This window comes from Flavobacterium artemisiae, assembly GCF_042678225.1.
Lineage (GTDB): Bacteria > Bacteroidota > Bacteroidia > Flavobacteriales > Flavobacteriaceae > Flavobacterium > Flavobacterium artemisiae.
In genome coordinates, this window is record NZ_JBHUDZ010000007.1 from 171,534 (window position 1) to 229,204 (window position 57,671).

Annotated in this window: 48 protein-coding genes and 1 other RNA gene (1 of these 49 only partly in view); 22 read left to right on the forward strand and 27 right to left on the reverse strand. The window is 32.7% G+C overall.

Going from position 1 to position 57,671, the window contains the following annotated elements; genetic code table 11:
• A partial coding sequence (locus tag ACFSC2_RS05955; RefSeq protein ID WP_379818591.1) for a hypothetical protein occupies nt 1-445 on the reverse strand: 445 nt, incomplete at its 3' end.
• An 89-nt stretch (nt 446-534) separates the two neighbouring features.
• On the reverse strand, nt 535-1,191 hold the full coding sequence (fsa, locus tag ACFSC2_RS05960) for a fructose-6-phosphate aldolase (RefSeq protein ID WP_071638751.1): 657 nt from the start codon (nt 1,189-1,191) through the stop codon (nt 535-537).
• A gap of 422 nt (nt 1,192-1,613) precedes the next feature.
• On the opposite strand from fsa, the gene ACFSC2_RS05965 reads away from it, so the two are divergent.
• Nucleotides 1,614-2,090 (forward strand): hypothetical protein, encoded by a 477-nt coding sequence (locus ACFSC2_RS05965; protein ID WP_379816494.1) that lies wholly within the window; start codon nt 1,614-1,616, stop codon nt 2,088-2,090.
• Between the two features lie 85 nt (nt 2,091-2,175).
• Here ACFSC2_RS05965 and ACFSC2_RS05970 read toward each other — a convergent pair whose 3' ends face one another.
• Nucleotides 2,176-2,979: an SDR family oxidoreductase gene (locus ACFSC2_RS05970; RefSeq protein ID WP_379816495.1), complete on the reverse strand. Its 804-nt coding sequence runs from the start codon at nt 2,977-2,979 to the stop codon at nt 2,176-2,178.
• A 208-nt stretch (nt 2,980-3,187) separates the two neighbouring features.
• Nucleotides 3,188-3,285: signal recognition particle sRNA small type (gene ffs, locus ACFSC2_RS05975), an RNA gene on the reverse strand.
• Between the two features lie 88 nt (nt 3,286-3,373).
• Between ffs and ACFSC2_RS05980 the strand changes: the two genes are divergently transcribed.
• Together ACFSC2_RS05980 and hutI are read left to right on the forward strand one after the other, a co-directional pair.
• On the forward strand, nt 3,374-4,426 hold the full coding sequence (locus tag ACFSC2_RS05980; protein WP_379816496.1) for a glutaminyl-peptide cyclotransferase: 1,053 nt from the start codon (nt 3,374-3,376) through the stop codon (nt 4,424-4,426).
• A gap of 90 nt (nt 4,427-4,516) precedes the next feature.
• Nucleotides 4,517-5,755, forward strand: coding sequence for an imidazolonepropionase (gene hutI, locus ACFSC2_RS05985; RefSeq protein WP_379816497.1), 1,239 nt, complete (start codon nt 4,517-4,519; stop codon nt 5,753-5,755).
• 243 nt (nt 5,756-5,998) lie between these two features.
• Here the strand turns inward: hutI and ACFSC2_RS05990 are convergent, their stop codons facing one another.
• On the reverse strand, nt 5,999-6,877 hold the full coding sequence (locus ACFSC2_RS05990; protein WP_379816498.1) for a hypothetical protein: 879 nt from the start codon (nt 6,875-6,877) through the stop codon (nt 5,999-6,001).
• Nucleotides 6,878-6,975: 98 nt separating this feature from the next.
• On the opposite strand from ACFSC2_RS05990, the gene ACFSC2_RS05995 reads away from it, so the two are divergent.
• Nucleotides 6,976-8,013, forward strand: coding sequence for a formimidoylglutamase (locus ACFSC2_RS05995; protein WP_379816499.1), 1,038 nt, complete (start codon nt 6,976-6,978; stop codon nt 8,011-8,013).
• A 136-nt stretch (nt 8,014-8,149) separates the two neighbouring features.
• The gene (locus ACFSC2_RS06000; protein ID WP_379816500.1) at nt 8,150-9,397 is read left to right on the forward strand and encodes a DEAD/DEAH box helicase; all 1,248 of its coding nucleotides are present in this window, start codon (nt 8,150-8,152) and stop codon (nt 9,395-9,397) included.
• Here the strand turns inward: ACFSC2_RS06000 and ACFSC2_RS06005 are convergent.
• The 3 genes from ACFSC2_RS06005 to aroC form a co-directional block, all read right to left on the reverse strand.
• Nucleotides 9,394-11,541: a response regulator gene (locus ACFSC2_RS06005; RefSeq protein ID WP_379816501.1), complete on the reverse strand. Its 2,148-nt coding sequence runs from the start codon at nt 11,539-11,541 to the stop codon at nt 9,394-9,396. The two genes, ACFSC2_RS06000 and ACFSC2_RS06005, sit on opposite strands and share 4 nt — an antisense overlap.
• 173 nt (nt 11,542-11,714) lie before the next feature.
• Nucleotides 11,715-12,995, reverse strand: a complete 1,281-nt coding sequence (locus tag ACFSC2_RS06010) for a dicarboxylate/amino acid:cation symporter (protein ID WP_379816502.1) — start codon at nt 12,993-12,995, stop codon at nt 11,715-11,717.
• 52 nt (nt 12,996-13,047) lie between these two features.
• The gene (gene aroC, locus ACFSC2_RS06015) at nt 13,048-14,106 is read right to left on the reverse strand and encodes a chorismate synthase (protein WP_379816503.1); all 1,059 of its coding nucleotides are present in this window, start codon (nt 14,104-14,106) and stop codon (nt 13,048-13,050) included.
• 188 nt (nt 14,107-14,294) lie between these two features.
• On the opposite strand from aroC, the gene ACFSC2_RS06020 reads away from it, so the two are divergent.
• Entirely contained in the window at nt 14,295-15,116 is an 822-nt protein-coding gene (locus tag ACFSC2_RS06020; RefSeq protein ID WP_379816504.1) for a UDP-2,3-diacylglucosamine diphosphatase, read from the forward strand.
• Between the two features lie 140 nt (nt 15,117-15,256).
• The gene (locus ACFSC2_RS06025) at nt 15,257-15,754 is read left to right on the forward strand and encodes a hypothetical protein (protein ID WP_379816505.1); all 498 of its coding nucleotides are present in this window, start codon (nt 15,257-15,259) and stop codon (nt 15,752-15,754) included.
• A 210-nt stretch (nt 15,755-15,964) separates the two neighbouring features.
• On the opposite strand, the gene ACFSC2_RS06030 is transcribed toward ACFSC2_RS06025, so the two are convergent.
• The 8 genes from ACFSC2_RS06030 to ACFSC2_RS06065 all read right to left on the reverse strand — a co-directional run bounded on the left by ACFSC2_RS06030 (nt 15,965) and on the right by ACFSC2_RS06065 (nt 23,611).
• A complete protein-coding gene (locus ACFSC2_RS06030; protein ID WP_379816506.1) occupies nt 15,965-16,387 on the reverse strand; it encodes a protease complex subunit PrcB family protein in 423 nt (140 codons plus the stop codon).
• A gap of 15 nt (nt 16,388-16,402) precedes the next feature.
• On the reverse strand, nt 16,403-17,548 hold the full coding sequence (gene bshA / locus ACFSC2_RS06035) for an N-acetyl-alpha-D-glucosaminyl L-malate synthase BshA (RefSeq protein WP_379816507.1): 1,146 nt from the start codon (nt 17,546-17,548) through the stop codon (nt 16,403-16,405).
• Nucleotides 17,549-17,870: 322 nt separating this feature from the next.
• Entirely contained in the window at nt 17,871-18,521 is a 651-nt protein-coding gene (locus ACFSC2_RS06040) for a hypothetical protein (RefSeq protein WP_379816508.1), read from the reverse strand.
• 131 nt (nt 18,522-18,652) lie between these two features.
• Complete coding sequence (locus ACFSC2_RS06045; protein ID WP_379816509.1) at nt 18,653-19,135, reverse strand: ABC transporter ATPase; 483 nt, start codon at nt 19,133-19,135, stop codon at nt 18,653-18,655.
• A gap of 123 nt (nt 19,136-19,258) precedes the next feature.
• The gene (locus tag ACFSC2_RS06050) at nt 19,259-20,050 is read right to left on the reverse strand and encodes a (Fe-S)-binding protein (RefSeq protein WP_379816510.1); all 792 of its coding nucleotides are present in this window, start codon (nt 20,048-20,050) and stop codon (nt 19,259-19,261) included.
• A 79-nt stretch (nt 20,051-20,129) separates the two neighbouring features.
• Complete coding sequence (locus tag ACFSC2_RS06055; protein WP_379816511.1) at nt 20,130-21,467, reverse strand: 4Fe-4S dicluster domain-containing protein; 1,338 nt, start codon at nt 21,465-21,467, stop codon at nt 20,130-20,132.
• Between the two features lie 6 nt (nt 21,468-21,473).
• The gene (locus tag ACFSC2_RS06060; protein WP_379816512.1) at nt 21,474-22,439 is read right to left on the reverse strand and encodes an MlaD family protein; all 966 of its coding nucleotides are present in this window, start codon (nt 22,437-22,439) and stop codon (nt 21,474-21,476) included.
• Nucleotides 22,440-22,489: 50 nt separating this feature from the next.
• Complete coding sequence (locus ACFSC2_RS06065; protein WP_379816513.1) at nt 22,490-23,611, reverse strand: N-acetylmuramoyl-L-alanine amidase family protein; 1,122 nt, start codon at nt 23,609-23,611, stop codon at nt 22,490-22,492.
• A gap of 82 nt (nt 23,612-23,693) precedes the next feature.
• On the opposite strand from ACFSC2_RS06065, the gene ACFSC2_RS06070 reads away from it, so the two are divergent.
• Together ACFSC2_RS06070 and ACFSC2_RS06075 are read left to right on the forward strand one after the other, a co-directional pair.
• Nucleotides 23,694-26,393 carry a putative LPS assembly protein LptD gene (locus tag ACFSC2_RS06070; protein WP_379816514.1) on the forward strand — a complete coding sequence of 900 codons (2,700 nt, stop codon included), beginning with the start codon at nt 23,694-23,696 and terminating at the stop codon, nt 26,391-26,393.
• Nucleotides 26,394-26,416: 23 nt separating this feature from the next.
• Complete coding sequence (locus ACFSC2_RS06075; protein ID WP_379816516.1) at nt 26,417-26,797, forward strand: RidA family protein; 381 nt, start codon at nt 26,417-26,419, stop codon at nt 26,795-26,797.
• Here ACFSC2_RS06075 and ACFSC2_RS06080 read toward each other — a convergent pair.
• The 5 genes from ACFSC2_RS06080 to ACFSC2_RS06100 form a co-directional block, all read right to left on the reverse strand.
• On the reverse strand, nt 26,778-27,152 hold the full coding sequence (locus ACFSC2_RS06080; protein ID WP_091493358.1) for a methylglyoxal synthase: 375 nt from the start codon (nt 27,150-27,152) through the stop codon (nt 26,778-26,780). The genes ACFSC2_RS06075 and ACFSC2_RS06080 overlap by 20 nt on opposite strands.
• A 10-nt stretch (nt 27,153-27,162) precedes the next feature.
• Complete coding sequence (locus tag ACFSC2_RS06085; protein WP_379816517.1) at nt 27,163-28,014, reverse strand: N-acetylglucosamine kinase; 852 nt, start codon at nt 28,012-28,014, stop codon at nt 27,163-27,165.
• 124 nt (nt 28,015-28,138) lie between these two features.
• Nucleotides 28,139-29,143 (reverse strand): type I glyceraldehyde-3-phosphate dehydrogenase, encoded by a 1,005-nt coding sequence (gene gap / locus ACFSC2_RS06090; RefSeq protein WP_379816518.1) that lies wholly within the window; start codon nt 29,141-29,143, stop codon nt 28,139-28,141.
• A gap of 89 nt (nt 29,144-29,232) precedes the next feature.
• Nucleotides 29,233-30,219 carry a 6-phosphofructokinase gene (pfkA, locus tag ACFSC2_RS06095; protein WP_379816519.1) on the reverse strand — a complete coding sequence of 329 codons (987 nt, stop codon included), beginning with the start codon at nt 30,217-30,219 and terminating at the stop codon, nt 29,233-29,235.
• A gap of 309 nt (nt 30,220-30,528) precedes the next feature.
• The gene (locus ACFSC2_RS06100; protein WP_379816520.1) at nt 30,529-35,052 is read right to left on the reverse strand and encodes a translocation/assembly module TamB domain-containing protein; all 4,524 of its coding nucleotides are present in this window, start codon (nt 35,050-35,052) and stop codon (nt 30,529-30,531) included.
• Between the two features lie 195 nt (nt 35,053-35,247).
• On the opposite strand from ACFSC2_RS06100, the gene tsaD reads away from it, so the two are divergent.
• From tsaD to ACFSC2_RS06140, 8 genes are all read left to right on the forward strand, one after another.
• Nucleotides 35,248-36,270: a tRNA (adenosine(37)-N6)-threonylcarbamoyltransferase complex transferase subunit TsaD gene (tsaD, locus tag ACFSC2_RS06105; protein ID WP_379816522.1), complete on the forward strand. Its 1,023-nt coding sequence runs from the start codon at nt 35,248-35,250 to the stop codon at nt 36,268-36,270.
• A 3-nt stretch (nt 36,271-36,273) separates the two neighbouring features.
• Nucleotides 36,274-36,978: a 16S rRNA (uracil(1498)-N(3))-methyltransferase gene (locus ACFSC2_RS06110; protein WP_379816523.1), complete on the forward strand. Its 705-nt coding sequence runs from the start codon at nt 36,274-36,276 to the stop codon at nt 36,976-36,978.
• A 133-nt stretch (nt 36,979-37,111) separates the two neighbouring features.
• Nucleotides 37,112-37,750 carry a DUF4159 domain-containing protein gene (locus ACFSC2_RS06115; RefSeq protein ID WP_379816524.1) on the forward strand — a complete coding sequence of 213 codons (639 nt, stop codon included), beginning with the start codon at nt 37,112-37,114 and terminating at the stop codon, nt 37,748-37,750.
• Nucleotides 37,751-37,760: 10 nt separating this feature from the next.
• Nucleotides 37,761-38,258 (forward strand): TrmH family RNA methyltransferase, encoded by a 498-nt coding sequence (locus ACFSC2_RS06120; RefSeq protein WP_379816525.1) that lies wholly within the window; start codon nt 37,761-37,763, stop codon nt 38,256-38,258.
• 312 nt (nt 38,259-38,570) lie between these two features.
• Nucleotides 38,571-39,530: a zinc metalloprotease gene (locus ACFSC2_RS06125; protein ID WP_379816526.1), complete on the forward strand. Its 960-nt coding sequence runs from the start codon at nt 38,571-38,573 to the stop codon at nt 39,528-39,530.
• Between the two features lie 108 nt (nt 39,531-39,638).
• Nucleotides 39,639-40,730: an AI-2E family transporter gene (locus ACFSC2_RS06130; protein WP_379816527.1), complete on the forward strand. Its 1,092-nt coding sequence runs from the start codon at nt 39,639-39,641 to the stop codon at nt 40,728-40,730.
• A gap of 2 nt (nt 40,731-40,732) precedes the next feature.
• Nucleotides 40,733-41,914 (forward strand): class I SAM-dependent methyltransferase, encoded by a 1,182-nt coding sequence (locus ACFSC2_RS06135; protein WP_379816528.1) that lies wholly within the window; start codon nt 40,733-40,735, stop codon nt 41,912-41,914.
• Nucleotides 41,915-41,917: 3 nt separating this feature from the next.
• Nucleotides 41,918-42,484 (forward strand): hypothetical protein, encoded by a 567-nt coding sequence (locus ACFSC2_RS06140; protein WP_379816529.1) that lies wholly within the window; start codon nt 41,918-41,920, stop codon nt 42,482-42,484.
• Between the two features lie 4 nt (nt 42,485-42,488).
• On the opposite strand, the gene ACFSC2_RS06145 is transcribed toward ACFSC2_RS06140, so the two are convergent.
• Nucleotides 42,489-43,142, reverse strand: a complete 654-nt coding sequence (locus tag ACFSC2_RS06145) for a M15 family metallopeptidase (protein WP_379816530.1) — start codon at nt 43,140-43,142, stop codon at nt 42,489-42,491.
• A gap of 78 nt (nt 43,143-43,220) precedes the next feature.
• Here ACFSC2_RS06145 and ACFSC2_RS06150 point away from each other — a divergent pair, with 78 nt between their 5' ends.
• Entirely contained in the window at nt 43,221-44,969 is a 1,749-nt protein-coding gene (locus ACFSC2_RS06150; RefSeq protein ID WP_379816531.1) for a CocE/NonD family hydrolase, read from the forward strand.
• Between the two features lie 43 nt (nt 44,970-45,012).
• Here ACFSC2_RS06150 and ACFSC2_RS06155 read toward each other — a convergent pair whose 3' ends face one another.
• On the reverse strand, nt 45,013-46,116 hold the full coding sequence (locus ACFSC2_RS06155) for a fatty acid desaturase family protein (protein ID WP_379816533.1): 1,104 nt from the start codon (nt 46,114-46,116) through the stop codon (nt 45,013-45,015).
• 162 nt (nt 46,117-46,278) lie between these two features.
• A complete protein-coding gene (locus ACFSC2_RS06160; RefSeq protein WP_379816534.1) occupies nt 46,279-46,605 on the reverse strand; it encodes a helix-turn-helix domain-containing protein in 327 nt (108 codons plus the stop codon).
• 126 nt (nt 46,606-46,731) lie between these two features.
• On the opposite strand from ACFSC2_RS06160, the gene ACFSC2_RS06165 reads away from it, so the two are divergent.
• Nucleotides 46,732-47,007 carry a hypothetical protein gene (locus ACFSC2_RS06165; protein ID WP_379816535.1) on the forward strand — a complete coding sequence of 92 codons (276 nt, stop codon included), beginning with the start codon at nt 46,732-46,734 and terminating at the stop codon, nt 47,005-47,007.
• A 227-nt stretch (nt 47,008-47,234) separates the two neighbouring features.
• On the opposite strand, the gene ACFSC2_RS06170 is transcribed toward ACFSC2_RS06165, so the two are convergent.
• The 3 genes from ACFSC2_RS06170 to ACFSC2_RS06180 all read right to left on the reverse strand — a co-directional run bounded on the left by ACFSC2_RS06170 (nt 47,235) and on the right by ACFSC2_RS06180 (nt 50,998).
• Nucleotides 47,235-48,056 (reverse strand): phospholipase A, encoded by an 822-nt coding sequence (locus ACFSC2_RS06170; RefSeq protein ID WP_379816537.1) that lies wholly within the window; start codon nt 48,054-48,056, stop codon nt 47,235-47,237.
• 109 nt (nt 48,057-48,165) lie between these two features.
• Nucleotides 48,166-49,374, reverse strand: a complete 1,209-nt coding sequence (locus ACFSC2_RS06175) for a pYEATS domain-containing protein (RefSeq protein WP_379816538.1) — start codon at nt 49,372-49,374, stop codon at nt 48,166-48,168.
• Between the two features lie 442 nt (nt 49,375-49,816).
• Nucleotides 49,817-50,998, reverse strand: a complete 1,182-nt coding sequence (locus ACFSC2_RS06180; RefSeq protein WP_379816539.1) for an MFS transporter — start codon at nt 50,996-50,998, stop codon at nt 49,817-49,819.
• 471 nt (nt 50,999-51,469) lie between these two features.
• Here ACFSC2_RS06180 and ACFSC2_RS06185 point away from each other — a divergent pair, with 471 nt between their 5' ends.
• The 3 genes in view from ACFSC2_RS06185 to ACFSC2_RS06195 are tightly spaced (each overlapping or abutting the next) and all read left to right on the forward strand, a layout consistent with a single transcriptional unit that may run on beyond the window.
• Nucleotides 51,470-51,973: an OmpH/Skp family outer membrane protein gene (locus tag ACFSC2_RS06185; protein ID WP_379816540.1), complete on the forward strand. Its 504-nt coding sequence runs from the start codon at nt 51,470-51,472 to the stop codon at nt 51,971-51,973.
• The gene (locus tag ACFSC2_RS06190; RefSeq protein ID WP_379816541.1) at nt 51,957-52,556 is read left to right on the forward strand and encodes a hypothetical protein; all 600 of its coding nucleotides are present in this window, start codon (nt 51,957-51,959) and stop codon (nt 52,554-52,556) included. Before ACFSC2_RS06185 ends, ACFSC2_RS06190 begins: the two co-directional genes overlap by 17 nt.
• On the forward strand, nt 52,553-57,671 hold the 5' portion of the coding sequence (locus tag ACFSC2_RS06195; protein ID WP_379816542.1) for a hypothetical protein. Its footprint extends 518 nt past the window's final position; 5,119 of the gene's 5,637 nt are visible here — the first part of the coding sequence; its start codon is at nt 52,553-52,555; its stop codon lies off the right edge, out of view. Before ACFSC2_RS06190 ends, ACFSC2_RS06195 begins: the two co-directional genes overlap by 4 nt.

The following is a 57,671-nucleotide window of genomic DNA, read 5'->3' on the forward strand; positions in this document are numbered from 1 at the left end:
GCTCAGAAATAGTATAAACAACATCTTTATCGGCATGAATGATAATTTTATCAATATCAACTTCTAAAAGGGCTTTTGGATCTTTAATTTTCAAAGTACAAGCGCCATCAAAAAAACCATCCTCTTCTATCGTTTTTCTAGCCTTTAAAACAGTGCCATCACTTAAAACCGCCGAAATAGTCATTTCACTATTCAAAGTTTTAGAATAAAACCCATCCATGACCAGCAATAAACGATAAGAATTTTTCATTTCCGGCCCTTTAAACTCATGACGCGTAATATTGTATCGCAGTCCTTTTGCCAATGTTTGAAATTTAACCGAACAATCCAATTCATAAGTAGCTACATCTCCAGCATCATTTACCGAAGTAATCACTTTTGCTGTCTGAGCAGTTATCGAAAAACTAGCAGCAAAAAAAGCCAAAATAACCAATATCACTTTCATATTCAATCATTTAAGTTTCATATAAAAGTAAAAAAAATCGCCTTTTCTCGTTAGAAAAAAGACGATTTTAATTTTGTAAAGCTAAAGGATTACTTATTTCCTTTTTCGAAATCAGCAACGAACTGAGCTAAACCGATATCAGTTAACGGGTGTTTCAACAATCCGTAAATTGCAGAAAGTGGTCCAGTCATAACATCAGCACCAATTTTAGCACAATTTACAATATGCATAGTATGACGTACAGAAGCAGCCAAGATTTGAGTTTCGTAACCGTAGTTATCATAAACCTCTCTAATTTCCTGAATCAAGTTTAAACCATCTGTAGAAATATCATCTAAACGACCAACAAACGGAGAAACATAAGTTGCACCTGCTTTAGCAGCCAAAAGAGCCTGACCAACAGAGAAAACAAGAGTTACGTTAGTTTTAATTCCTTTGTCAGAAAAATATTTAGCAGCCATTACCCCTTCTTTCGTCATCGGTAATTTAACCACGATTTGATCGTGTAATTCTGCTAACTCTTCTCCCTCTTTGATCATTCCGTCATAATCCAAAGCATTAACTTCAGCACTTACATCACCTTCAACAAGGTTGCAAATGTCTACATAATGCTTCAAAATATTATTTTTTCCAGTAATACCTTCCTTAGCCATTAATGACGGATTAGTAGTTACACCATCCAAAACACCTAAAGCTTGCGCTTCTTTAATCTGAGCTAAGTTAGCTGTGTCAATAAAAAATTTCATATTTAATTAAATTTAAATGTGTTGATATATTGGGCGTGACCATATTTGCAAAAGGCGCACTCAACAAACCGCTTATGAGCGCCTTTCTCAAATCTGGTCGGGCTATCCGCACTACTTCGGTAGTAAGCTTCTATCCCTCACGCAAATTCAGCTGCAAAATTACGAAATCAATATCAATAACAATTTCAAAAACCAAATCAATTTGTAATTTATACTAAAAATCACAAAATAATTCCAATGAGTAATTTATAACATCAATAAAAGTAGCTGCTCAACTCAAATAAACAGCAAGCCTAATAAAAAAATATAAATCCATCTTACTATAAAATAAAATGGATTTAAAAAAAGCGTATTTTTCACACAAGAAATCAACAAATTAATTTTCTATTTTAGCACAGACTTTCATTATAAACAAATAAAAAATGGCCCAATATTCTTTAGAAAAAAATCTTTTGACACTTAGCGTCCGTAAATCACCATTCATCATTCGTTTAATTCTCTGGACATTGGCATTTTCATTTTTTATTTTTCCAATCAGCAGCATGATTGCTTCTATAGCTTCAGGAAACGGATTTCATTTTGGATTTTTAATTGGGATTGGAATTTTTTCCCTAATAGGATTTTTTATGCTCAGAGTTTCTTTATGGAATACTTATGGTCAAGAAACCATTTTATTTACCAATGAAGAAATAATATACGAAGCAGATTATAAATGGTTTAAAGATGCTAAAAAGAATATTACACGTAACAACATTTCTTATTCAGCTAAAGCATCAGGTTATGAAGAAGACAACGAAGGTATATTGGTAATTCAAAACGAAACACAAACTATAGAATGTGTTGTAAAAATGCCTCAATTAGAAGTAGAACAATTAGCTGTATTTCTTAGGGATAGATAAAAAAGCACAGTATATTTAATAAAAATGCGTAAAATCAAAAGAATGATATTTACGCATTTAATACCGCAAAAAATTCAATGAATTTTTACAGCTTATAATGATTCATCAACATCTTTTCATACATTTTATCTGGTAGCGCGCGTTTTAAAACAATCGAAAATTTCTGCATAAAAGCACCAACTTTATAATGAACATTTGGCTTTTTAGTCTCAATAATTTTATAAACCGCCTCTGCCATTTCGTTCGGATTACTTCCCGCATCAACATGTTCATTCATAGTAGAAAGCATATCCCCGTAAACCTTTTCATAAGCCGAATCTTTAATAACAGGCGCATGATAACGTCCCGCCGCAATATTTGTTGCAAAATCTCCAGGCGCCACATTTGTAATTTCAATTCCGAAAGATTTAACTTCCATTCGCAGCGCTTCTGTAATCAATTCCAAAGCACCTTTAGAAGCCGAATAAACGCTTCTATAAGGCAATCCCATATATCCGGCAATAGAAGTAATATTAATAATCAAACCCGATTTCTGTTCACGCATTTGTGGCAAAACTGCTTTCATCACTTCAATCGGCCCAAAGAAATTAGTTTCAAAATTATTTCTGATTTCTTCAGTCGGAATTTCTTCCAGCGGACCCGTAATTCCAACTCCGGCATTATTAATTACAATATCGAGTCTTCCAGAAGTTGCAATAACTTTAAAAACCACAGCTTTTATCGATGCAGCATCACGAACATCTAAAGCAACAAGCGGAAAAACAGAATTTAGAACCTTCTCAGGATTTCTGCTTGTTCCATAAACAACAAAACCTTTTTGATGCAAAAATTCTCCAATAGATTTTCCGATTCCAGATGATCCTCCGGTAATTAAAACGACTTTACTCATTTTTTAAGTTATAAGTTATGGTTTATAAGTTTTTAATGGTCCAACCAGTATTTAAATTCAAGTTTTGATTAAATATCCGAAGCCAATAACCAGAATAATTAGCACTATTTTTGAAATTTTATCACTCATATTGGTTTTCCAAATGTCCAAAAATAAAAAAATCTTCCATAAAGGAAGATCACAAACTAATTAATTCTAAAAAATAAAAAAATGGCAAGCGACCTACATCGCACCGCTCAACCACGTACCCTTGCTATGTTCCCATCCTGGGGGAGTCTGCAGGAGCTGGTCGTGTAGGACTTGCCGGTGCAAATATACAACCTTTTTATATTTTTGCAAGAACTTTGTTGCTATAAAAATATCATCGTATATTGGCTTATTCAAATTTTTAACCATGAAAAAATATAACTTCCTATCTGTCATTTTATTAGGAATCACATTAATTGGATGTGGAGATAAAAATAAAGGTGAAAATTCTTTGTTTACTATCGATGATTCTGCTTTTCCAGCCCATCTTACGCAAAAAGACGCGCTTAATATTGGAGTTTTAAACCCAAAATCGAAAGAAATTGACAGCGTTGCCTACTTCGTAAACGATCAAAGAGTCGGAGGCACAAAAGGTGCTAAAGAATTTAGATTTGAATTAATAGATCAAAAATTAGGTTATCAATACCTAAAAGCAACAGTTTATTTTGGAGGAGATTCATCTGATGCAACCAAAAGAATTGAAGTGGTTTCGGATATTGAGCCGAAACTTTTAAAATATAAAATCGTAAACACTTTTGCTCACGACAAAAAAGCTTTTACAGAAGGTTTAGAATTTTACAACGATACATTGTATGAAAGTACAGGACAAGAAGGAGCTTCTTTTATTAAGAAATACGATTATAAAACTGGGAAAGTTTTTAAACAAATTGATTTAGACCAACAATATTTTGGTGAAGGAATTACCTTTATTAATGGAAAATTATTTCAGTTAACTTACAAAAACAAAAAAGGTTTTATCTACGATGCTAAAACATTAAAACTTGAAAAAACCTTTGATTTTGAAAAAGATATCGAAGGCTGGGGAATGACAAATGACGGTAAAAACATTTACCAAACCGACGGAACTGAAAAAATCTGGAAAGTGGATCCTGCTACTCAAAAAATGATTGATTATATTAATGTGTATTCTGGAAGTTCTAAAATTAAAGCAGTTAATGAAATCGAGTGGATTGACGGAAAAATTTACGCTAATATTTGGTTTAAAGATGCTATTGCAGTTGTAAACCCACAATCTGGCGCTGTCGAAAGAATTCTAGATTTATCTGATTTAAGAAAAACAATGACCGATATTACTAAAGACGATGTTCTTAACGGAATTGCTTACAACCCAAAAACCAAAACTATTTTTGTAACTGGTAAAAACTGGAGCAAAATGTTTGAAATTTCAGTTTCAGAATAATTAAAATAAAAATCAAAAACACGAATTTCACAGATTTCACGGATTAGTTCGTGTAAATTTGTGAAATTTGTGTTTTATAACAATACTGCAATGACAACCTTAATCACAAACATTCAAGAATTATTACAAGTTCGTGAAACTTCAATTACTAAAGTCTCAGGTTCTGAAATGGCGACTCTTCCAACCATAAAAAATGCTTTTCTAATCTTGAAGGATGATCTAATTGAAGATTTTGGATCAATGGAAAATCTTCCAGAGATTAAAGCTGATAAAATTATAGATGCCACTGGAAAAGTTGTTCTGCCTTCTTGGTGCGACAGTCATACACATATTGTATATGCTGGTAATCGTGAACAAGAATTTGTAGACCGCATTAACGGATTGTCTTATGAACAAATTGCCAATCGAGGCGGCGGGATTTTAAACTCTGCTAAGAAACTCAATGACAGCACAGAAGAAGAAATCTACGAGCAGTCTAAAATCCGTCTTGAAGAAGTAATGCATTTAGGAACCGGAGCCGTAGAAATAAAATCAGGTTACGGATTAACGATTGATGGAGAACTAAAAATGCTTCGTGTTATTAAAAAACTAGCCGAAAATTATCCAATTGCCATTAAATCTACATTTCTTGGCGCACATGCATTTCCTGTTCATTATAAAGAAAATAAAAAAGGCTACATTGACGAAATCATCAATGAAATGCTGCCAGAAATTTCCAAAAACAATCTAGCCGATTATGTTGATGTATTTTGCGAAAGTGGTTATTTTTCTGTTGAAGAAACTGAAACGATTATGGAAGCTGGTTTGGCTTTTGGTTTAAAACCAAAAATTCACGTCAATCAATTTAATTCGATTGGAGGTATTCAGGCTGGAGTCAAATTCAATGCTCTTTCTGTTGATCATCTCGAAATTATGAATCCAGAAGATATTGAGGCTTTAAAAAACACAGAAACAATGCCTGTAGCTTTACCTTCTTGTTCTTATTTCTTAAGTATTCCGTACACACCCGCGCGCGAAATGATTAAAGCAGGTTTACCTTTGGCATTAGCAACTGATTTCAACCCCGGTTCTACTCCATCTGGAAACATGAACTTCGTAGTCGCAACTGCGTGCATTAAAATGAAAATGACGCCTGAAGAAGCTATTAATGCCGCAACAATAAACGGTGCTTACGCAATGGGAATTTCAAATACCCACGGAAGTATTACAAAAGGCAAAAAAGCCAACTTGATCCTCACAAAACCAATTTCTTCTTATTATCAAATTCCTTATGCCTTTGGAAGCAATTTAATTGAATCTGTTTTCATCGAAGGCAAAATTTTAAGCTGAGTTGTTTGCTGAAGTACAATCGAACAATTCAATTAAATAATTAAAATCTAATTTGATCTGCTCAAATCTGTTTAAATCTGCGTGAAAAATCTATGTGTAAATATTTCACGCAGATTTAAACAGATTTTGGCAGATATTCACAGATTAAATTAAAATTTCACCAAACATTATTCCATAAAAAAAGGTCTGTGAAAAATCACAGACCTTTAATATCTTAGTGGTATTATTAATCCTTTCGGCCTATTATCTTAAACTGAAACTAGTTTTAGATACTAATTCATCATTATCAAATACATTGATAAAGTAAGTTCCTTTTGCAAAATCTTTACCTGGAAGATCTTGAACAACATTTACAGATTTATTTTCGTACTGTACAGTTGTTTTAAAGCTGTAAGTTAAAGAATTATCTCCAAAGCTTTCTGTTTTCTTATCACCTAAAACGTTATTTTTAGCATCGATAACTTGTACATAATACGTTTTGTCACCAGATTTAGCAATTTGATTTTCTGCAATTGTAAAACTAATTTTCAAAATATCTGCACGGCTAGCTTTGTCAGTTTCGATTTGTTTTCCTGAGCTTTTCAATTTGTAAGCAGCTGTTTTAGTATTCAAAATTGATAATTTAGAACCTTTTTCAACTGTTTTTGCTAACTCTTCATTTTGACCAACTAATACTTCATTGTATTTTTTAGATTCTCCTAAAACTACAATTGTACTATCTCTTTGAGTAGTTAAAACACCATTTTGTTTTTTCAATTCGTCATTTTCTGCAACCAAAGTTTTCATTTTGCTTTGCATTGCCTGAACTTGAGATCTGTATTTAGAAACATCTCCTTTAGATTTGTTCAAATCATCCATCAAAGCTACAACTTTGTCTCTTTCTTGAATTAATTCGTCAGACATTGACGTATTTTCTGCGATTGCAGCATCATAAGTGGCTTTTAACTCCTGCAGATCTTTCATCACAGATTCTTTCTCTGTTAATGTTGTCGTAAGTTCTGTTTTTGTAACATCAGAATCAGATGACAATTTAAAAATATACACTAAACTACCAACCAGTAGGACTGCTAAAACTGCGATTACCGCCTTTAGACTTGAATTGTTGTTCTTTGGGTTTTCCATATTTAAATAATTTTCTTTAATAACAAATTTAAGAATTAATATAAGGTAATAACGTAAGTTTCTACAATTATATTATTTTTGAAGAATAAATTTTTTTCATGGAGAAATTAATCCCTTTTACTATAAATGATTTGGCTAAAGTAACCAATCATAGAAGCGGTGAAATCAAGTTCGGAGAAAAAATGATTGTCATACCAAGCGGTGCTGACATAATTGATTTTCTAAAAGAAAGCGAAGCCAAATATGTCCTTTTAGGAATTCCTGAAGATATCGGCGTGCGTGCTAATTACGGAAGACCTGGAGCCGCTTCTGCGTGGCAGAGCGCTATTAAAAGCATTGCTAATATTCAGCATAATCGTTTTTCTAAAGGAAGCCAGATTATCGTTTTAGGACATATTAATGTTACTGAACAAATGCGCGATGTTGAAAATCTTGATTTTAATGACATTGATGATCGTTCTAAATTAAGCCAATTAGTTGAAAAAATAGACAAAGAGGTTTCACATATTATTTTTAATATTATTAAAGCTGGAAAAACGCCTATTATTATTGGAGGCGGACATAATAATGCTTACGGAAATATTAAAGGTGCCGCTTTAGCGAAAGGAAAACCAATAAATGCAGTAAATTTTGATGCGCATTCCGATTTTAGAATTCTGGAAGGACGTCATAGCGGCAACGGATTTTCATACGCTTATGAAGAAGGTTTTTTAAAGAAATATTTCATTTTCGGACTTCATGAAAACTATACCTCAAAAAGCGTTTTAGATATCATTAAAAAGCTTGAAGACCGTGTTCGTTATAATACTTACGACAGTGTAAACATCAGAAAAGAAAAAGACTTTAACCGTGAAATGATTACGGCGCTGGATTTTATCAAAAATGATGCTTTCGGAATTGAAATTGATCTAGACGCTATTCCAAATATTGCCAGCAGCGCCATGACCATCAGCGGATTTTCTGTTGAAGAATTAAGACAATTTGTTTCATTTTTCGGCGAACATAAAAACGCTGCCTATCTTCATATTTGCGAAGGCGCACCAGATTTGGACAATTCGCCAAACAATAATCTAATCGGTAAATTAATTGGTTATCTGGTAACCGATTTTATAAAAGCAAACATCGAAAAAGACTAATTGTCTAACGTCTTTTTTCTTCCTCAAAAGTGGCTATTTGCTAAATAAAAGTCAATTAAAATAAACGATTGATCGAATAAACCTATCTTTGCACAGCATTTTAGTATTTTAAACTAAAATGCTTAACACTTAAGATATGTTATTCGAAGATTTATCACTTTCAAAAAGTATACAAAAAGCCGTATTTGAAGAAGGCTATTTAAATCCCACTCCTATTCAAGAAAAATCAATTCCGATTGTGCTTTCTGGACGCGATTTAATTGGTTGTGCACAAACAGGAACAGGAAAAACAGCGGCTTTTGCTATTCCAATTATACACCAATTACACCGTATTGTCGGCTCTTCAAAAAAGACAAAACAAATTCGCGCATTAGTAGTTACGCCAACCCGCGAATTGGCAGTTCAAATCGGACAAAGCTTTGACACTTACGCTAAATATACCAACTTAGTACAGTTAACTATTTTTGGAGGTGTTTCTCAAAACCCACAAGTTGATGCTTTAAAAAATGGGGTCGATATTTTAATTGCAACTCCTGGACGTCTGCTGGATTTGCATAAACAAGGTTTTCTAGATTTTAATCATCTTCATACTCTAGTTTTAGACGAAGCGGATCAGATGCTGGATATGGGTTTTATAAACGATGTAAAAAAGATTGTAAAACTAACACCAAAAAACAGACAAACACTTCTTTTTTCTGCTACAATGCCTATCGCAATTCGCGAATTAGCCGAAATGTTTCTGCAGGATCCTGAAAAAGTAGAAGTTTCTCCTGTTTCATCTACAGCAGAAAATGTAGAACAGCGTATTTATTTTGTTGACAAAACAGAAAAAAGAAATCTACTATATCATTTGATTAAAGAAGAAAATCTATCAAATGTACTTGTGTTTTCAAGAACAAAACATGGAGCTGATAATGTTGTAAAAGCACTTCGTAAAAAAGATATTCCAGCTGAAGCTATTCACGGAGACAAATCTCAAAATGCAAGACAGCGCGTTTTAGATGCTTTTAAAAATAAAGAAGTCGGCGTTTTGGTCGCAACAGATATTGCTGCAAGAGGAATTGATATTGAACAACTTCCGTATGTTATCAATTTTGATCTTCCAAATATTCCTGAAACTTATGTTCACCGTATCGGAAGAACCGGTCGTGCAGGAAATGGCGGTATTGCAATTTCATTCTGCGGTAAAGACGAACTTCCGTATTGGAAAGATATTCAGAAATTAATTAAAGTCGATGTAAAAACGATTTCAGAACATCCGTATCAATGGCATTCTGGAAGCCCTGAAGCAGGAGAAAAACCAAAAAGCTCAAACAGAAGTGGCGGTGCTCATAAATCGCGAAAATCAAATACTTCTAAGAAAAACAAAAAACGCTGGTACTAAACAGCGTTTTTTTCGTTTATAAGGTAATTGATTATTTTAAAGAGTTTTACAGGCTCAAAAGGTTTAATAATAATATCATTGATTCCAGAAGAAAGAGCTTCATCGGTAATTTCGTCTTTATCAAAAGCTGTTAGCGCCACTACAGGCGTTTCGATTCCTAACAAACGAATTCTTTTTGTGGTTTCAAATCCGTTCATTAGAGGCATATTGATATCCATCAAAATCATATCAAATACTTCTGTTTCCAGAACTTTTAGAGCCGCAAAACCATCATCTACAACTTTGCATCTATAATTATTCTTTTCGATAATCTTTTTGGTCACCAGCTGATTGATCAAATTATCTTCGACAACCAGAATATTATAAATTTCACTAGAGGTTAAATCTACCTCAATTTCATTTATAATATTTTTCGTTTTGGCTAAATCATGCTCAAACGGAATAACAAACGAAAATGAAGTTCCTCTTCCGAGATCACTATCCAACGTAATTGTACTTCCAAAAAGACCTAACAATCTTTTTACAATACTAAGACCTAAGCCTGTTCCTTGATAATCTTCATCTTTACGACCAACCTGAACAAATTTTTCAAAGATTTTACCTTGATCTACAACTGCAATTCCAACACCATTATCTTTTATTAAAAAGTCAAGGAAATTCATTTTCCCTTCTACCTTACTCAGTTTTATTACGATTTCAACTTCACCATCTTTTGTAAATTTCAAAGCATTACTTACTAAATTCATTAATATTTGTGCTAGACGAAGTTTGTCTCCAATCAAATATTCTGGAATATTAGGATCAATATCGATAGAAATTTTATTGTTGTTTTTTTGTGAAAGAAATGAAAGAGAATTTTTGATCACCGTGATTTCATCTGAAATATTGAAAGTGAGATTTTCCAAAACCACTTTATTTTCTTCAATTTTATTAATTTGAAGAATATCATTTACTAAAGACAATAAATAACGGGCAGAAAATTTAAGCGAACTTAAATGCTGGCTTTTTGACAATTCTTTATGCTCCTCGAGCAACATATTGGTAATACCTACCACACCATACAGCGGTGTACGCAATTCGTGGCTTATAGTCGAAATAAATTGTGTTTTGAGTAACGAAGCTTCTTCTGCAATTTCTTTTGCTAACAGAAGCTCTAAATTGTGTTTTTTCTTAAATCTAATATTCTGGACTAAAGTGATAATTAAAAAGAGCAGAATAAACGAAATCAAAACAAATAAAATCACAATAATTCGAGACTTTTTAAGACTTTGCGACTGACTTGTTTTCTCGTTCTCAATTCTATCAATCTGTCTTTTGTATTCGTCGAGTTCCAAATTAAATCCTGCTGCAGAAGCTTTTTTTAATTTTTCCTGACTGTATAATCTTTCCGTAATTTTATTAAAGAGAACTAAGTTATCGTAGGCTTCTTTATACTTTTTAACTTTAGTTAAAAATTTAGAATATTCCAAGTGTGCATAAGACAAATCCGATTCTTCCTCGCTATTTTTTCCAGACTCGATTGCCTTTAAAAAATAACCATTTGCCGCTTCGTTCTGTCCGCAGTAATTAGAATACATTCCGTTCAGCATATTAAAGACAATCTCTGTGGATTTGTCTCCATACTTTTCGACATTATTTCCCACAAATTTCAAATACGGATAACCTTCTTCAAATTTTCCAATATCAAAATAAGCCCAAGCCATGTTTACATTGGTAAAATAAATCTGGCTCACATTATTGAGCTTAAAACTATAGGCTATAGATTTTTTATAACAATTAATTCCTCTGTCGAATTGCTTTTTTTCAAAACAATAAATATTCCCTAAGTTGTTATACAGACTGTATTTAATAGAATCGCTCTCTGTTTTATTGGCATAAAACAAGGCTTTTTGATAAAAGAAAATCGCTTTATCGAATTCTGAAAGTTCGTTAAAATTTCCTCCGATAATTTTGTACGATTTTGCAATTAAGTAATTGTTTTTTGCAAATGTTGCGTAGTTTAAAGCAACGCGAGAAGTAATTAATGATTTTTCGAAATTAGACTCTTTGTAGTACTCCCAAGCCTGATCTGTAAGCTTTCTAATCTGTGTTTCTGAAACAGGGTCAGACTGCCCTACTGCCGAATTGAAACAACCAATCAGCAAGGAAAATAGAAATAAAAAAATCCGTCTTTGGGGCATTAATCGGCTAATTTCGCCAAATATACACTTTAAAATAAAAAAAAGCTGTATTTCAAAAAAAAATACAGCTTTTCTATTGTTTTGTTTAACCTTTTAACTCAATAAAAACCAAGCAAATAAGTCAAATTATATTTCATTTATTCATTCAAGTCTGCCTCAACTCCTTTACCATCTTCCCATTGTCCTACAACAGAAGTTGCTAATGCATTTCCTAACACATTGGTTGCACTTCTAAACATATCACAAAAATGGTCGATAGGAAGTATCAAAGCAATTCCTTCAATCGGAATATCAAACATACCGCAAGTTGCAGCTACAACAACCAAACTTGCTCTTGGTACACCTGCAATACCTTTACTGGTTAACATTAAAACCAAAAGCATTGCCATCTGAGTTCCTAAATCTAGGTGCACATTATAAAATTGTGCGATAAAAATACTTGCAAAAGTCATGTACATCATACTTCCGTCAAGGTTAAAAGAATACCCCAGCGGCAACATAAATGAAACGATTTTATCTTTTACTCCAAATGCTTCTAATTCTTCTGTCAATTTAGGAAAAACCGCCTCACTACTTGTTGTTCCAAAAGCAATCGCTAATGGTCCGGTAATACGCTTCAATAATTCGGTCATTCTTCCTTTCAAGAAAATATATCCTACCGCAATCAACAGAACCCATAATGTACTAATACCAATCAAAAATGATCCGAAGAATTTAAAGTATGTAATTACCAATTCTTCTGCATCTCTAATAGCAAATACAGCTGCAATGGCACCAAAAACTCCAATTGGAGCAAAGTTCATTACATAATTTACCATTTTTAGAACAATATGAGATAATTTATCAAAAGCACCAATAATTGGTTTTACAGTAGATCCTAAAGAAGCTGCCGCTAATCCGAAGAAAATAGAAAAAACTACAATCTGCAGGATTTCGTTTGTTGCCATTGCTTCGATAATACTTTTCGGAACAATATGCTCTACAAAGTTTTCAAAAGAAAGATTTTGAGTTTTCCCTGTAACTTCTGTAGCTGCCGCCATATCTACGTGTTCTAATTTTAGACCAACGCCTGGCTGTAAAATATTTACATAGAATAAACCAATTAATAAAGAAATAAATGAAGCAGTAAAAAACCAACCAAGTGCTTTTCCGCCAATTCTTCCAACGGTTTTAATATCTCCTAATTTAGCAATTCCAACTACTAAAGTGGTAAAAACTAAAGGAGAAATAATCATTTGAACCAAACGAATAAAAATAGTCGCCAGCATTTTGATTTTAGTGCTAAATGACTGTGCGGCTTCTGGCGAAATGGTGTTGTGCAGAATAATTCCTAAAGTTGCCCCTAGAAACATTGCGATCAAGATCTGCCCCGTTAATCCTTTAAAAAATGATTTTTTCTGATTTTCTTTTACTTGCATTAATTTTTTTTTTGATTATTAAAATATAAGACCCTCACTGTCTTACCTTTTACTAATATGTTTTGTTGATTAAATAAAAATCGGCCAAAACAATTGCGGCCATTGCTTCTACAATTGGCACAGCGCGAGGCACTACACACGGATCATGACGTCCTTTTCCTGTCATTGGTGTAATGTTTCCTTTATTGTCCAATGAGTCCTGTGTCTGCATAATAGTTGCAACAGGTTTAAAAGCTACTCTAAAATAAATATCCATTCCGTTGCTGATACCGCCTTGGATACCACCCGAAAGGTTTGTTTTTGTTGTTCCGTCAGGATGGTATAAATCGTTGTGTTCACTTCCTTTCATTTCAGAACCAGAGAAACCACTTCCGTATTCAAAACCTTTTACGGCATTGATAGAAAGCATTGCTTTTCCTAATTCAGCGTGAAGTTTATCAAAAACCGGTTCACCTAAACCAACTGGAACGTTTTGAATAACACAAGAAACTACACCTCCTACAGTGTCTCCTTGTTTACGAATATCACGAATATATTCTTCCATAATCGCTGCCGATTTTTCGTCTGGACAACGAACAGGATTACTTTCTATTTTTGAAAAATCTAAATCTTGATAAGGAGTTTCTAAATGAATTGGTCCAACAGAAGAAACATAAGCATTGATTTTAATTTCAGGAAGCATTTGTTTTGCAATTGCCCCAGCTACTACTCTGCTTGCAGTTTCACGAGCAGAACTTCTGCCGCCGCCGCGATAATCACGGAAACCATATTTTTGATCATAAACATAATCGGCGTGACTTGGTCTGTAATTATCTTTGATATGGGAGTAATCATCAGACTTTTGGTTGGTATTAGGAATAATAAAACCGATTGGTGTTCCTGTTGTTTTTCCTTCAAAAATTCCTGAAAGAAACTGAACTGCATCTGGTTCTTTTCTCTGCGTTACAATTGCAGATTGTCCCGGTTTTCTTCGAGCCATATCCAATTCAATTGCTTCAAAATCAAGTTGTATTCCTGGAGGACATCCATCAATAATTCCACCTAATGCTTCGCCGTGAGATTCTCCAAATGTTGTTACTTTATATAGTGTGCCGTAGCTGTTTCCCGCCATTGTAATTTGTTTTGAGCAAATGTAAGTTTTATGAATTAAATTAAAAAATTTAAAACTGGTATTATTAACTAAACATTAAGTCGATTAAAAATTACAATTTGGTAAAAATATCCTCTTTTTCATAACCTTTTGATAAAATAAAACTCATCAAACTTTCTTTTATTTGTTAAACTTCAAATCAAGAAAAATTGAAAAAAAGAAATGTCGAATTGGTCATTCTTTCTGATGTTCATTTGGGAACTTACGGAAGTCATGCAAAAGAACTAAACAACTATCTTTCAAGCATTAAACCCAAAACTTTAGTTTTAAACGGAGACATTATTGATGCTTGGCAGTTTAGAAAATCATATTTCCCAAAGTCTCATTTAAGAGTTATTCAGCGCATTATTGGAATGGCTTCTAAAGGCACAAAAGTCTATTATATTACTGGAAATCACGACGAAATTCTTCGTAAATTCAGTGATATGAATATGGGGAATTTTGCTTTGGTTGATAAATTAGTTTTAGAATTAGACGATAAAAAAGCCTGGATTTTTCACGGAGACGTCTTTGATGCATCTGTACAGCACTCAAAATGGATTGCAAAACTGGGCGGATTAGGTTACGATTATCTAATTCTAATCAATCGATTTGCAAATTGGTGTCTGGCAAAATTGGGTCGTGAACCTTATTCTTTTTCTAAAAAAATTAAAGCGAGCGTTAAAAAAGCTGTCAAATTTATTTCTGATTTTGAAACCACAGCAACCGATTTAGCAATCGAAAAAAATTACGACTACGTTATATGCGGTCATATTCACGAGCCCAAAATAGCAACCATAGAAAACAAATACGGCTCTACTTTATATCTTAATTCTGGAGATTGGGTAGAAAATCTCACTGCACTCGAATATCATAAAAAACGCTGGAAATTATTCTCTTATAAAGCCAGTAATTTTATCGAAGAAGAAAATCTTTTTGAAATGGAAGATACACTGACTACACAATTAATTTCCAATATTATATTGAAGTAAATCTACTAAAATCAGCTTTATAGCCTTTGTAGAGGCATAAAATGCATAAAAATGTAAATTATATAACAATTTTCAAAAATAATATACGTTCTCTATATAACTGTAATTATACATTTGAAAAAAATTAATTAACCATTTTTATGAAAAAGATTTTATTATCTGCCATTATGCTCTTCGGATTAGCATTTACGGCTCAATCTCAAGAAATTTCAAAGCACGCATTAGGTTTACGTTTAGGAGACAATAACGGATTTGGAGGTGAAGTATCTTACCAATTAGGATTAAATCAAAAAAACAGACTAGAATTTGATTTGGGTTGGAGAAACAGCAGAGATGTAGACGCTATAAAAGGTGTTGCTCTTTACCAATGGGTTTGGAACATTGACGGAGGCTTCAACTGGTACGCAGGTGTCGGTGGTGGAGTTGCCGCTTGGGATTACAACTACTACAACAATAACTACAGATATGATGATAGCGGAACTTATGTTTTTGCTGCTGGAGATATCGGTATCGAATATAGATTTAAAGAAGTGCCAATCACACTATCATTAGACGCAAGACCAGAAATTGGATCAGGCTACTATGATGACGATAACTTTGGATTTGACGTCGGTTTAGGGGTTAAATTCAGATTCTAAATTAAAATAAAAAATAATTGTAAGAAGAAACCTGTCGTGTTAAAGCTGCAGGTTTTTTTTATGCATACGATTTAACTCAACCGTTGAGAACGCCAGCTTTACGCAAAGTTCGCAAGTTGCAATAAAAAAATCTCGCAAAGTCAAGAAATGACAAAGTTTTAACCTTGTGACTTACCGACTTTGCGAGATTTAAATTAAAAGCTAACTTCCTTATTGTATAAGAATAGGTTTCTTAGAATTTATTTTAACAACAGTATACGGATACGAAATCACCTGCATCGTCATAGCATCTGGAGAAGGATTATTTTCTTTAACCGTAATGACAATATTTTTATCTGTTTCTTCCACTTTAACAACCTCGATACTGTAACCGCTGGTATTTTTTTCACCCATATTCAAAATCACATAATTGGAAGTATTGGTGTCACTATTTTTAACTTTAGAAGCCAAAAGAGGATCATTTTCCAGCATTTTAATTTCATTCGGTTCAGTCAAAATCTCAAAAAACTTGATATTTCCACCGCCGTCAGACTGCGTTGTCAAAACCTCATACAATCCAGTGGCGCCGGCATTTTTCTTTGCTCCGCACGAAATCAAAACAAAAATGGCTAAAATCGAAATTACTTTTTTCATTTGCTTCTCTTTAAATTAATGTTTTTCGTATTTATAATCATCAACCGCTTTTTGATACAAAGCTTCGTATTTCGGCAGAATATTATGAATATCAAATTTCTTCGCCACCTCAAGTGCATTAGCTTTAAACTGACTCAAAACAGTATCATCTTTTAAAATTTTAAGCGCATTCGCAGCCATTTCTTCAACGTTTCCAACATCACTTAAGTAACCCGAAAATCCTTCAAAATTTACTTCTGGAAGACCGCCTGAATTACTCGAAATAACCGGAACACCGCAAGCCATAGCTTCTAACGCTGCCAAACCAAAACTTTCGGTTTCTGATGGAAGTAAAAACAAATCAGTCATGCATAAAATTTTGTCAATCTCGTGGCTGTTTCCAAAGAAAATTACTTTGTCCAAAATCCCTAATTCCTGACATAAAATTTCTGCCTTTTCTTTTTCTGGTCCATCGCCGACCATCATTAATTTAGCAGGAATTTCTTTCTGTATATTAAAGAAAATCTTGATAATATCTGGAATACGTTTTACCTTTCTAAAATTACTGATATGCGTTATAATCCTTTCGTTTTCCTTCGCCATCACATAACGATGGCAAGGCGCAGTCGGATCTTTCTTTACTTTATTCAACTCAATAAAATTCGGAATCACTTTAATTTTGTTCTTAATCTTAAACAATTTCAAAGTATCGTCTTTTAAACTCTGGGAAACCGAAGTCACATAATCCGATTTATTGATACTAAATGTTACTGCAGGTTTATAAAACGGATGATTTCCAACCAGTGTAATATCGGTTCCGTGCAATGTTGTAATCATCGGCAGATTAATCCCTTCATTTTTCAACATCTGCTTTGCCATATAACCCGCGTAAGCGTGTGGAATTGCATAATGCACATGCAAAAGCTCAATTTTGTACAATTTAACCATATCGACCAACTTGCTCGATAAAGCCAATTCATAAGGCTGATAATGAAATAATGGATATTCCGGAACATTTACTTCGTGATAATGCACATTCGGATTCAAAAGTGCCAACCTTACTGGCTGACTGTATGTTATAAAGTGTATTTCGTGTCCTCTTCTGGCTAACTCAAGACCGAGTTCTGTAGCTACAACGCCACTTCCGCCAAAAGTAGGATAACAAACAATTGCTATTTTCATGGATAAAATTTAATAACTACGAAAGTACTCAAAAATCACGTCTTATCGAACGTTTAAATTGTTAGATTTTCGACATTATTAGATTAATTTCTATTTAATAATTTAGAAGTAAGCGTTCCTAATTATTATGAGAAGCAGCAACATTTTAATTTTACAAGACCACAGGTCCCGCTTGTCCGCTGTATCTTTTTCTGTCTAAAGAAGCCAGAAAAAGGATGCCGCTCCCATCGGGGCTAGATTAGAACTTTTTATTTTCATAAGAAAAAACAAACCCGACAGGTTTAAAAAACTTGTCGGGTTTACTTTTATACTAGAGTCAATTTTAGTTAAAAAACTGAGCCGCAATAATCAAAATCAATTGAAAAGATAATAAAAGCCAAAAAAACAAAAACGAAGGCTCAACAGCTTCAGATATAAATTTATTAAGTTTTAAAGAAATAATTTCTGAAAGTTTTAAGTCTTTATTACTAAAATCAATATCATCCAATTGAATTTTACTAAACACATAACCTATAGCTTTTTTCTTTATCGCCGAACTTTCTTTATCTCTTTTATTTGCTTCCAAAAGCTGCAAACGAAGCATTGTTCCATTCGAAATAGAATTTGCAACATTATTAGACGTTGTTAATTTATCTACCAAAAAAATCACTTTATCTTCAATATATTTTGACGCGTTATTTTTCCAAACTTGGTGTATTACGGTTTGAATCGCAACTTTATTCGCAATCATAAAATAGCCAACCATAAAAAGAGGTGCTCCTACAAACAAAAGAAACCCGCAGATATTGTTTAAAAACAAATTCACAACTAAAGCATATGCACTTCCGTGCCCTCCGCCTGCCAGACTAGTGTTTTGAAACAAAATAATCAAAAAACAAATCAAGGTAAACAAATTGCCTAAGAACACAATTGTAATCCATTTTAAAGATGATTTCGCTGTAATTTTAGCCGCACTTTTTATTTGTTCTTTCATAAATTTTTTAGATTTTATAAGTATTTTTCTTCTTAATTAAAAAGTAAATATAAAGAAAAAAATATTCATCAAATTGAAAAAAAAAGCAGGAATTATAAATTCCTGCTTTTTAAAATATTGTTGTTAAATTATTAGAAAAATCTGCTGTGCCAGCTGTCTGCCGCAGGAACTTCCCAAGCATCATTAAACTCTTCTATATTAGTAACAAGATTGTTAAATACAATTGTATTTCCTGTTACAGCTTTATCTTTAACCATTTTCTTGAAGTCAATTAATGTTTTGTGCGCAATATGTTCTCCAAGTTTAAAAGTAACGTTCATTTTATCAAGTAAATCAACGTCATATTTCTTCTCCAAACTTTGAATAAATTCTACAGAACTATCTATAGAACATCCCGTAGCAGACTGTATTTCTTGATTTACAGCCAGAATAATAAAGCGGTTGTATTTCAACAAATAAGAAGCTTCAAGACTGGTGCCGTGTGCGGCCCATTGTTCTATAAAAGCCTTTAAATCAGTTTCGATTTCAGAAATTTCTGCCTCAGAAAATTTTCTGTTCGATTGGTAAATCCAAATTCTAGATTCGCCCGGTAAATCTTCAAAAGGTATATACATTTTTTAATTTTAGATTGTTGATTTTAAATTTTTTTGAAGTTTCAGGTTTAGAGTTTCAAGTTCAAAAACTTCAAAAATTTAATCACTTTGAATCTTTGTAACTCTGCAGCTTTGCAACTTAGATTACAAATCCTGCGCATTCGCAATTAACTCAGCGATATCCATTACTTTTACCTCTCCTTCTTTATGCTCGTGTTTGATTCCGTCAGTTAACATGGTATTACAGAACGGACAACCTGCTGCAATAATATCGGGCTTTACTTCCAAAGCATCTTCCGTACGAAGCACGTTTACTTCTTTGTTTCCTGGTTCTGCATCTTTAAACATTTGCGCTCCTCCTGCTCCACAGCATAATCCATTTGCTTTAGAACGTTTCATTTCAACCAATTCAACGTCTAATTTCTGAATTAAATCTCTCGGAGCTTCATACACCTTATTCGCTCTTCCTAAATAACAAGGATCGTGAAACGTAATTTTTTTGCCTTTAAACTGTCCACCTTCAACTGCAAGTCTTCCATCATCTATTAATGATTTCAAAAACTCTGTGTGGTGAATTACATCATATTGACCTCCTAATTCAGGATATTCGTTTTTTAAAGTATTAAAACAGTGTGGGCAAGCGGTAACAATTTTCTTTGCTTCATAAGCATTCAATACCTCGATATTCATCATCGCCTGCATTTGAAACAAAAATTCATTTCCAGCTCTTTTTGCAGGATCTCCAGTACAGCTTTCTTCTGTTCCTAAAACTGCAAAAGAAACATTCGTACGATTCAAAATACGTACAAACGCTTTGGTGATTTTTTTTGCTCTATCATCAAAACTTCCGGCACAGCCTACCCAAAACAAAACTTCTGGTTGTTTTCCTTCGGCAAGCATTTCTGCCATTGTTGGCACTACTAAACTTTCTGACATTTCTCTCTCTTTGTTTAAAGTTTAAAGTTTCAAATTTTATTCTGAAATCTAAATTTCTATATTATTACTAAAGAATTTATTAATTCTCGTTTTTCCAATTTAAACGATCCTGCTGGCTGTACTGCCAAGGCGCACCGTTGTTTTCAATATTAGTCATCATAGCGTTTAATGACATTGGCGCAGCACTTTGCTCCATAACCAAGAAACGACGCATATCCATAATAATAGATAACGGACTAATATTTACAGGACATTCTTCAACGCAGGCATTACAAGATGTACATGCCCATAATTCTTCTGGAGTGATATAATCGTTTAAAAGTGTTTTGTTGTCTGGAACAAAAGTACCTTTATTAGCATCAATATTTTTTCCAACTTCTGTCAAACGATCTCTTGTATCCATCATAATCTTACGAGGAGACAATTTTTTCCCTGTTTGATTCGCCGGACAAGCTGATGTACAACGTCCGCATTCTGTACAGGTATAAGCATTTAATAACTGAACCCAGTTTAAATCCTGAACATCGCTTGCTCCAAATTTAGACGGTGCCGCATTCTCATCCACAGGCGCAGCTGCAAACGGATCTGCATTTGGATCCATCATTAATTTTACCTCTTTTGTAACCGAAGCCAAGTTATCAAATTGTCCTTCTGGTTTTAAATTAGCAAAATAGGTATTTGGGAAAGCCAAAAGAATGTGCAGGTGTTTTGAGAAATACAAGTAATTCATAAAAATCAAAATACCTGTAATATGAAGCCACCAAAAAAGTTCATACAGCAATCCTACCAATTCATTTGATGTACCATTAAAAATTGGTGCAATCACTTGACTGATTGGAAAACTTCCTGCTTTGTGAAAATGAGAAAATCCTCCTGGTACATTTTGTAAATGAAAATCGGCAGCATTCATTAATAAAAACAAGATCATCAAAACAGTTTCGAAATACAAAATGTAATTCGCATCGCTTTTTGGAAATCCTGTTAAATCAGAATGAATGAAACGTTTCAGCCTAATAAAATTTCTTCTGATCCAGAATACCGTAACAGCAAAAATTACAAGGATAGCTAATATTTCAAATGACGCGATCAAAACATCATACACAACACCTAAATAAGGTGCAAAGATTCTATGCGTTCCAAATAATCCGTCAATGATTATTTCTAATAATTCAATATTAATAATTATAAAACCTACATAAACAAATATATGCAGTATTCCAGCAACAGGGCGTCTCACCATTCTTGATTGTCCTAAGGCAATCAATGCCATGTTTTTCCAACGAGCTTTCGGATTATCTTTTCGATCTACATCTACTCCTAAATTAATGTTTCGGTAGATTTTTTTTACGCTCGCTGTAAAAAAACCAAAACCCGCTACAAGAAGTAAGGCAAATAAAATATTATCTAAATAACTCATTTATAATTATTTTTTATCAGTTGAGTTTGTTTCTTCTGTTGGCGCCACATAAGGTTTGTTTTTCTTTCCGAAAAGAGAAACATTCACGTAACGTGTTGGATAAAGACGAACATCTTGCAATAATAATTCTAACTCTTTAGAAGTTTTTGCTAAGTTGTTATACAAAGCATCATCGTTAAGAATTTTTCCTGCTGTTCCTTTTCCTGAATTCAAATTATTCATTAACAAATCAACTTTTGCCAATGTTTGATTTAGGTTTCTAACTGTTTTTCCTAAATCAGCTTTATTTAATGAATCAGATATTTTAGAAAAATTGCTAGACATTTTATTGAAGTTTGTAACCACTCCATTAATCTGACCTTTATTTGTATCTAAAATATTGTTGATACTGCCTCCAGCTTTATGAAACTGCTCCATAGTCTGGCTTAATTCTGCCAGTGTTTTCTTAAGATCAGCTTGGCCTTTTTTATCTAAAATATTGTTTAAGCCATGAACTAAAGTATCGATGCTTACCAGCATTCGATCTAGTTTTTGTTGAGTTGGTTCGATTTTACCTCCCAAAGACTCTGTCAATCCAAGTTCTATTTGAGATTCTAATTTTTGTCCATCTTCTGCCAAATCTTTATCAGCAAAATTTGGAACAATTTTTATTTGTTTACCTCCAATTAAACTTGGCGAATAGATTGCAGCTTTACTTGTTTTAGAAATCGGGAAATCTGTTTTTAGTTGTAATTCAACCAATAGTTTTCCTGTTACTTCATCGATTGTAATTTTGCTGACTTTACCAATAGCAAGTCCGTTTAGTGTTACTGGAGCCGAAGCTGACAAGTCTTCAACATTATCATACTCAACGTATAATACTTTATAATTTGTAAAAAGGTCTTTGCCTTTTAAGAAACTGTATCCCCAGATAAATAATAAAATTGACGCAATGACTAATATAGCCGTTTTAATTTCTCTTGTTACTTTCAAAATTCTTAGTGTTTGTACAAAATTAATATAATTATTCGAACTTGCGCTTTTTATTTGATCGCGTCTTGAATACTGATTTTTTCTCCATCTTTTGTTGCTGTCAAAAATGCTGCTCCATATCCTTTACCCTTAGCTTCTTGCAGAAATTTTTTAGCCTTTTCGTAATCTGAAGTTTCTTCGTAAAAATATTTGTAAATATTATTCTCAAAAATCATGGTTACATTTTTTAAACCTTTAAAATTTTTAGGTTCTAAAGGTGTTTTTTTAATACTAGCTATAAGCTGTACTTTGTAAAATGTTCCTTTTGGAGCACTTTTTGTTACCGCAACTGGTGTTGTTTTTGGTTTTGCCGGAGTTGAAGTATCTCTTATGGGCCGACTCTCTGGAACTTCTGTTCCAGAACCAAAATATTCTCTTTTATAACTTAAAATTGCTTCTGCAATAGCTTTTGCAATATCGTCCTGCCCTTCTTCCGAATTTAAAATATTTCCTTCTGTCGGGTTAGATACAAATCCTGTTTCTACCAAAACCCTAGGCATATAAGCTTTATGCAAAACCATAAATGGTGCTTGTTTTACACCTCCCTGACGAAGTTTTTTTCCTAATTTCTCAAAATTATCTTCGATTTTAGTTGCAAGCGAAATACTGTTATCCAAATATTCTTCCTGCATCAAAGTCATTCCAATCATAGATTCCGGCGAATTTGGATCGTAACCTTCGTATTTACGCTGATAATCTTTCTCTAAGGTAATTACAGAGTTCTCTTTTTTCGCAGCTTCAAGATTGGATGCTAATTTAGTCAAACCCATTACATACGTTTCTGTTCCGTCTGCAGCCGTATTTTTGTTGGCATTACAGTGAATTGAAACAAAAATATTCGAATTTGCTCTGTTTGCAATATTTGCTCTTTCTACTAAATCAATAAAAACATCTGTTTTTCTGGTGTAGATAACATTAACATTTGGATTTAGTTCTAAAATTTTACCAACTTTTAAAACAATAGCTAAAGCAATATTTTTTTCGATCCGACCGCTGTAAACGGCGCCAAAGTCATGATCTCCGTGCCCCGCATCTAGTGTTACCTTAAAAACATTTGACTGACTATAAGCACAAAATGAGAGTATCGTTAGAAAAAAAGTAAATATTACCTTAATTTTGTTAATTCTATTCATAAATCTAAAAGTTAATTTTAATAAAACGCAGCTCCTATAATTTTCACAATTGATTATTTTTGCCAAAAAATTATATGTAAGTTTGACATGTCAAAAAACAAGCCATAATTTTACAAAAATAGTATTTAAACCTTTGCATACAAACTTATTTAATATCGTTTTAATATCATTTTTCCTAACTATAGGATGTGGTAAATTATATTCTCAAGAAATAAAAAACCAAAAGAAACCTTTACCTGCTGGAAAACAAACAGATAAACAGGTTAATATAGCTACAGACACCATTAAACTGGATACTGTTAAGCCTAAAAAGACTTTTTTGGACGGAAAAGTGAGATATAAAGCTAAAGATTATGCGAAAATTGATCAAAAAAATAAATTGATCACTTTGTATAATGAGGCTGAACTCTATTACAAAGATGTAGAATTAAAATCGGGAATCATTATCCTTAATTACGAAAAGGATGAAGTTTATGCCGGAAGAATCAAAGATTCTGCGGGGGTGTTAGTTCAATACCCAAATTTTAAACAAGCAGAAAATGAGGTGCAGCCCGATTCTATTCGATTTAATTTCAAAACACAAAGAGCTTTAATTTATAATTCACGAACTAAACAAGGCGAATTAAATATAAAAGCGGCCGTTACTAAAAAAGAAAATGACTCTACATATTTCTTAAAAGGTGCGCGTATCACAACAGCTACAGACATTGACAATCCTGAATACTATTTTAGAACCAGTAAAATCAAATTTGTTCCAGGTAAAAAAATTGTTACTGGTTTAACCCAAATGGTTATTGCCGATGTACCTACTCCGTTGGCGCTTCCGTACGGATTTTTTCCTTTAAGTAAAGAAAAAAGCGTTTCTGGAATTATTGTTCCAAGTTATAACGATTCGAATACTCGAGGTTTCTCGCTTCAAAATGGAGGTTATTATTTTGCTTTGAGTGATAATTACGACTTAACAGTCCTCGGCGATTATTATACCAACGGAAGTTACGCGATGCGTTTTGAATCTGCTTATGCCACGAGGTATAAATACCGAGGAAATGTCAATATCCGTTTTGAAAATCTGATCAACAGTGAACGCGGTTATCCTGATTATTCAAAAGAAAACATTTACAACATTCAATGGTCACATTCAAAAGACACAAAATCTAACCCAAATTCTACATTCTCTGCTTCTGTGAATATGGGTAGTAGTAAATATTTTAAGCGATCTATAAACCAAGCTAACATTGGTTCAAATCTTAATAATACTTTAAGTTCTTCTATTTCATACAACAAAACTTTTAATACAATTCCAGGATCTCGTATCTCGTTAACTGCAACGCATCAGCAAAATACACAAACCGAAGACATTATCATGACTTTGCCTGCATTGCAAGGAAGTATTGATCGTATTTATCCTTTTGTGGGTAAAAACGGGACTAAGAAAGGTTTAATTAAAAACATCAACTTACAATATAACGTAAGTGGTAAAAATTACTTTAAAACTAAAGATTCATTGTTCTTTAAACCACAGATGTTTAACGATGCTCAATTAGGAATGCAGCAGACTATTCCGATTAGTACCAACTTTAAAATCTTTAAATATTTTAGTGCGGGAGCTTCAACAACGTACCAGGAAACTTGGGTAAACAAAACAGTTGCTAAAGATTACAGCGCAGAAAAAGGCGAAGTTGACACTAAAACAGTAAATGGTTTTGACGCCTTTAGGACTTACAATTTCAGCACCAATTTAGGAACTACTATTTACGGTACGTTTAATTTTGGAGAGGACAAAAAAATTCAAGCCATAAGACACGTAATGCGTCCAAGTATTACTTACTCTTATACACCTAGTTTTGAGCGTTATTACGACAACTATACACTTGATGCATCTGGAAGAATTACGGGGCAGTATACACGTTTTGAAAACAGTATTTTTGGACAGCCGAGTAAAGACAATTCTAACATTGTAGGTTTCTCATTAAGCAACACTTTTGAAGCAAAAGTTCGTGACCAAGACAGCACAAAGACAGAACCTAAAAAAATAATGCTGCTGAACAATTTAAACTTTAATACAAGTTATAATTTCAATGCAGACGGAAAAACAGTTTTAGGATGGTCTCCAGTTTTAATCAGCGGTGGTACTCAGTTTTTTGATAATAAATTGAACATGAACTTCGGTGCAACATTAGACCCTTATGCAATTGACAATTCTGGTACAAGAATCAATAAATACAATATTGACAATGGCGGTAGTTTATTTAGAATGACGAGTGCCAATGTTACATTGAATTATTCGTTTTCAAACAAAGGCGACAACAAAGAAAAAAACTCACAGAGTCAGCGGAATGGAGGACGAAACGATGATTTATTTGGTACCAATACAGACTTAAATGACAGTAGAAATAGTCAATTTGCCAATGAACCAGACAGAGAAGAGGATGTAATTACGGAGTTCTTTAACTCTAAGATTCCGTGGGACATGACACTTGCCTACTCGTTAACCTATCAAAATGTTAACCGAGAAAGCAAAATAAGCGGTAATTCCCTTATGGTTTCTGTCAATATGGATATTACCCCTAAATGGAAAGGCGGTGTCTCTACAGGTTATGATTTTGTGCAGCAAGGGGTTACTTTTACACAATTCCGTTTTGAGCGAGATTTATTAAGCTGGAGAATGGCTTTTAACTACCAGCCGCTTGGAACAAATTCTAACTGGAATTTCTTTATTGGAATCAAATCTGGAATGCTTAGTGACATTAAATGGAACAAACGAAGCGTTTCTAACCGATAAAACATTGAATAAAACTAATTATTATGAAAAAAATCATTTTTACCGAAAAAGCACCAGCTCCAATCGGACCTTATAACCAAGCTGTTTTATCTGGAAACACGCTTTATGCTTCTGGACAAATTGCTATTAATCCTGCTTCTGGAGAACTTGTTACAGACAACATCAACGATGAAACTAAACAAGTAATGGAAAATATTGCTGCGATATTAGAAGCTGCAAATATGACTTTTGAAAACGTGGTTAAAGCTACTATCTTCATTATGGATATGAATAACTTTGGTGCTATAAACGCTATTTACGGTTCGTATTTTAACGAAAAAACCGCTCCAGCTCGTGAAACGGTTCAAGTGGCTTGTCTGCCAAAAAATGTTAATGTAGAAATTTCTATAATTGCTGTGCAATAGCATCTAATAATAATTGTGCCGTTGCTTCATTGGTTGCCAGCGGCACATTATGTACATCACAAACACGAATCAGCATATTAATATCTGCTTCATGCGGATGGCTCGATAGAGGATCTTTAAAAAAGAAAACCATTTGAGTAATTCCTTCTGCTACTCTTCCTGCAATCTGCGCATCTCCGCCCAGCGGACCAGAAAGCATTCTTTGGGTTTTAAATCCCGCAGCCTCGGCTTTTCCTCCGGTTGTCCCTGTACCAATTAATCTTATTTTTTCATTATGCAAAATGGCTTCATTTTTAATTAAAAAATCAATTAAATCAGCCTTTTTTCCATCATGAGCAATAATGGCAATTTCCATAAAACCAGAACTATTGATTAGCGACATGATATGCAATTAATCCATCAATAGGTCTTCTTAAAACGTTTCCTAATTGAAGTTCATATTTATTAAATGTTTCTTGTAATTCGTCTTTTAAATAAAAAGCAATAGAACCTACAAAGTGAACCGGCACTTCTTTACAATTATCAAATTGTTTGATGTAGTTCTTTACGAAAGATTTCATTCCTTTGAAAATGATTTTTCTACAGAATTCTGTGTCTTTGTGCTTAATTAAAAACTTAGCAAATGTTGCTAAATAAGCATTTGGATTTGGCTCTTTGTATAATTTATTTTTGATAAAATCAGCATCTAAATTGTACTCTTTTTCAAATTCTACAGCCAATTCTTTCGGCATTTTATTGAAGTAATATTTTCTGATCAATTCTTTTCCGAAAACATTTCCGCTGCAGTCATCCATAGCTATATAACCTAAAGACTGTACTTTTTGATGCAATACTTTTCCATCAAAATAACTGCAGTTAGAACCTGTTCCTAAGATACTTACAATTGCTTCTTCTCCTTTTGGAGTTGTTGCATAAACTGCCGCATATGTATCTTCATGAACTTCAACAATAGCATTTACAAAAAAATCTCTAAAGATTTCTGTTAACGCTTTTTGCATTCTTTCCGTTCCGCAACCTGCTCCGTAAAAGAACAAATGTGTTGCATTGTTTTTGTTTTGTAAAATATCAAAACGGTCGCTAATTCTAGCAATAACTTCTGGACCGTCAAGAATTTCAGGATTTAACCCTAATGTTTGTGTCGTGAATAATACTTTTCCATTATCATCAATTGCAATCCAATCGGCTTTAGTAGATCCACTATCAACTATTAATTTCATTTTATTTTTGTTTTTGGATTAGTTTTTCTTCAATAAGTGTGTTTTTTACATTAATTAAAGACATAACAAAATAAGAAAATCCCGTTACTTTGATGATAACGGGATTTTGTAAAAATATAAAATATTATTTTAAACCTGCGATATGCACAGATAAATCGATCAATTTGCTTGAGTATCCGTACTCATTATCGTACCAAGAAACTAATTTGAAGAAAGTAGAATTTAATCCAATTCCAGCAGTAGCATCAATGATAGAAGTTCTTTTATCAGAAATGAAATCTTGAGAAACTACAGCATCTTCAGTATATCCTAAGATACCTTTTAATTCGTTTTCAGATGCTTTTTTCAAGACAGCCATAATTTCTTCATAAGAAGTTTCTTTAGCTACTTTTACAGTTAAATCCACAGTAGAAACGTCAGCCGTAGGAACACGGAACGCCATACCAGTTAATTTTCCATTCAATTCAGGAATAACTTTTCCAACTGCTTTTGCAGCTCCTGTAGAAGAAGGAATAATATTGATTGCTGCTGCACGTCCACCTCTCCAGTCTTTTCTAGAAGGTCCGTCAGCAGTCATTTGAGTTGAAGTTGTAGCGTGAACAGTAGTCATTAAAGCTTCAACGATTCCGAAGTTATCATTGATAACTTTAGCTAAAGGCGCTAAACAGTTTGTAGTACAAGAAGCGTTAGAAACAACTAAATCAGAAGCTTTTGCAGTTTCGTGGTTTACTCCCATTACAAACATTGGAGCATCTGCAGATGGAGCAGAAATGATTACTTTTTTAGCACCACCTTTAATGTGCTCATTTGCAGTTTCAACAGTTGTGAAGATACCAGTACATTCAGCTACTACATCTACATCAACTTCGTTCCATTTTAAGTCAGCAGGATTTCTTTCTGCAGTGATACGGATGTTTCTTCCGTTTACATACAATTTTCCTTCTTTAACTTCTACAGTTCCGTCAAAACGACCGTGAACTGAATCATATTTTAATAAATAAGCTAGGTGATCTACATCTAATAAGTCGTTGATTGCAACAACTTCTACATTATCTCTATTGAAAGACTCTCTAAAAACGATTCTTCCGATACGTCCAAATCCGTTTATTCCTAATTTTACTTTTGACATTTTACTAAATTTTTGTTTTTGTTTTTATTACACTATTTTCAAAGTCTAATTTCCTCACAATAAACTTCTCTTCTTTTTAAACTTTTATATTATGTTGACATTATGTCTGCCACTTTTAATAATTCTCTATCAATTTCTGATTTTCCTTTGATAGCCTGCTCCAACGGAGTTAAAACTATTTTATCTGCTTGAAGTCCTACCATATAATTTGATTTTCCTTCTATTAAAGACTCAACTGCTTTTACTCCTAAACGGCTAGCCAATACACGATCAAAACAAGATGGAGAACCACCACGCTGCATGTGTCCTAAAACAGAAACTCTTACGTCATACTCAGGTAAATTAGCTTCAACGTAATCTTTTAATTCGAACACGTTTTTTCCAATTTTATCACCTTCTGCAATAACTACAATACTTGATGATTTTCCTGAAGCTTTACTTTTTTGAAGTGAATCTAATAATCGGTCTAAACCTAAATCTTCTTCAGGAATAAGGATTTCTTCAGCTCCAGCACCAATTCCGGCGTTTAGAGCAATGTGACCCGCATCTCTACCCATAACCTCTACAAAAAACAGACGGTTGTGAGAACTTGCTGTATCACGAATTTTATCAATACAATCTACAACTGTATTTAAAGCGGTGTCATACCCTAAAGTAAAACTTGTACCATAAATATCATTATCAATTGTACCAGGGATTCCCATTACTGGAAAATCATATTCTGAATTAAAAATCAATCCTCCGGTAAAACTTCCATCACCACCAATAACAACCAAAGCATCAATTCCGGCTTTTAAAAGATTCTCGTGAGCTTTTTTTCTTCCTTCAGGGGTTCTAAAATCAACTGAGCGTGCCGATTTTAAGATTGTACCACCTTTATTCACAATATTATTTACACTTCTAGGTCCCATTTCTTTGAAGTCTCCTTCAATCATTCCTTGGTAACCTCTATAAATTCCGATGCATTCTATATTATGGTATGCGCAAGTTCGAACAACAGATCTAATTGCAGCATTCATTCCAGGTGAATCTCCTCCCGAGGTAAGAACACCTACTTTTTTTATTGTTTTTGGCATTATTTAAGTATTAAAGTGTAAAATTAGCAAACATTCAGCACTTCTCAGGCTGCTATTATCATAAATTAATAAAATATGTTAAATTCAAACGTTTTCGTTAATAAGTTTTTTCTAGGAAAAAATTTCATTAAAAATAATAAAACGCTATTTTTTTGATTAAATCATCAAAATTAACAATACCCTAATGAAGTGTTATAAAAATCAGATTTTCCCGCTCACTTGGAAAAATCTTAAAGTGCGCCTAAATTTAGCACAAAAAAAACCATTATGAGAATAATGGTTTTATAAATGTCTATTTTTAACAAACTGTTAATAATCATTATCTGGTATAAGTCCTTGATTATTATTTGGTTCTTGTTTTTTCTTCTTTTCTTCTTCTTTTTTCTTTTTCTCTTCCTCTTCCTTGGCTTTCTTTTTGTTTTTCTCAGCTTCTTTCTTACTGGTGAAATTTACAAAATCAGGATTTAGATAAGAATCCGGCAGATCGTCAGATGAGCTTTTTGTCGCTTTTTCTATTTTATTACTTTTAAAAATCTTATTGACTAATTCACTGAAAGTATCAAAATCGACTTCGTACGAAATACCAACTCCCTGTGTATAACCAATTCCCTGACCTATATAACTAACATCATTTTCTTTATTAAACAAACGAAGATTCATCGTTCCGTCTTCGTTTACACGATACAGAACTTCAATATCACCAACAATAGCTGATTCATTTACGCCTCCAACAGGAACTCCTAATTTACCGTTGATTGTAATTCTTTCATTAATCTGAGACGAAATATTAGCTTGAAAACGTCCGTCGGCTTCCTGCCCCATTCTTCGGTCGGCTGCACTATACGTAAAATCGACGTTTACTTTATCATTTTCTGATTTTACTAAACCTCCGAACAAACTAGAAACCGTTTCTGATAATGTCCCGGAGAAATCTCCCTGACTGAATCCGTCGGTACTCATAAACGAACCTGTAGACAATAAATACAAGGCTTGTGTCTGACGAATATCTTTATCATCTAATTTATATTGAATTTCCGACTTTAAAACATTACTTACAGATGGAAACTGAATATCAAAATTAGGTTCTGGACTTGCTAAATCTCCTCTTAAACCGATGACAACTTCTACAGGTACTTTTTTATTGAATGAAGAGGTATTATCTAAAAGAACGGCAGGATTGGCATTTGTTTTATAAACGGCTTCCAAATTCAGCTGCGCACGCATCGGGTTTCCTTCCCAAATAATAGAACCTCCTTTTTTAACCGAGAATTTTTTATCAATTAAACCTCCGTATTTAAAATTATAGGTTCCTTCGTATGCCTGGAAATCTCCCCACATATTAAATTTACCAAGCGTATTGATTTTAAACAAAAGCGATCCGTATCCTTTTCCTTTCATACCGTGACCCGAATTTCGATCAAGAATAACCTCTACTTCGGCATCTGGAGTAATATCAAAATCAAATTCAAGTTCAAGACCATTATAATTTTTGGTCTTCTCTACAATTCCGTTCGCTAGATTATATTTTTCTTTTGGCGTAACAAAATGAATCCAGCTGCTTTCTCCAACACTTTGTGTATTATTGATCGGAATTTTAACTTCTGTACCTTTCTCCGATTTTGCATCTACTTTTATAAAAAGACCGTCTACAGGACCTCTAATACTTGCAGAACCATTAATAAAGGCAGTACCAAAATACGCTGCATCTTCGCTGTCTTTTGTATCAAGCGCCAGCAATCGTTTAGAAGTGATATTTAAATCTAATTTCCAATCCCCAAAGTTATGATGCTCAATACTTCCGTTCAGCAAACCTTTTGTACCGTATTTAGTATCGGTAAGCTGATTATTTCTAAACAAAAACTTTTCATTTGTTAAATCAATAACGGTGCGATCACTTAATTCGTAATCTACATTAAGATATGGAATTGTCATTCCTGCCTTTTCAACATACAATCTTCCGTTGATTTCTGGTTTTTTCAAATTACCTACAACAGCGGCATTACCCGAAACCGAACCACGGATATTCGACAGAACATCGCCACCTATAGTACCAAGAGTAGCAAGATTAAAGCCTTCAAGCTTCAAACTCATATCCATGATAGTTTCTTTATTTTCTACTGCGAATGTTCCGTTTGCTCTAAAAGATTCTGCAAAACCATTTTGAATAGATGAATTAACTGTAAATTTCCTAAAACTTTCATCACCCGCAATATCAAAATTCAACGTTCCTAATTCGGTTTTATTCAAATTAAGATGGTCTATTTTTATAGAAGCCGTGGGCTGATAAACATTCTTATTCTGTTTGTAATTGACATTTCCGTTCAAATTACCATTGAAAACAAATTTGGAATTGAATGGTGTAATTTTATTAATATCAACATCCTCAAAGGTCAGAACGAGATCTTTATAATCACTGCCTTTTACAACACCGTTTAAATCAATCTTTTGATTTTCGTGTGAAAGAACAATATTATCAAATGTGAAATTCTTAAAATACTGATCAAAAACAATTTGATTGTCTTTTTCTGCATTTTCATTTAAATACCATAAATAGTCTTTAAACTTCATTTCAGACTTTTTGATTCCGACAATATTGTTTTTGTTTTTATCTATTGTATGATACAAATCGAGATTAAAATAATCTTCGCCTTTGTCCCCGCCTTTAAACTCTGAACGTACAAACAGCGTATCTTTTGCCGTAACATTAATTAAATTAAAATCACGTACCTTATAATAAGGTGTTTTTATACTATCTAATTCAACATATGCATTATAAAGTGCGTTTTTGTTGTCGATATTAATACGGATATTATCAAAAGTATTTCTGGCTGCCGTAATTTTTTGAGATCTAAAACGGAATTTAAACTCCTGTAAATCTGAATCTATTTTACCTCTAACAACTGTTGACGAATCAATATTAATTTCTGGATAAAGCATTTCGACCACTTTATCATAAACATGAAAATTAAAGCGCAGAAACTGCCCCTTTTTAACTTTATAAGGTTTATAATTGGTGTACAAACTACCAACAGAATTCATAACCAATTTATCTAATTGATCAAACCTGAATTTACCAACGATTTTTCCGTCGACTACATCAGACGAATTTATGGTTATTGTTCTTAGTTTGTTTTCATCAAAATTGGAGTTAATAGAAACTTGATCAAAAACATAAGTCGATTTTGGGTTTTGATAAACAGCATCTTTAATAAAAATAGCTCCTTGAAGATTCTCTATAGAATTTCCTGTAACTTGTACTACAGCATCTCCCGTAAAACGAGAAATAGAATCGGAGACAAATTTTAATTTTCTAAGATCGGAGTTTTCAACATTAATATGGAAATCATATCGATTTTCGCGCTTGCTTAAATCTACCAAACCATCAAAAGTAAGATTTAGGTTTGGATCGTTGATCGCAATTTGTCCTTTATAATAAGGAAGCTTAAAGTTTCCGTTTACTACTATATTATTATAGGTGTATTTATTATAATCTAATTTTGCAATATCCCCTTTAATAATCGTATTCAAATACTTTTCTGTAAAACCAACTCCGTCAACATCTAGGTTAAGTGTTGTTTTGCCGAGATCTTTTCGGGCCAAGACAGCGCCTATATTAAAGTTGTCCAAAACAATATTTCCCGAATAAGACGCTTTGTCAATAAAATCCATATTGTTCATATGAAGTTCTACCTGACCGTTTCCTAAATCGGTTCCTATTTTAAAAGACGTTTCTAAAGCTGTTACCGAAACTTTGGCTTTACCAACGATATTAAACTTCCCGATTCGTTTCATTTCTTTTGGAAGTTTTCGTCCTAGAATTCCAGGAAGAAGCACCACCAAATTATCATAACTCGAAATAAGTTTATCAAATTTCCCGTCCATAAAGAACTTTTGTTCTTTAGTTCCAACAAGGTTTTTAAAATTAATTGTTCCGTTAATTTTAGAACCATTTCTATCGCTTAATCTCAATTTATTAAGCGTTAAATCATTAAGCGGACCAGAAAGCCTTGTTTTGATTTTAAAATGCTGATTTTTCCCTAAACCATCATAGAAATAGCGAATATCATTAGAAGCAATAGAAGCGGAATCCATTACGACATTAAAGCGGACTTTATCTGTAAAATGAAGAAAATCATTTACTTTATAATTCAATTCTGCCAAACCGTAAATAGAAGATCTTTTGGTTTTAATGGCAAGGTTCTCAACTTTAATCTGTTTTTTAGTATAACTAAATTTCCCTGCAAAATTTGAAACATACAAACCGCGATGATCCTGAAAAGAAAATCGATGAATATTGGTATTTACTTCTGGCCCATAAATCTTAAAATCACTGATGTAAGCATTTAATTTAGTGAAATCTAAAAATTTAGGAGTCGTTTTATTTTCATCAATTACAGAAAATCTTCCTTTCTCGATATAAGCGTTTCTTGCTGTCAATAAAAAATGTTTGTCTGATTTTTTTGCTTTTTGATCTGATTCAAAAGCTTTGACAAACTTATTCATATTATTTTCGTTCTCGCCTTTATAGGTTTTTAGGTTAAAAATCAAACCTGTCAAACGAATGTCGCCAAAAATCAAATCGCCGTCTAGAAGTCTGCTGAAGCTGGCAATATCTGTTGTAATAATATCCGAATAGATCAACGTTTTTTTGTGATGATCGCGAATTAATACATTTTTAAGTTTTACACCGCCAAAAATATTGATAGCCGTTTTTTCTACCGTAATATCAACATTAAAATCTTTATTTAAAGAATCGGTAACATAATTGGCAATCTGGGTTTGAACCACAGGAAGTGACAATATGATAGCAAGTGCCAGCAAAAGTAAAAGCAACCCAATTAGGGTTCGAGATATTATTTTCTTTACTTTTTTGATAGCTGTTTTAATTTTAGTTTTCTTTTAATTTATTTTGAACAGACAAAGAACGACTGTTTTTGATAAAAATTCTTTAATTTTGGGCACTGCTTCTATCAAAGATATTTCTAAAGATTTGACTTGTCAAATATAATTCAAAATTTGTGCCTTTATATGCAAAATTCAGAGGTTTTTATTCTTGCCATCGAAAGTTCATGCGATGATACTGCTGCCGCGGTTTTACATAACGACAAAGTATTATCAAATGTTGTGGCCAATCAGTTAATTCATAATCAATACGGCGGTGTTGTTCCAGAACTAGCTTCTAGAGCTCATCAGCAGAATATTGTACCCGTTATAGATGCTGCACTTCGCAAAGCAAATGTACAAAAAGAACAGTTAAGTGCCATCGCTTTTACGCAGGGACCTGGACTAATGGGCTCTTTATTGGTTGGAACTTCTTTTAGCAAATCATTATCACTAGCTCTAAATGTTCCGTTAATTGCTGTTAACCATATGCATGCACATATTTTAGCTCATTTTATTGATGAAGAAGGATATGACAAACCTAAATTTCCGTTTTTAGCTTTAACCATAAGCGGCGGTCATACACAAATCGTAAAAGTGAACAGTTTTTTTGATATGGAAATCATCGGAGAAACGACTGATGACGCTGTTGGAGAAGCTTTTGATAAAAGTGCTAAGATTCTTGGACTGCCTTATCCCGGCGGACCGTTAATAGATAAATATGCAAAAGAAGGAAATCCGAAAGCTTTTCCTTTTACAAAACCTAAAGTTCCAGGATTAGACTTTAGTTTTTCTGGTTTAAAAACCGCAATTCTTTATTTCATTCAAAAAAACAAACAAGCAAATCCTAATTTCATTGAAGAAAATTTAAATGATATTTGCGCTTCTATACAGCATACTATTATAGAAATTTTGATGGATAAATTAAAATTAGCCGTTAAAGAAACCGGCATTACTCAGATTGCAATTGGCGGCGGGGTTTCTGCAAACTCTGGAATTCGAACAACATTAAAAGAAGCCGAAAGTAAATACGGCTGGAAAACCTTTATACCGAAATTTGAATATACAACCGATAACGCAGCCATGATCGGAATTGTAGGTTATCAAAAATATTTATCCAATCGTTTTGAAAATGCTTCGGTAGTTTCTAAAGCCCGAATTGAATTTTAAATTATGCAGTTATTTTTTAATCCAAACATAGACGAAACAACAGAGAGCTTTTCTTTTGATAAAGAAGAAAGTCGTCATATCATCAAAGTTTTACGAAAGAAAGATTCTGATATTTTACACGTTACAAATGGTTTCGGACTGTTATTCGAAACCCAAATCACTTTAGCCTCTGATAATAAATGTATTGTTGAAGTACTTTCGATTACAAATGCCGAAAAACCTAAATTCAACTTACATTTAGCAGTTGCTCCTACCAAAATGAACGATCGTTTTGAATGGTTTCTCGAAAAAGCAACCGAAATAGGAATTCAGGAAATAACGCCAATTTTTTGTGATCGTTCTGAACGAAAGGTAATTAACAGAGAGCGTTTCGAAAAAATCATTCTTTCGGCTATGAAACAATGCAACGAAACATTTCTTCCAAAATTAAATGATGCCACTTCGTTTAAAGAATTCATCAAACAAAAAAATCAAGGTTTAAGCCTTATTGCGCATTGCGAAGAAACCGATAAAAAATCTTTGAAAGAGGTTTTAAAACCAAATGAAGATGTTATCATCTTAATTGGTCCAGAAGGTGATTTTTCGGAAAAAGAAATTGCATTGGCATTGGAGAACAATTATAAGCCTGTAACATTAGGAAATACACGATTGAGAACAGAAACCGCAGCTGTTGTGGCTTGTCATAGTGTTGTTTTCTTTAATGAATAAATTAAACTAATAAGCAAAGTTTGTCATTTCGACGAAGGAGAAATCACACTCGATTTGACAAAGATTGGCGACAAACCATGAGGATTTTCTAATGTGATTTCTCCTTCGTCGAAATGACAAAAACAAACGATAAATGAAAAGATATTTTTACTTATTACTACTGATTTCTGTTTCTTCTTTCTCGCAAGAAATTGCTTTGCTTAAATACAGTGGCGGCGGCGATTGGTATGCCAATCCAACTTCATTGCCAAATTTAATTAGTTTTTGCAACAGCAATATTAACACCAGAATAAAAGCAAAACCTTCTACAGTTGAGCCAAGTAATCCAGATTTACTTTCGTATCCTTTTGTACACATGACTGGACACGGAAATGTTGTTTTCAGCGATTCTGACGTTACCAATCTTAGAAATTACTTAACTGCAGGCGGTTTTCTCCATATTGATGATAATTACGGAATGGATCAGTTTATTCGAAAAGAAATCAAAAAGATATTTCCGAATAATAATTTAGTTGAGATTCCTGCAAATCACCCTATTTTTCAAAAGCCTTTTCCTTTTCCAAACGGATTACCAAAAATTCACGAACACGACGGAACGCGTCCGCAGGCTTTCGGAATTTTTATAGACAATAAATTAGTATTGCTTTACACTTACGAATGTGATTTGGGCGACGGCTGGGAAGATGCAGAAGTACATAATGATCCTGCAAATGTTAGAGACAAAGCCTTAAAAATGGGCGCAAACATCATTAATTATATTTTTACCAATTAAACTTAAAATAGTGCAGCTTACTCACGAAGAAAATCAATTTGAGAGAAAAACTTTTCCGATTACCTTAGTTTGTGATCATATTTACTTTCAACAGAATATTGGTTCTTTATTCAGAATTTCTGAAGCTTTTGGAGTAGAAAACATTATTTTTTTTGGAAAAGACATTCCGCTGACACCTCGCAAAATCAACAAAACTTCCAGAAGCACACATCTTCATGTTGCACATTCTGTAATTGAAGATTACAACGAACTTCACTCCTATCTTTCTACCAATAATTTTGAAATTATTGCATTAGAAATTGCTTCAAACAGTAAACCGTTGAAAGAAGTTATTATTCCTGAAAACAAAAAAATTGCGCTTTTAATTGGAAGTGAAATAAACGGAGTTTCAAATGAACTTTTAGAAATTTCCAATCAAATTGTCCACATTAACATGTTTGGTAAAAACAGCAGCATGAATGTCGTTCAAGCGGCAAGTATTGCACTTTATGAAATTACTTCCTTTTAGCCTATTTTGTTGAGCTTTCCTTCAACAAGAATGTTAACAAACTTCTAAAAAACAATTGCCTAAATTGCATTAAATTGGTCTACAATCGATAAAGTGCAAATAAGACCGTCAAAATGCATTAAAAAAATTAAAAAGAAAGAAAAAACTTATTAATAATTCATATTCGATTTTTGTAGGAATCAGTGTTTGTAAGGGTTTGTAATTTTCTGACAAATAATTCTTTGTAAAAATTTTGTCACAAAAATATTTTGTTATAGAATTGCCTAAATATTTAACTAAACAACATTTTTGTAACAAAAACTCGAATTAATTATGAAAAAAGTTATTATTTCCGCATGCATTGCGTTAATGCTTTTCGCATGCCAAAATGATCAATCTGAAGCTGTAAATTCAGATAGTGCTGTTGCTTCAAGACGTGCTTGTGCATCTCAGGATGTTTTAAACGCACAACTTAAAGCTGATCCGTCTTTAGCCATTCGTATGAATGAAATTGAGGCTTTTACGGCACAACATTCTCTTTCCAATTTTACCGGCCGTTTAGTAAATGGCAAAATTGAGATTCCAGTTGTTGTAAATGTCTTGTACAGAACAACAGCAGAAAACATCTCAAATGCTCAAATCCAATCTCAGATTGATGTTTTGAACAAAGATTTTAATGCCTTGAATACTGATTACAACAGTGTTCCTGCTCTTTTTGCTGGTGTTAAAGCCAACATCGGAATCACATTTGTTTTAGATCAAGTTATCAGAAAATCTACAACAAAAACTTCTTGGGGTACTAATGACGCCATGAAGAAAACGGCTCAAGGCGGACTTGCTCCAACTTCGCCAACTACAAAACTAAATATGTGGTCTTGCGTTATTGGAGGCGGTATTTTAGGTTACGCACAATTTCCTGGTGGAGCTTCTTCTACAGACGGAGTTGTAATTGATCCTAAATATTTTGGACTTTCTGGAACTGCAAATGCGCCATTTAACTTAGGAAGAACTGCTACTCACGAAGTAGGACACTGGATGAATTTGCGTCATATATGGGGAGACGCAACTTGCGGAAGTGATCTTGTTTCTGATACGCCAACACATAATACAGCCAATTATGGTGTTCCTGCTTATCCTCACTACAGTACTTGTTCTGGGACTCCTGTAGAGATGACAATGAACTACATGGATTATGTGGATGATGCAGCAATGTATATGTTCTCAACTGGACAGAAAAATAGAATTTCTGCCATCTTTACCACTGGAGGTGCAAGAGCTTCTTTTGCACAATAAGGTGTAAACATATTTATCTTAAAAGCGGGGCGTAAAACGTCCCGCTTTTTTTTATTTCTAACGGATTTTAAAACGCTTTTCCCTATATTTATAGTCTAAAATTTAAATATGATCACATCAAAAATCATCGCAAACGGAATCTTAAGAGCATTAGCAACTATCTTAATAATTGGTATTGTTTTATATTTTTTATATGAAATTCAGACTGTTATAGTTTATTTATGCATCTCATTGATTCTATGTTTAATTGCTAATCCGTTGGTATTATTTTTAAAAAACAAATTGAAATTCGGCAACTCAATGGCCGCCACAACAACCATTATACTGTTTATCTTTTTGATTGTCGGCTTTATTTTATTGTTTGTTCCTTTGATTATTTCGCAAGCTAATAATTTGGCGTTGTTGGACACAGCACATCTTCAGACCAAATTTATGGAAACCGAAAAACATCTTGAAGAATACTTTAATATTCAGCATATTGATTTAAATAAAGTTATAAAAGATTCAAAACTTACTTCGGTCTTAGATTTTAGCTATTTTACAGGATTTATCAATTCTATAATCAATTTTATGGCCGATATGGGAATGGGATTGGTATCGGTATTTTTTATTACTTTCTTTTTCATAAAAGATCAAGCAACTTTTAAAGATCAGGCGAGAAGAATTCTTCCAGATTCTAATGAAGACAAAATATTAAATTCGATTACCAAAATAAACCATCTTTTAACGCGCTATTTTATTGGTTTATTACTGCAATTGATTGTTGTTTTTATACTTTATCTAATTGTATTAATCATTTTCGGAAATAAAAATGCATTTGTAATCGCTTTTTTATGTGCTATTTTAAATGTAATTCCATATCTCGGACCAATTATCGGAACTACTTTGGCTGGAATTTTAACCATGATCAGTATGATTGGGCAAGATTTTCAATCAGAAATTCTGCCTAAGACTATTTACGTAATTATTGGCTTTTTATTAGTTCAAGCGATTGACAATAATATCAGTCAGCCGATAATTTCGTCAAAAAGTGTAAATTCGCACCCGTTAGAAATATTCTTAGTAATCTTAATCAGCGGTATTACGTTTGGAATTGTCGGAATGATTATAGCCGTTCCAGCATTTACAATGATCAAAGTAATTCTAAAAGAGTTTTTTCCTAACAACAAAATTGTCTCCGTATTAACCGAAAGAATTTAGCTTTGAACACTTCTATTTTGCATCCAGATATCCAGAAATTTATAATTGAAAATACGGGTGCAGATATAACAAAACTAGCACTTCAAAAAAATCCGTTCCCAAATGTGGAATGGATTTTAATTTTAAATCAAATTGAAGCGCGAACAAAAGCAAAAGAGAAACTCCCGACTTGGTTTATTGCTGAAAACATTATTTATCCGAGTAAAATTTCTGTAGAGCAGACTTCTTCTGAAAAAACAGCTTCTTACAAAGCTTCTTTAATTTCAGGAAAAACGGTAATTGATTTAACGGGAGGTTTTGGCGTAGATGATTATTATTTTTCGAAACAATTTGATTCTATAACTCATTGTGAAATTAATGACGATTTATCGGCAGTTGTTCAGCATAATTTTGAACAATTAGACGTAAAAAACTGTACATTTTACAGCGGCGATTCTCAAGATTATTTAGAAAAATCGAATCAAAAATGGGATTGGATTTATATTGATCCGTCGAGAAGAAATGACGCAAAAGGCAAAGTTTTTATGCTGAAAGACTGCTTGCCGAATGTTCCAGAATTACTTGATTTTTATTTTGAAAAATCAGATTCAATTTTAATCAAAACCGCTCCTTTATTAGATATTTCGGCTGGATTATCAGAATTAAAAAATGTAAAAAACACCCATATTATTGCGCTGGAAAACGAGGTAAAAGAACTGCTTTTTGAAATTCATAAAAATTATACTGGCGAAATAACTTTAAAAACGGCCAATATTTTAAAGGACAAAACCGAAACTTTTGAATTTGTTTTGGGGGAAGAAAACTCGTTTTCGATTTATGAACTGCCTAAAAAATATCTTTACGAACCCAACTCTGCCATTATGAAATCTGGTGGTTTTGATGAAGTAAGTTCAATTTTTAATATTGACAAACTGCACAAACATTCGCATTTATACACTTCTGAAAATTTAATTGATTTTCCAGGGCGCCGATTTGAGGTTCAAAAAGTAATTTCATACAATAAAAATGATATGAAAAATGAGCTCGCAAACAAGCAGGCAAACGTTACAACGCGTAATTTTCCTGAAACAGTAGAATACATTCGAAAGAAATGGAAAATAAAAAATGGTGGAAATTTATATTGTTTTTTTACAACTGATGTAAAAGATAACAAAATAGTTTTAATTTGCACCAAAATAAATTAACTAATGAAATATCTAATTACGTTAACATTTTTTCTGTTAACTTTTACTGCTTTTGCTCAAAAACCTTGTGAATACAGCACAAATGTTACCGATTCTCTAGGAACTTACAAAGTAACAAATGAATACTTAATTAGTGAGAAAAACTTTGGCGGTACTTTTAATTACTTGTTTTTTTCGCTTGCACAAACCGACGGACTTCCGACATTAAATGTGCAGTCAATCCAAAAAAGTAAAGATTTTATTAAAGCGAACTGTTTTGATAAAAACTCTAAAATTTACCTGCAATTACAAAACGGAAAAATTGTTTCCCTGCGTCATATTGATCAAGAAAACTGCGGCACCCTTATTCGCGATGACAAAGGATTTGACAATCGTGTGAATACTGGAATTTTCGTGTTTGTTAAAGATAATTTCGAAGAATTGAAAAAATCGCCTGTCACTTTAATGCGTGTCAAATATTTGACTAACATCGAAGATTATATTATTAGACCTGAAATAACCTCTGAAATGAATGGTAAGGTCTACAAACCTGACACTTATTTTATAGAAAATATAAGATGTGTTGAATAATTAACTATTCGCATTTCCATTTTTCGTTGGCAACTTTATCCTTTAAACCTGTTTTTAAATTATAATGCCACCATTCTGAGTCAAACGAATTAAATCCGTTATTAATCATCACTTTTTTCAGATACGCTCTTTTTGAAAGTATTGTTTTTGAAAGCTGTTTGAAATTATGACTCGCCTGAATTCCAAAAAAATCAAAAGGAGTTCCCATATCTACTTCTTTCCCAGTTACATCAACCAAAGAAATATCTACGGCTCCTCCTCTATTATGGATGGAGCCTTTTTTTGGGTCTGCCACATACTCTGGATTCGATACAATAGCAAACATTCTTTTTTGTATATCCAAAGGTCTGTAGCAATCGTATAATTTGATTCTGTAACCTTTTTTCAAAAATTCATTATTTGCTGCAATTAAAGCTTTTACAGTTTTTAACCGAAGCATACATTCAGCACAATCGTAAACTTTTGCTTTTAGAAAATTATCTTCAGTTGCATATTTCATATCATAAATAAAATCGTTACTGTAATCTCTAAGTTTTACAAAAGTAGTATCCGAAATCTGTGATTCTGTTGCATCCGAGTAAGCTTCATGCTGTGCATTTCCAATCGAAACCGAAAATACAAATAGTAAAAAAAACAAAGATTTTGCGAAATGTAACATAAAGTTATAATTTGAGTCTTTCTGTAAGTAAATATAGAAATAATAATTAAATTCGTTCAACTTAAAAGCTTTCTAATTATGACTCAAAAAGTATATTTCTTGTTTCTAAGTATAGTTTTTGTTGTTTCAACACTTACTGCACAACAGACAAAAGCTTTAAAATCAAACAACATTCCATCCGATTACGATATTCAGGATAGTGTTTCGATCAAAACGCGCGACGGAGCAATTTTATCTGCCATTATTGCGCGAAAGAAAAACGATTCTGAATCCAAACCCGTCATTTTACAATATACTATTTATGTAAGAGACAAAGGTCGAGATCTTAAAAGCATCAAAGAATCTGTAGACAAGGGTTACATCGGGATCATCGTTTATTCGAGAGGAAAACGCTTTAGTCCCGACGAAATTAATCCGTATGAAAACGAAAGCAACGATGTTTATGATGCGATAGATTGGATCAGCAAACAAAAATGGTGCAACGGAAGTGTTGCAATGTATGGCGGCAGTTATAACGGATTTACGCAATGGGCTGCGTGTAAAAAAATGCATCCTGCGCTTAAAACCATTGTTCCGTCAGTTGCGAATCGGCCGGGAATGGGTCTTCCGATGGAAAACAATGTTTTTATAAACCCAAATTATGAATGGGCATTTTACGTTGGAAATAACAAATATCTGGACACAGTGGCTGGAAACGACAGAGGCCGTTTTAGAGGAATGATGTTTCAATGGTGGGAAACTGGCGCAGCCTACAAAAAAATGGACAGCATTGACGGAACTCCAAATAGATGGTTTCAAAAATGGGTCAGTCATCCTTCATTCGATAATTACTGGCAGAAAATGGCCCCTTATAAAAAAGATTTTTCGCAGATAAATATTCCAGTTTTGACTTTTGACGGCTATTATAATGATTCGCAAAATTCGAGTTTATATTATTTGAAAGAACTTCAAAAGTACAGCCCCAAAACGCCATTTTATCTGGTGATTGGCCCATATGGTCATTTTGGAACTCAGATTGGCGGTGAAGCAGTTTTAAATGATTACAAAGTAGATCCTAATGCTTTAATTGATATTAAGAAAATCACTTACCAATGGCTTGATTATATTTTGAAAAATGGAGCAAAACCTGAAATTTTAAAAGACAAAATTAATTATGAAGTTATGGGCGCAAATGAATGGAAAAGCGCTCCGTCATTTGAAAAAATGCACAATGATTTCCTGACTTTCTATCTGACCTCAACTCCATCGGGAAACTTTCGTACAGCTGATTTTGTTAAACCAAAAAATAAAGATTTTCTAACACAGGAAGTCGATTTTAAAGATCGCGAAACAAGTAATAACAATTATTATCCGAGTCCAATTATTCGAAAAGAAGTCAGTGCTAACGACGGTTATTTTTTCATCAGCAAACCTTTAGAAGAACCTTTAATTGTTAACGGATCTTTTTTAGGAGAAATCAAACTCCGTATCAATAAAAAAGATTTGGATTTGGGCTTAACACTTTATGAAGTAACTCCAGAAGGCGAATATTTTCATTTATCTTATTACATCGGAAGGGCTAGTTATGCTAAAGATATTGAAAAAAGACAGCTTCTTGAGCCTAACAAAATAGAAACGATTTCTTTTACTAATACCCATTTTGTGAGCAAAAAATTGAGAAAAGGAAGTCGACTGCTTATTTCTTTAAATGTAAATAAAAATCCGTTTTCGCAGTTAAATTACGGAACAGGAAAAGACGTAAGTGAAGAAACGATTAAAGATGCAAAACAACCCTTAATTATAAAATGGTATAATGACAGTTTTGTAAAGATTCCGGTATTAAAATAGCAAATTATTTTTGGATAAATCATTTCCAGGCAAGTAGTTAACACTAAATCTCACCCGTCATTAAAATATTTTCTTTTACGCCTTTATTTTTGAGCATTCTAAAATGAGAACGCACAGCATGATAAAATGGATAAGAAGTGTAAGGAAGATTATATTCTTCGGCATACTTTTTAATGATTGGCGTGATGTAAGGATAATAAGTATGACCAACGTTAGGAAAAAGATGATGCGCAATGTGGTGGGTAAAACCACCATATAAAAAATTAGCCAATTTACTTTCTGTACTAAAATCTTTAGTTACAATCATTTGATGTACTGCCCAAGTATCCGAAAGATTTCCGTCTTCATCGGTTCCAGGAAAATGAGCGTCTTCATCAACATGTGTCGAAACCAAAGCTACAACCCCCAAAACACTGCCGCTCATATGCATGGCCAGCCAAGCAAAAAAAACCACATACCAAGGTTGATTTAATACTAGCATTGGAATAAAAAGTATATAAATCAGATTAATAATTTTTGCCGCAAATAATCTATAAATTTCTTGTCTCGGAATTTTGTCAACTATTTTTTTGACGTAGTTATTTTTCTTTCCAAAAAAATCTTTAAAATCCCTGATATAAATCCAATTCAGACTATACAATGGATAAATAAACCACATGTAAATATGCTGGTATTTATGATAATTAAAAACTGGACTGTTTGGAAAAATTCTAATAATATCACTTTGTTTAATATCGATATCCCAGTCTGGAACATTTGGATAAGCATGATGTAGACCGATATGGCGCCGCATCCAAAGCCAATGGTTACTGCCAAAAAGTTCTAATACATAGAGAAACCATTCGTTATGTTTCGGTTTTTTAAACAAAGCTCCATGTGCCGCATCATGAAAAGCATTGATAAAAAGCACGATCATAGTAATACCGCACAAAATGTAAAAAAGGAATAATAAAGGAGTTTGATTTCCGAAGATTATTATACCGGAATAAAACAAAAAGAAAACTACAAGAAGACCTAAAGACTTAACAACATTTAGTACATAAAAAGATGAATTCTTTAAGACCGTTTCATTCACTTCTAAACGCATCTTTTTAAAAAAATCATCAGTTCCAGATTTAGCATAAACTGGTCGTTTTAATTTTTCCATGTGGTTTTTGGTTAGAATTGCACTATCAAATTTAGTAAAAATTACTAAACAACAACAAATCAAACGATTAGAATAAAAAATGAAAGATTTTCACACTAGATTTAATATCATAAAAAATAAAACCATCCTTATAGGGATGGTTTTTATTTTTTTCTTTACTTTCTAATCTTCAAAGTTTTTCTTTTCAAGATGCAATCTGATTTTATGAATTCGATTTTCAATATCCTCTAAATCAATCAAAACATTCGATTTTTCGTATGAAGCTCTAGAATCATTAACCACATTCGGTGCATTTTCTATTCTAAACAGATCATTTAAATCTATTTCGGGAAAATGCTTATGCAGGCTTATCAAAAAATCTGGGCCAATATTTGCTGTCCCATGTAAATATCGTCCCATCATTGCTGGACTGTATCCTAAAATTTCTCCCACTTCCTTTTGCTTTAATCCTTTCGATTTAAAGAACCTCCCCAATTTCTCGTTATACATAATTTATTTAAAATTGTTACAAAACATAACATAATGTACATTTTTTTACTACAAAATATATGCTCTATATATTATTTTTCTTACTTTTACATTTATAAGCAATATTAAGTAATAAATAGCAAATATATGTCAAAATTAATCAAAATTAACAAGGCAAAAGAAGATAATTCTCACAATGAAATAGCTTATGAGTACATAAATCAAAATTTACCCGCCACATACGTAGACTTAACAATTGCTTGTATTGTAAAAAAAGGACAATTAGCTCCGAATAAATCCCTTATAAGAAATGTAAGAAACAAAACCATTTTTAGAAACGATATCCTACTTGCTTTGGTAGAAGTTGCAAAAGAAAACAAAGAAGCTATTGAAAAAATAAAACAATTGACATCTCAAAGTTAATCGAAACTTTGATGGCAGAAATGATATGAAAGATAAAAAAACACCTAAAAATACAGCTGAATTTTATTCGGTTAAAAACAAATTGTCAAATAAAAACAAATTACCAAAAGAAATTTCTTTATATGGCATGACTCAAGATCAATACAATGAAGGGGTTAAAATTCATTTTAAATGTTTTAGTCAGATCATGAAAGTAATTTGAAACAATTGAAGAATATTTTAAAAAATTAAAAAATTCCCATACCCTCAGGTTTAATAGTAAAACCTAAACGAATCATGCTTTTATGTTCTTGATAATCTATTAAACTTTCTGTATATCCTACAAACCATTGAAGAGTGAGATAATAATTTTCATCCTTATATGGTCGCCAGTTTACTTGTGTCTGTAAGGAACCATAATTTATTAGTCCGCTGCCTTTTCTAAAAAGAACATCGGCACTCCATCGGCCTGGTTTTATTTGATACGTAGCACTTGCTTCGCCGTAGCCGACATATTTTGTTAAACCAGGATTATCATCTTTATCTACTAAAGGTATCCAACCTCGAATTCCAACTATCCATCTGGGAGAAACTTGTGATTTTAATGAAAAAGCAAGCATATTCCAAGTCCTCGAATAAATAGAATCCCGTCCGTTTGATTCATGTTCTAAAGATACAGTTCCATAAGTAAGTCTTCCGCCTTTTAAATAAAAAGGGCGAACGATAGCTACGCCGGGATTAAAATTAATTTCTGAAAAAGGTTTTGAACTTGCATAAATATCCCAAAAGGCCTTTTGAGTATACATTAAATACGGAAAAAAACCTCCCCAAAGAGGCTTTGAATTTAATCGAAGTTTAAAACTTACCTGATATTTTACATCGGCAGTATTTCTGGTAATGGGTTCGTCGATCGGCACACCAGTTAAAAAGTAGTTATCTCTATGAACTGAAAAACTATTCTCTTTTAATAATGAATCTGCAGCTCGAAAATTTTTCTTCTCTTCTACAATTTGGGATTTTACTTGGATTGAAAATAATATCAGGAAAATTAAAACGTGTTTAAAATGCATTCTTAATGTAAATTTGAGGTTGTTATTCTAGCCTATTACACTAAGTTACGTTTTTTAGATTATTTAAAAAACAATCAACTACAATTAAAAGCAAATTGTTTTTTGTATTTTAATGTGTTTTAAAATATTCGGATACATTTGGTAAAGCTGCTAAATTTAATTCTAATTCAGTATTGCCTCTGTCCACATATGCACCTATGGTGAAAGAACCGTACGAAATTAATTTTACTTGAGCTGTTCCATTTTCTACAGTTAGTAATCGGAAAGGAGGATCTCCAAATGTATCATGCAAAGCTAAGAGTATTACCTCGCCTGAATTTAATGGATTATCATTATTAATAGATTTTACGCTTAAATCAATTTCATAGAAACCTTTAGAAATTTCGGTAACGCTTGCAGATAATTCTCTTTCATTATTTATTGCTTTTCCACCCCATTGACCCAATTGCGGATCAATAGGATTTGTTTGTAATCCTATTTTTAGTTTTTCCTGCGCATCATTAACCATATTATTAACATATGATGTTATATCACTTTGTGTCTCATTTACATCTGGCCTATTTGCGATTTCTGCACTTTTAACTTGAATATCTTCAATAGGAATATCGGGTTTATTGACGATTTTTAAAAGATTTTGCGCGGCATCGCTTTTTATACTTATCTCGTCTTGTAATTTGACATTTTCCTTTTTTGTTTCTTTAAGTTTTTCAGTTACTTGCTCAATCTTTTTCAACATATTATCATCTACTATTTTATATTTAGGCGACAATACAAGTCTCATGTAATTGTAGCCGACATACAATCCTAAAACTGAAAAATAAACTAAAATAGACATGGCATAAAAATCAACATAGCTTTGATTATTCGAGTCTTTCTTTACAAACTGTCCTAAATTATAAAGATACTCTGGGATTTCCCTTAAATTTACCAAACCCAATCCAACAATTATTTTTGTGAGCCATTCCGAGATTTCTACAAGGCTGTTATTTAAAGTATAATCACTAGAATCTGTTGCATTCCTTTTTGGCATTCCGAAAAGTGTTCCTGTGAAAAAACCACAAACCAAAGATGACATTCCTAGCAAAATACCAATAAAAACTAAAGAAAATCCATTTCCATTATTGGATAAAGGAAATCCAATAACACCTATTAATCCAACAATTAGACTTAATAAAAAGTATATCAAAATTGAAGGTTCAGTTTCTATTTCTTTTTTTATTTGTTCGGCTACAAATTCTGAATCATCATCATCTTCCCACTTATTTTTGTTGATAAATCTTGCCCATTTATGCTTCGATTGATTCTCTAAATTACTCATCATCTTATTTTTTTTGATAAATCTAACAATTGATTTAGGCATTTTTATAGTGTAAAACTGTAATAAAAAATGCCTTTAGAAATGAATTATTTTAATTATTTTTAATTGATGCAGGCTAATAAAAAATGCTGTTTGGCTTGAATAAAAAACTAAAAAAATATAAAGTAGAACTGGCTTTTAGCAAAAAAGTAAAGTCTTCAAGGAATGGATAATTATCACTAAAAAAACATCATATATAAATTTACAATACATTTTAAGGTAATTGTAAACAAATATATAATTTACAGGCAACATACTATCAAGTAGTTATACCTTTTTTATGTCATTTTAGATAAAACTTAATTATAAAAATTTCCATTTTTATGATTCATTCAGCAACAAAATTGATGTAATTCTGCTGAGAAGTTCATTTTTATGAAGTATAAAAAATTAAAATTTTAGTTTAAAATATTTTTCGTTTCGAATATTTTCTTTTCCAATACAAGAGATAGGCAATTCCTAAAATCAACACCAAAATGTCAAATTTTATTATCTGTGGAATCCTTATAATTTGATCACTGTAGTAACTTCCGCCAAGTAACGCGCCCAATCCAATTCCCACTTCCATAGAAATATACATAGTTGCAATCGCTTTTCCTCGATGTGCAGGATCACTTAAATCAATAGTCCACGCGTTGATTGCCGGCGACAAAATACCTGCTCCCATTCCATAAAGTGACGCTCCTGCCAAAAGTATCGTTATGCTGTCTCCAATACTAATTACAAAAAGAGCGACTGCAATTATGATCATTCCTGCAAGTATAACATTTACACGTCCGTGTCTGTCCGACACCTTTCCGGCACCAAATCTTACCATAACCGAAGCAATAGTAAATGCAGTAAAAAATATTCCTTTATTTTCAGCACCAAGATATTCACTCCAATCAGGGATTAAAGTTAAAACCAAACCATAAGCCGTATAAGAGAAAAAAGTGATGATTCCAGCAGGAAGTGCGCCAATATCTATAATATCTTTTCGACTAATTAAAAACATTGATTTGTGGAGTTTTTCTTTTTCAGCCAAAGTCTCCTTCATATTCATCACAATTACAATCGATAAAAAAGCAAGAAACGACGAACTATAAAACATAATGTCAATTCCATAAGCATTAACAACCATACCTCCAAGAGCTGGTCCTAAAGCTCCACCAATGCTAAAACACAGTCCATGCATACCTAAACCTTCTCCCCAACGCTCTCTCGGAATAATATCAGCCACATAAGCAGAAGTTGCTGTAGGTTTAAATCCGGTCGAAAAACCATGAACGAGACGCAAAAAAAGAAATCCAGCAACCGAGCTTAATATTGGATATAAAAATCCGCAAATAAGACATACCACAGATCCAACAGCCATTACAGGAACACGGCCCCATTTATCAGTAAGTTTACCACTAAACGGACGCGAAATTGCTGCCGTAAGCGTAAATAATGAAATAATAAAACCTTTATATTCTGCACCTCCTAAACTGCTTAAATAGCTCGGAAGCTCTGGAATTATCATATTAAAGCTTGAGGAGAATAAAAGCGAACTCAAACAAAGCAAAATAAATTGCAGTGTATAAATAGATTTTGGTTTTTGTGACATTATCCGACTGTTTGATAAAGTTTGTAAAAATCTGCGACAACTCAAAGTTAATAAAATAAAAACCACTCGAAATTAGTGGCTAATTGTGATCCCAGAAGGATTCGAACTAATTGTTCAACTAAGGCCGGAAATTGATTTGTTTCTGTATTTCTAAATACAAAATTTATAAAAAATATTATCTCTTATTTTAATAAAAAATAAAAAAACAACTAACAACAAACAACTAACAATCAGATATATAAAAATTAATTTTCGGGATTTCCAAACAAAAACGGATTAGATGAGGAAAACCGTAAGGAATTATTAATTGCATGTTTTAGATTTGGCGTTCATTAACAGATTTAATAAATCTAAAATTAACATTATTTTTTGTCATGCGTAAGTTATGAACAAAACGTGATCCAACAATTAGATTTAATTACATAAGAACAATTAATCATTTTATTTAAAAAAAATTAACCAATTAATTCTGTGAAAAAAAATACCACTACAGTATTATTATCAATTAACATATTGTTAATTACAATTTTATTCTCATTCATATTTATTTATTACAACTCAAAATCTAAAATTGTTTACGTAAATACAATACAACTCTTTGAAAATTTTACTATGACCAAAGAGTTTAAAAAAGCCGGAGAAAAAGAATTTAATTTAATTAAAACAAAGGTCGATTCTCTTTACGCAAAACTTCAATCAGTACCAAATGATACTACTGAAAAAAAGCTTTTAATGGAGCAGTTTATTCAGAAAAAAGAAGAATTAGAAAAATTCAATGAATCATTTGCAACTAAGCAATCTTCAAAAATTTGGATTAGAATAAAAGCTTATTCTACGGAGTTTTCGAAGATAAACAATTATCAACTTATCCTTGGTGAACAAAATGGAACATTCATTTTATCTGCAGATGAAAAAATTGATGTGACAAATGCATTGCTTTCTTATTTAAATAAAAAATATGAAGGCATTGAATAAAGTTGTTTTTATTTTCTTATTTATATTAATCTCTTGTCACAATAAAAAATCAAAAGATTTCGATGACACAGAAATTAGAGAACGCTATTTCAACCTTGAGAAAATTGGCTGGAAGTCACGTGTTTATACTCAAAAGATTGAAGACATTGGCTTTATTGCAACAGAAGTGCCTATTCAATACTATTTATTGAAAAACAAAGGAACTGATAGCCTAAGAACGGTTGACTCCTTATACGAAGAAAACAAAAGAGAACGTATCGTAGAATTTACATTCCAGCAGGAAGATGAGAAAGATCTTCTTTCAAAAAATTTTACAGGTATGGAATATACTGATGCTGTTAAGTATATGTCTTTTGGCCTCGATAAAGATTTTTACATCGTTACCTCAAAAAACGATACTATTTCATGCTCTGGAGTTAATTATGAAAGATCATATAAAATTGTACCCTATCAACGTGTATTGCTATTCTTTTCAGGAATAGATCCAAATGAAAAAATACAGTTAATATATAATGATTTCCTATTTAGAAAAGGGACATTAAAATTTAAATTTAAAGATACCTATACCCCATTAGCCTTATGATTAAGCAAAAAAAAGTAAGTAAATTTAAAAAAACAATTGCTATATATTTAGCAATGATGATTCTTTTAGAAACTTTGCAGCCAATGCAAATTTACGCATTGACTGGAGGTCCATCGCAACCGGAATTTGAGTCCTTTACTCCTATTGGAACTTCAGAAATGGTTGATTTGTCAAGTGGCGATTTCTCGTACAATATTCCGATAATGGATGTTGGAGGTTATCCCTTAAATCTTGCTTACAACTCTGGAGTAAGCATGGATCAAGAAGCTTCATGGGTAGGTCTAGGATGGAATTTAGATGTGGGACAAATTACCAGGCAACTTAGGGGGTTACCTGATGATTTTAACGGAGATGAAATGATTTACGAAAATAATTTAAAACCAAATATTACAGTTGGAGCAAATGTTGGTGTTTTTGCTACGGCATTTGGAGTTAAAGAATCAAAGGCAAAAGCCAGTATTGGGTTAGCAGTTAAATACAATAATTTCGATGGTGTGACTGTAACATCTAGTGCAGGTTTAAGTTATCAAATCAGCAACAATCTTTCGGTAGGAATGAATATAGAATCTTCAGCTTCTGAAGGAGCTTCTGTATCCCCAAGTCTTTCATTTGGACAAAAATTTGAAGGTTCAGATAAAAGTAATTATCAACTTGGAACAAGTGTGGGTATAAGTTACAATAGTAGAAAAGGCTTGGAAAATATGACTTTTAAAACCTCTGCAAGTAAATCATTTACTAAAACTGTAGATAATAAAAAAGTGGACAGCTCAATCGATGATTTAAAATCAGGTTCAATTTCGTTTATCGACGCGTCCTTTACACCAACCAAGAGAGTTGGAATGTCTTCTTTTAACTATATGTTTAATGTAAATATTGAAGGAGAAGTTTGGGGAATTGAACCAGGAGTAAAATTTGGAGGATATGTAACTTCTCAAGGAATCAAAGATTCTGAAAAATATAAAATTGAAAAAGGATATGGTTTTGAGAATACTTATAATGCAGGAAGATCTGATATCTTAGATTTTAATCGAGAAAAAGACAAAATTTTTAATAAAAATACAACTTCATTACCTATTACTAACAATACTTATGATTTGTATAGTATTCAAGGCCAAGGCATTTCTGGTATGTACCGACCTTACAAATCACAAGTAGGTTATGTTTATGATAATGAAACTACCGATGCTAGTGCTGGAGGAGCTCTTGGATTAGAATTTGGTGCTGGCGGAGGGGTTCACCTAGGTGTTGACGCAACTGTAACTCTAGGAGATAGTAAGTCATCTGTATGGGAAAATTTAAATCCTGCACTTAGTCGATTTAAAGAGAAAAAAACAGGTAACAGAGCTGATTATGAAAAAGTATTTTTTAAAAATATTGGCGGTAATCATGTTGATCAAGAATTGAATCTTTTACGTGATAAATTAGGTGGATATAGTCCAATAAAGTTAAACGTTGAAGGTAGTAAATTTTCAAGAAGAACTTCCCAAAGTTATTATGCAAAAGACAACTCCGAAGCGAATAAAATTACTGGAGCTAGTGCATTATTACGCGAAAAACGTTTATCTCGAAATCAATCTATTCAAAAACTAACAAGAGCAGAAGCTAGAAGCTATGGTTCAAATCTTTTGAGTCCGTATTCAATTAAAGGAAAACATGACCACCACACTTCAGAAATAAAAATAACAAAAGAAGGAGGTGAACGCTATATCTATGGAAGAGCTCTTTATAATGTTGTAAAAAAAGAGGTTACTTTCGATGTGGGCAAAGATAGTATAGATCATAAAAATGGTTTAGTAAAATATAAGCAAGGAGACAATTCTACAAGAAATAATCGCGAAGGAGACCAATATTTCAATCGTATTACTACCCCGGCTTATGCGCATTCTTATTTACTTACTTCGGTTTTATCACCAGATTACCAAGATATAAAAGGAGATGGTCTTACGGACGATGATTTAGGGACTTACACTTCATTTGAGTATGAAAACAAAACTCCAAAATCAACATATAAGTGGAGAGTTCCGTTTAAAAAAAATATGGCTAATCACGACGAAGGACTTCGTTCTAATAAAAAGGACAATAGAGGAAATTATTTATATGGTGAAAAAGAGCTCTTATATGTAAAAAAAATTACAACTAAAACTCATATTGCATTTTTTCATCTTTCAGAGAGAATGGATGGCTATGGAGTAGAAGATGAAAATGGAGGCCGTGGTAATGATTCAAAAATGTATAAGCTTGATAGTATATCACTGTATTCTAAGCCTGAATATGAAGTTAAAATGAATAAAGGAGAATTGCCAATTCCTATTAAAAAGGTACACTTCGAGTATAGTTATAGTCTCTGCCAAAATATTGATAACAATATTAATACAGAAAAACGTAATAGTCAATTTGATGGACAAAGAGGAAAATTAACTTTAACTAAAGTTTATTTTACTTATAAAAATTCTAAAATGGGCAAATTTACTCCCTATATATTTAAATATGCACCAAAACAATTAACAGATAAAAAAGATGGTACTGCTGATCCAGAATACAAACTAGAAAACGACACTATTAATAATCCTTCTTATGACATGAAAGGTTATGATGTCTGGGGAAATTATAGACCGTCGGCATTAAATTTAAACGGCAGTACTACAGGAAATTTATCAAACTCTGAATATCCCTATATTGATCAAACTGATCGCTCAAAAGCAGACCAATATGCTGCATCCTGGCTCCTAAAATCCATCCGACTACCATCTGGTGGACAAATTGAGGTTAAATTTGAAGCGGATGATTATGCTTTTGTTCAAGACAAGCAAGCAATGCAAATGTTCAAAGTTGCGGGTAGCGGCGGAATAACTCCAAACAATATCAATGATATTGATGGATCAATTAAGAAAAGTTCTATTGGAGAATATTTGTACGTTGAGATAGACAAAAACATGGATAGTAAAACCTTTAAAGAAACTTATCTAAAATCAATCGGAACAGAAGAAAACCCGTTATATTTTAGATTCTTACTTAACATGGTCAACCCAAACCCATTGCCAGGCGGCAATACAGATAAATATGACTATGTTACAGGCTACCTAACTCTAAATCAATCTTTAGATTGCGGTTTTTTTACTGCAAATGGTAAAAAATACGTTTCAATTCCAATATTATACGTTGGAATGGGCGATGGTTTTAGTAAAGAATCTGACAGAGATACAAACCCTATACAGAAAGCAGGATGGAACTTTGGCCGACAAAACCTAAACAGACTAGTTTACAACAAATTAAACGAAGAAGACACAAATGATGCAAAAGGGATTATAATGGAATTGATTGGATCGATGTCTGGTTTATTAGAACTTTTTTCAAGTCCAAATGGTACATTAAAAAATTATGGAATTGCCAGCAAATTTGTTACTGGAAAATCATGGATTCGTCTTATGAATATCAATGGGCACAAAATTGGTGGAGGAAGTCGTGTAAAAAATATTGAATTACATGATCAATGGAATATAATGACTGGAAATGATGATAATGAGCTTTATCATCAGTCTTATGGGCAGAATTACACCTATAATGACGTAAATGGAAATTCATCTGGAGTAGCTACATACGAACCTTTAGGCTCTAAAGAAAATCCTCTGATCAAACCTTTTTATGATAAAAAGAAAAGAGACCTCTTATTGGGGCCAGAGAGTAGTAATTACGTAGAAGAACCTTTAGGTGAGTCTTTTTTTCCAAATCCAAAAGTTACTTACAGCAGAGTTAAAGTGGCAAACTTATCAAGGCAAAAAACTGAAAACAATCAAAACATGGTAGTTAAAAAACATGCAACAGGATCTGTTGTAACTGAATTTTACACTTCTAAAGAGTTCCCAACAATTGTAGATCGTACTGTGTTATCCTCAAATTTTGATTCGTCAACTGCTTTGGCCAGTCTTTTAAATCTAAATGTCAAAAATCACATTACCTTGTCACAGGGATTCTCTATACATACAAATGATATGGACGGAAAAATGAAGAAGCAACAGGTGTACGGTGAAGGTCAGACTGAAGCTATTTCAGAAGTTGAATATAACTATAGTACAATAGAAAACACTGCAAATGTAGATAATGGCAGGTTAAATAATACCGTAAAAACCGTAGATTCTGAAGGATTAATCGCTGAAAAAATGGTTGGAATTGACTATGATGTAATAAATGATTTTAGAGAAAGTACTACCAAAACTACAACAGCTGGTCTTCATTTTAATATTGCAACTCTTCCATTTACTATTATAATTGTTGTTGTCCCTACTCCTATTCCAAGTTATTCACAACATGAAGACAGGATTAGGACAGCTACTACCACAAAAGTGATACACAGCTCAGGTATACTAGTAGAAAAAATTGCACGAGATCTTACCTCAATAGTTTCAACAAAAAATTTAGCATGGGATGCAGAAACTGGTGAAGTATTATTAACGCAGACTACTAATGAATATGACGATAATTATTTCAATTTTAATTTTCCTGCCTATTGGAGTTATGACGGAATGAGTCAAGCCGCAAAAAATATTGATTTTTCTTCAGGAATTGAAAAATCAGAGAATGGATATAAATTTACAGAGACAACAAAAGCCTCGGATTACTTAATTAATGGTGATGAAGTATTTATTACTGGAAAAGATTCAGATGGCAACAGAGTAGATACTAAAGCTTGGATTGTAGATGTTAATAACATTAATTTTAAACTCCTCGATTCAGAAGGAAAATTAATTAGAAATATTGATCAATTAGGAAAACTAAAGGTAATTCGTTCAGGTCATCGCAACATGCAAACTGCATCTATGGCAAGTGTTACATCTATGCGAAATCCTTTGTATAATTACGATGCAAATAATAAAATTGTATGTATCAAAGAAAATATAGGATCAAATCCATTTGAAACTGGAGATTCAAGCAGTAGAATTGTCAATGCATCTGCAATAACTTATAATGAAATTTGGCCCTCACAATGTGAGTGTAATCTACCTAAAATGGTGTTTGACTCAAAAGGGAAACTAACATATGAATATGAAAAAACTACTAGTAGTAATGATGATGCTGATGCTGCAAACTTTTACAATCCTTATTTATTCAATATACTTG

Excerpts from the sequence above, each read along its gene's own strand:
- fsa (WP_071638751.1), bottom strand. The coding sequence starts at position 1,191 with ATGAAATTTTTTATTGACACAGCTAACTTAGCTCAGATTAAAGAAGCG.
- ACFSC2_RS05965 (WP_379816494.1), top strand. The coding sequence starts at position 1,614 with ATGGCCCAATATTCTTTAGAAAAAAATCTTTTGACACTTAGCGTCCGT.
- ACFSC2_RS05970 (WP_379816495.1), bottom strand. The coding sequence starts at position 2,979 with ATGAGTAAAGTCGTTTTAATTACCGGAGGATCATCTGGAATCGGAAAA.
- ACFSC2_RS05980 (WP_379816496.1), top strand. The coding sequence starts at position 3,374 with ATGAAAAAATATAACTTCCTATCTGTCATTTTATTAGGAATCACATTA.
- hutI (WP_379816497.1), top strand. The coding sequence starts at position 4,517 with ATGACAACCTTAATCACAAACATTCAAGAATTATTACAAGTTCGTGAA.
- ACFSC2_RS05990 (WP_379816498.1), bottom strand. The coding sequence starts at position 6,877 with ATGGAAAACCCAAAGAACAACAATTCAAGTCTAAAGGCGGTAATCGCA.
- ACFSC2_RS05995 (WP_379816499.1), top strand. The coding sequence starts at position 6,976 with ATGGAGAAATTAATCCCTTTTACTATAAATGATTTGGCTAAAGTAACC.
- ACFSC2_RS06000 (WP_379816500.1), top strand. The coding sequence starts at position 8,150 with ATGTTATTCGAAGATTTATCACTTTCAAAAAGTATACAAAAAGCCGTA.
- ACFSC2_RS06010 (WP_379816502.1), bottom strand. The coding sequence starts at position 12,995 with ATGCAAGTAAAAGAAAATCAGAAAAAATCATTTTTTAAAGGATTAACG.
- aroC (WP_379816503.1), bottom strand. The coding sequence starts at position 14,106 with ATGGCGGGAAACAGCTACGGCACACTATATAAAGTAACAACATTTGGA.
- ACFSC2_RS06025 (WP_379816505.1), top strand. The coding sequence starts at position 15,257 with ATGAAAAAGATTTTATTATCTGCCATTATGCTCTTCGGATTAGCATTT.
- ACFSC2_RS06030 (WP_379816506.1), bottom strand. The coding sequence starts at position 16,387 with ATGAAAAAAGTAATTTCGATTTTAGCCATTTTTGTTTTGATTTCGTGC.
- bshA (WP_379816507.1), bottom strand. The coding sequence starts at position 17,548 with ATGAAAATAGCAATTGTTTGTTATCCTACTTTTGGCGGAAGTGGCGTT.
- ACFSC2_RS06040 (WP_379816508.1), bottom strand. The coding sequence starts at position 18,521 with ATGAAAGAACAAATAAAAAGTGCGGCTAAAATTACAGCGAAATCATCT.
- ACFSC2_RS06045 (WP_379816509.1), bottom strand. The coding sequence starts at position 19,135 with ATGTATATACCTTTTGAAGATTTACCGGGCGAATCTAGAATTTGGATT.
- ACFSC2_RS06050 (WP_379816510.1), bottom strand. The coding sequence starts at position 20,050 with ATGTCAGAAAGTTTAGTAGTGCCAACAATGGCAGAAATGCTTGCCGAA.
- ACFSC2_RS06055 (WP_379816511.1), bottom strand. The coding sequence starts at position 21,467 with ATGAGTTATTTAGATAATATTTTATTTGCCTTACTTCTTGTAGCGGGT.
- ACFSC2_RS06065 (WP_379816513.1), bottom strand. The coding sequence starts at position 23,611 with ATGAATAGAATTAACAAAATTAAGGTAATATTTACTTTTTTTCTAACG.
- ACFSC2_RS06075 (WP_379816516.1), top strand. The coding sequence starts at position 26,417 with ATGAAAAAAATCATTTTTACCGAAAAAGCACCAGCTCCAATCGGACCT.
- ACFSC2_RS06080 (WP_091493358.1), bottom strand. The coding sequence starts at position 27,152 with ATGGAAATTGCCATTATTGCTCATGATGGAAAAAAGGCTGATTTAATT.
- ACFSC2_RS06085 (WP_379816517.1), bottom strand. The coding sequence starts at position 28,014 with ATGAAATTAATAGTTGATAGTGGATCTACTAAAGCCGATTGGATTGCA.
- gap (WP_379816518.1), bottom strand. The coding sequence starts at position 29,143 with ATGTCAAAAGTAAAATTAGGAATAAACGGATTTGGACGTATCGGAAGA.
- pfkA (WP_379816519.1), bottom strand. The coding sequence starts at position 30,219 with ATGCCAAAAACAATAAAAAAAGTAGGTGTTCTTACCTCGGGAGGAGAT.
- tsaD (WP_379816522.1), top strand. The coding sequence starts at position 35,248 with ATGCAAAATTCAGAGGTTTTTATTCTTGCCATCGAAAGTTCATGCGAT.
- ACFSC2_RS06110 (WP_379816523.1), top strand. The coding sequence starts at position 36,274 with ATGCAGTTATTTTTTAATCCAAACATAGACGAAACAACAGAGAGCTTT.
- ACFSC2_RS06115 (WP_379816524.1), top strand. The coding sequence starts at position 37,112 with ATGAAAAGATATTTTTACTTATTACTACTGATTTCTGTTTCTTCTTTC.
- ACFSC2_RS06125 (WP_379816526.1), top strand. The coding sequence starts at position 38,571 with ATGAAAAAAGTTATTATTTCCGCATGCATTGCGTTAATGCTTTTCGCA.
- ACFSC2_RS06130 (WP_379816527.1), top strand. The coding sequence starts at position 39,639 with ATGATCACATCAAAAATCATCGCAAACGGAATCTTAAGAGCATTAGCA.
- ACFSC2_RS06140 (WP_379816529.1), top strand. The coding sequence starts at position 41,918 with ATGAAATATCTAATTACGTTAACATTTTTTCTGTTAACTTTTACTGCT.
- ACFSC2_RS06145 (WP_379816530.1), bottom strand. The coding sequence starts at position 43,142 with ATGTTACATTTCGCAAAATCTTTGTTTTTTTTACTATTTGTATTTTCG.
- ACFSC2_RS06150 (WP_379816531.1), top strand. The coding sequence starts at position 43,221 with ATGACTCAAAAAGTATATTTCTTGTTTCTAAGTATAGTTTTTGTTGTT.
- ACFSC2_RS06155 (WP_379816533.1), bottom strand. The coding sequence starts at position 46,116 with ATGGAAAAATTAAAACGACCAGTTTATGCTAAATCTGGAACTGATGAT.
- ACFSC2_RS06160 (WP_379816534.1), bottom strand. The coding sequence starts at position 46,605 with ATGTATAACGAGAAATTGGGGAGGTTCTTTAAATCGAAAGGATTAAAG.
- ACFSC2_RS06165 (WP_379816535.1), top strand. The coding sequence starts at position 46,732 with ATGTCAAAATTAATCAAAATTAACAAGGCAAAAGAAGATAATTCTCAC.
- ACFSC2_RS06170 (WP_379816537.1), bottom strand. The coding sequence starts at position 48,056 with ATGCATTTTAAACACGTTTTAATTTTCCTGATATTATTTTCAATCCAA.
- ACFSC2_RS06175 (WP_379816538.1), bottom strand. The coding sequence starts at position 49,374 with ATGAGTAATTTAGAGAATCAATCGAAGCATAAATGGGCAAGATTTATC.
- ACFSC2_RS06180 (WP_379816539.1), bottom strand. The coding sequence starts at position 50,998 with ATGTCACAAAAACCAAAATCTATTTATACACTGCAATTTATTTTGCTT.
- ACFSC2_RS06190 (WP_379816541.1), top strand. The coding sequence starts at position 51,957 with ATGAAGGCATTGAATAAAGTTGTTTTTATTTTCTTATTTATATTAATC.